50 protein-coding genes and 1 tRNA gene (1 of these 51 running past the window's edge) are annotated in these 56871 nt (G+C 65.1%); 29 read left to right on the forward strand and 22 right to left on the reverse strand.

The window, feature by feature from the left end:
* The 3 genes from HYH07_RS20090 to HYH07_RS20100 all read left to right on the forward strand — a co-directional run.
* Window positions 1-610: the 3' portion of a 2'-deoxycytidine 5'-triphosphate deaminase gene (locus tag HYH07_RS20090; protein ID WP_409363902.1), read on the forward strand. 527 nt of this gene lie to the left of the window's left edge; only the last 610 of its 1137 coding nucleotides appear in the window; its start codon lies beyond the left edge, outside the window; its stop codon occupies window positions 608-610.
* A gap of 198 nt (window positions 611-808) precedes the next feature.
* Complete coding sequence (locus HYH07_RS20095) at window positions 809-1858, forward strand: hypothetical protein (RefSeq protein WP_220004119.1); 1050 nt, start codon at window positions 809-811, stop codon at window positions 1856-1858.
* A gap of 166 nt (window positions 1859-2024) precedes the next feature.
* Window positions 2025-3467 (forward strand): MATE family efflux transporter, encoded by a 1443-nt coding sequence (locus tag HYH07_RS20100; RefSeq protein WP_220004120.1) that lies wholly within the window; start codon window positions 2025-2027, stop codon window positions 3465-3467.
* Here the strand turns inward: HYH07_RS20100 and HYH07_RS20105 are convergent.
* From HYH07_RS20105 to HYH07_RS20125, 5 genes are all read right to left on the reverse strand, one after another.
* Window positions 3464-3937 (reverse strand): hypothetical protein, encoded by a 474-nt coding sequence (locus HYH07_RS20105; protein ID WP_220004121.1) that lies wholly within the window; start codon window positions 3935-3937, stop codon window positions 3464-3466. The genes HYH07_RS20100 and HYH07_RS20105 overlap by 4 nt on opposite strands.
* A gap of 196 nt (window positions 3938-4133) precedes the next feature.
* The gene (locus HYH07_RS20110) at window positions 4134-4523 is read right to left on the reverse strand and encodes an SRPBCC family protein (RefSeq protein WP_220004122.1); all 390 of its coding nucleotides are present in this window, start codon (window positions 4521-4523) and stop codon (window positions 4134-4136) included.
* 126 nt (window positions 4524-4649) lie between these two features.
* A complete protein-coding gene (locus HYH07_RS20115) occupies window positions 4650-5009 on the reverse strand; it encodes a VOC family protein (RefSeq protein WP_220004123.1) in 360 nt (119 codons plus the stop codon).
* A gap of 55 nt (window positions 5010-5064) precedes the next feature.
* Window positions 5065-5904: a helix-turn-helix transcriptional regulator gene (locus HYH07_RS20120; RefSeq protein ID WP_220004124.1), complete on the reverse strand. Its 840-nt coding sequence runs from the start codon at window positions 5902-5904 to the stop codon at window positions 5065-5067.
* 94 nt (window positions 5905-5998) lie between these two features.
* Window positions 5999-6577: a methylated-DNA--[protein]-cysteine S-methyltransferase gene (locus HYH07_RS20125; RefSeq protein WP_220004125.1), complete on the reverse strand. Its 579-nt coding sequence runs from the start codon at window positions 6575-6577 to the stop codon at window positions 5999-6001.
* A 176-nt stretch (window positions 6578-6753) separates the two neighbouring features.
* On the opposite strand from HYH07_RS20125, the gene HYH07_RS20130 reads away from it, so the two are divergent.
* Window positions 6754-6827: transfer RNA gene (locus tag HYH07_RS20130), tRNA-Gly, on the forward strand.
* 10 nt (window positions 6828-6837) lie between these two features.
* Here the strand turns inward: HYH07_RS20130 and HYH07_RS20135 are convergent.
* Window positions 6838-7833, reverse strand: coding sequence for an alpha/beta fold hydrolase (locus HYH07_RS20135; protein WP_220004126.1), 996 nt, complete (start codon window positions 7831-7833; stop codon window positions 6838-6840).
* A 175-nt stretch (window positions 7834-8008) separates the two neighbouring features.
* On the opposite strand from HYH07_RS20135, the gene HYH07_RS20140 reads away from it, so the two are divergent.
* From HYH07_RS20140 to HYH07_RS20190, 11 genes are all read left to right on the forward strand, one after another.
* A complete protein-coding gene (locus tag HYH07_RS20140) occupies window positions 8009-8590 on the forward strand; it encodes a helix-turn-helix domain-containing protein (protein ID WP_220004127.1) in 582 nt (193 codons plus the stop codon).
* Entirely contained in the window at window positions 8590-9102 is a 513-nt protein-coding gene (locus HYH07_RS20145; RefSeq protein WP_220004128.1) for a GNAT family N-acetyltransferase, read from the forward strand. The genes HYH07_RS20140 and HYH07_RS20145 overlap by 1 nt, the downstream gene beginning before the upstream one ends.
* Before the next feature lie 2 nt (window positions 9103-9104).
* On the forward strand, window positions 9105-9566 hold the full coding sequence (locus HYH07_RS20150; protein WP_220004178.1) for a GNAT family N-acetyltransferase: 462 nt from the start codon (window positions 9105-9107) through the stop codon (window positions 9564-9566).
* A gap of 152 nt (window positions 9567-9718) precedes the next feature.
* Window positions 9719-10765 carry a LacI family DNA-binding transcriptional regulator gene (locus HYH07_RS20155; protein ID WP_220004129.1) on the forward strand — a complete coding sequence of 349 codons (1047 nt, stop codon included), beginning with the start codon at window positions 9719-9721 and terminating at the stop codon, window positions 10763-10765.
* A 138-nt stretch (window positions 10766-10903) separates the two neighbouring features.
* Window positions 10904-12361, forward strand: coding sequence for a xylulokinase (gene xylB, locus HYH07_RS20160; RefSeq protein ID WP_220004130.1), 1458 nt, complete (start codon window positions 10904-10906; stop codon window positions 12359-12361).
* Window positions 12358-13680, forward strand: coding sequence for a xylose isomerase (gene xylA / locus HYH07_RS20165; RefSeq protein WP_220004131.1), 1323 nt, complete (start codon window positions 12358-12360; stop codon window positions 13678-13680). The genes xylB and xylA overlap by 4 nt, the downstream gene beginning before the upstream one ends.
* Window positions 13681-13692: 12 nt before the next feature.
* Window positions 13693-14457: an ATP-binding cassette domain-containing protein gene (locus HYH07_RS20170; RefSeq protein ID WP_220004132.1), complete on the forward strand. Its 765-nt coding sequence runs from the start codon at window positions 13693-13695 to the stop codon at window positions 14455-14457.
* The gene (locus tag HYH07_RS20175; protein ID WP_220004133.1) at window positions 14457-15527 is read left to right on the forward strand and encodes an ABC transporter permease; all 1071 of its coding nucleotides are present in this window, start codon (window positions 14457-14459) and stop codon (window positions 15525-15527) included. The genes HYH07_RS20170 and HYH07_RS20175 overlap by 1 nt, the downstream gene beginning before the upstream one ends.
* A gap of 101 nt (window positions 15528-15628) precedes the next feature.
* The gene (locus HYH07_RS20180; protein ID WP_220004134.1) at window positions 15629-16561 is read left to right on the forward strand and encodes a sugar-binding protein; all 933 of its coding nucleotides are present in this window, start codon (window positions 15629-15631) and stop codon (window positions 16559-16561) included.
* A gap of 192 nt (window positions 16562-16753) precedes the next feature.
* The gene (locus tag HYH07_RS20185; RefSeq protein ID WP_220004135.1) at window positions 16754-17734 is read left to right on the forward strand and encodes an aldo/keto reductase; all 981 of its coding nucleotides are present in this window, start codon (window positions 16754-16756) and stop codon (window positions 17732-17734) included.
* A 3-nt stretch (window positions 17735-17737) separates the two neighbouring features.
* Complete coding sequence (locus HYH07_RS20190) at window positions 17738-18580, forward strand: amidohydrolase (protein ID WP_220004136.1); 843 nt, start codon at window positions 17738-17740, stop codon at window positions 18578-18580.
* A 191-nt stretch (window positions 18581-18771) separates the two neighbouring features.
* Here HYH07_RS20190 and HYH07_RS20195 read toward each other — a convergent pair whose 3' ends face one another.
* The 3 genes from HYH07_RS20195 to HYH07_RS20205 form a co-directional block, all read right to left on the reverse strand.
* Window positions 18772-19137, reverse strand: coding sequence for a nuclear transport factor 2 family protein (locus HYH07_RS20195; protein ID WP_220004137.1), 366 nt, complete (start codon window positions 19135-19137; stop codon window positions 18772-18774).
* A 153-nt stretch (window positions 19138-19290) separates the two neighbouring features.
* Window positions 19291-19641, reverse strand: a complete 351-nt coding sequence (locus HYH07_RS20200; RefSeq protein ID WP_057742620.1) for a RidA family protein — start codon at window positions 19639-19641, stop codon at window positions 19291-19293.
* Between the two features lie 119 nt (window positions 19642-19760).
* Window positions 19761-21431 carry an FAD-binding dehydrogenase gene (locus HYH07_RS20205; RefSeq protein ID WP_220004138.1) on the reverse strand — a complete coding sequence of 557 codons (1671 nt, stop codon included), beginning with the start codon at window positions 21429-21431 and terminating at the stop codon, window positions 19761-19763.
* Window positions 21432-21681: 250 nt separating this feature from the next.
* On the opposite strand from HYH07_RS20205, the gene HYH07_RS20210 reads away from it, so the two are divergent.
* The 5 genes from HYH07_RS20210 (at window position 21682) to HYH07_RS20230 (ending at window position 26157) form a co-directional block, all read left to right on the forward strand.
* Window positions 21682-22152, forward strand: a complete 471-nt coding sequence (locus HYH07_RS20210) for a hypothetical protein (RefSeq protein WP_220004139.1) — start codon at window positions 21682-21684, stop codon at window positions 22150-22152.
* A 298-nt stretch (window positions 22153-22450) separates the two neighbouring features.
* Window positions 22451-22645: a hypothetical protein gene (locus HYH07_RS20215; protein ID WP_220004140.1), complete on the forward strand. Its 195-nt coding sequence runs from the start codon at window positions 22451-22453 to the stop codon at window positions 22643-22645.
* A gap of 24 nt (window positions 22646-22669) precedes the next feature.
* Window positions 22670-23260, forward strand: a complete 591-nt coding sequence (locus tag HYH07_RS20220; RefSeq protein WP_057742628.1) for an SCO family protein — start codon at window positions 22670-22672, stop codon at window positions 23258-23260.
* A gap of 102 nt (window positions 23261-23362) precedes the next feature.
* A complete protein-coding gene (locus HYH07_RS20225) occupies window positions 23363-24298 on the forward strand; it encodes a transporter substrate-binding domain-containing protein (protein ID WP_220004141.1) in 936 nt (311 codons plus the stop codon).
* 215 nt (window positions 24299-24513) lie between these two features.
* The gene (locus HYH07_RS20230) at window positions 24514-26157 is read left to right on the forward strand and encodes a lysine--tRNA ligase (protein WP_220004142.1); all 1644 of its coding nucleotides are present in this window, start codon (window positions 24514-24516) and stop codon (window positions 26155-26157) included.
* 125 nt (window positions 26158-26282) lie between these two features.
* Here the strand turns inward: HYH07_RS20230 and HYH07_RS20235 are convergent, their stop codons facing one another.
* The gene (locus tag HYH07_RS20235; protein ID WP_220004143.1) at window positions 26283-26936 is read right to left on the reverse strand and encodes a helix-turn-helix transcriptional regulator; all 654 of its coding nucleotides are present in this window, start codon (window positions 26934-26936) and stop codon (window positions 26283-26285) included.
* 305 nt (window positions 26937-27241) lie between these two features.
* On the opposite strand from HYH07_RS20235, the gene HYH07_RS20240 reads away from it, so the two are divergent.
* Together HYH07_RS20240 and HYH07_RS20245 are read left to right on the forward strand one after the other, a co-directional pair.
* Entirely contained in the window at window positions 27242-27586 is a 345-nt protein-coding gene (locus HYH07_RS20240; protein ID WP_220004144.1) for a DUF952 domain-containing protein, read from the forward strand.
* Entirely contained in the window at window positions 27583-28680 is a 1098-nt protein-coding gene (locus HYH07_RS20245) for a quinone-dependent dihydroorotate dehydrogenase (RefSeq protein WP_220004145.1), read from the forward strand. The genes HYH07_RS20240 and HYH07_RS20245 overlap by 4 nt, the downstream gene beginning before the upstream one ends.
* Before the next feature lie 89 nt (window positions 28681-28769).
* Here the strand turns inward: HYH07_RS20245 and HYH07_RS20250 are convergent, their stop codons facing one another.
* The 4 genes from HYH07_RS20250 to HYH07_RS20265 all read right to left on the reverse strand — a co-directional run bounded on the left by HYH07_RS20250 (window position 28770) and on the right by HYH07_RS20265 (window position 33727).
* Window positions 28770-30095 (reverse strand): MATE family efflux transporter, encoded by a 1326-nt coding sequence (locus HYH07_RS20250; RefSeq protein ID WP_220004146.1) that lies wholly within the window; start codon window positions 30093-30095, stop codon window positions 28770-28772.
* Between the two features lie 85 nt (window positions 30096-30180).
* Complete coding sequence (locus HYH07_RS20255; RefSeq protein WP_057742640.1) at window positions 30181-30483, reverse strand: DUF6460 domain-containing protein; 303 nt, start codon at window positions 30481-30483, stop codon at window positions 30181-30183.
* A gap of 332 nt (window positions 30484-30815) precedes the next feature.
* Window positions 30816-32693 (reverse strand): ATP-dependent DNA ligase, encoded by a 1878-nt coding sequence (locus HYH07_RS20260; protein ID WP_220004147.1) that lies wholly within the window; start codon window positions 32691-32693, stop codon window positions 30816-30818.
* Window positions 32690-33727 carry a ligase-associated DNA damage response exonuclease gene (locus HYH07_RS20265; protein WP_220004179.1) on the reverse strand — a complete coding sequence of 346 codons (1038 nt, stop codon included), beginning with the start codon at window positions 33725-33727 and terminating at the stop codon, window positions 32690-32692. Before HYH07_RS20265 ends, HYH07_RS20260 begins: the two co-directional genes overlap by 4 nt.
* Before the next feature lie 133 nt (window positions 33728-33860).
* On the opposite strand from HYH07_RS20265, the gene HYH07_RS20270 reads away from it, so the two are divergent.
* From HYH07_RS20270 to pdeM, 4 genes are all read left to right on the forward strand, one after another.
* Complete coding sequence (locus HYH07_RS20270; protein WP_220004148.1) at window positions 33861-34787, forward strand: class I SAM-dependent methyltransferase; 927 nt, start codon at window positions 33861-33863, stop codon at window positions 34785-34787.
* Between the two features lie 115 nt (window positions 34788-34902).
* A complete protein-coding gene (locus HYH07_RS20275; protein WP_220004149.1) occupies window positions 34903-36132 on the forward strand; it encodes an ABC transporter substrate-binding protein in 1230 nt (409 codons plus the stop codon).
* Between the two features lie 163 nt (window positions 36133-36295).
* Window positions 36296-38860, forward strand: coding sequence for a ligase-associated DNA damage response DEXH box helicase (locus tag HYH07_RS20280; protein WP_220004150.1), 2565 nt, complete (start codon window positions 36296-36298; stop codon window positions 38858-38860).
* Window positions 38861-38983: 123 nt separating this feature from the next.
* Complete coding sequence (gene pdeM, locus HYH07_RS20285) at window positions 38984-39682, forward strand: ligase-associated DNA damage response endonuclease PdeM (protein ID WP_220004151.1); 699 nt, start codon at window positions 38984-38986, stop codon at window positions 39680-39682.
* Window positions 39683-39857: 175 nt separating this feature from the next.
* Here the strand turns inward: pdeM and HYH07_RS20290 are convergent, their stop codons facing one another.
* Window positions 39858-40718: a LysR family transcriptional regulator gene (locus HYH07_RS20290; RefSeq protein ID WP_220004180.1), complete on the reverse strand. Its 861-nt coding sequence runs from the start codon at window positions 40716-40718 to the stop codon at window positions 39858-39860.
* Between the two features lie 98 nt (window positions 40719-40816).
* On the opposite strand from HYH07_RS20290, the gene HYH07_RS20295 reads away from it, so the two are divergent.
* Window positions 40817-41725, forward strand: coding sequence for a DMT family transporter (locus HYH07_RS20295; protein WP_220004152.1), 909 nt, complete (start codon window positions 40817-40819; stop codon window positions 41723-41725).
* A gap of 12 nt (window positions 41726-41737) precedes the next feature.
* Entirely contained in the window at window positions 41738-42511 is a 774-nt protein-coding gene (locus HYH07_RS20300; RefSeq protein WP_220004153.1) for an MBL fold metallo-hydrolase, read from the forward strand.
* A 166-nt stretch (window positions 42512-42677) separates the two neighbouring features.
* Here HYH07_RS20300 and HYH07_RS20305 read toward each other — a convergent pair whose 3' ends face one another.
* From HYH07_RS20305 to HYH07_RS20325, 5 genes are all read right to left on the reverse strand, one after another.
* Entirely contained in the window at window positions 42678-46151 is a 3474-nt protein-coding gene (locus tag HYH07_RS20305) for a tetratricopeptide repeat protein (protein ID WP_220004154.1), read from the reverse strand.
* A gap of 375 nt (window positions 46152-46526) precedes the next feature.
* Window positions 46527-48260 carry a thiamine pyrophosphate-requiring protein gene (locus tag HYH07_RS20310; RefSeq protein WP_220004155.1) on the reverse strand — a complete coding sequence of 578 codons (1734 nt, stop codon included), beginning with the start codon at window positions 48258-48260 and terminating at the stop codon, window positions 46527-46529.
* Window positions 48260-49981 carry an alpha/beta fold hydrolase gene (locus HYH07_RS20315; RefSeq protein ID WP_220004156.1) on the reverse strand — a complete coding sequence of 574 codons (1722 nt, stop codon included), beginning with the start codon at window positions 49979-49981 and terminating at the stop codon, window positions 48260-48262. Before HYH07_RS20315 ends, HYH07_RS20310 begins: the two co-directional genes overlap by 1 nt.
* A gap of 33 nt (window positions 49982-50014) precedes the next feature.
* Complete coding sequence (locus tag HYH07_RS20320) at window positions 50015-51733, reverse strand: FAD-dependent oxidoreductase (RefSeq protein ID WP_220004157.1); 1719 nt, start codon at window positions 51731-51733, stop codon at window positions 50015-50017.
* Window positions 51734-51765: 32 nt separating this feature from the next.
* Complete coding sequence (locus HYH07_RS20325) at window positions 51766-53139, reverse strand: MFS transporter (RefSeq protein WP_220004158.1); 1374 nt, start codon at window positions 53137-53139, stop codon at window positions 51766-51768.
* A 135-nt stretch (window positions 53140-53274) separates the two neighbouring features.
* Here HYH07_RS20325 and HYH07_RS20330 point away from each other — a divergent pair, with 135 nt between their 5' ends.
* Window positions 53275-54171 (forward strand): LysR family transcriptional regulator, encoded by an 897-nt coding sequence (locus HYH07_RS20330; RefSeq protein ID WP_220004159.1) that lies wholly within the window; start codon window positions 53275-53277, stop codon window positions 54169-54171.
* Window positions 54172-54350: 179 nt separating this feature from the next.
* On the opposite strand, the gene HYH07_RS20335 is transcribed toward HYH07_RS20330, so the two are convergent.
* Both HYH07_RS20335 and HYH07_RS20340 read right to left on the reverse strand, forming a co-directional pair.
* Window positions 54351-55166, reverse strand: a complete 816-nt coding sequence (locus HYH07_RS20335; protein WP_220004160.1) for an SDR family oxidoreductase — start codon at window positions 55164-55166, stop codon at window positions 54351-54353.
* 206 nt (window positions 55167-55372) lie between these two features.
* Complete coding sequence (locus HYH07_RS20340) at window positions 55373-56782, reverse strand: alpha/beta fold hydrolase (protein WP_312016687.1); 1410 nt, start codon at window positions 56780-56782, stop codon at window positions 55373-55375.
* Window positions 56783-56871: the final 89 nt, after the last annotated feature.

Genomic DNA, 56871 nt, shown 5'->3' on the forward strand with positions numbered 1-56871 from the left:
GCGCTTCCGCACTGGTGACGCCATCCTCAATGCCGATGCGCTCGATGCGCTCCATGCCACTGAACGCCTCGTCGACATCGACGATGCCGACCTCACCGGCGGCGTCGCCGTCTCGGTCGATCTCTCCGGGGAGAAGGGCAATGGCTTCGTCGGCTATCGCGCCAAGCGCCACACCGGCGTGGTGGATGTCGATCGTCGCTCCGGCTATGCGGTGGAAGATTTCTGGGAGCCGATCTCGGCCCGTCCCGACGGCAGCCTGATCCTCGATCCCGGCGAGTTCTACATCCTCGCCTCCAAGGAAGCCGTGCAAGTGCCGCCCGATTACGCGGCGGAGATGGTGCCGTTCGATCCGCTGGTCGGCGAATTCCGCGTGCACTATGCCGGCTTCTTCGATCCAGGCTTCGGCTATGCCGGTGCCGGCGGGCTAGGAGCGCGCGCCGTGCTGGAAGTGCGCTCGCGCGAGGTTCCGTTCATCCTCGAGCACGGCCAGATCGTCGGCCGCCTCGTCTACGAGAAGATGCTGTCCCGCCCCGACGCCATGTACGGCCAGCGCATCGGCTCCAACTACCAGGCGCAGGGGTTGAAGCTGAGCAAGCATTTCCGGGTGTAGCTGCTAGCCTCATACCCCGCTGTCATTCCCCGCGCAGGCGGGGAATCCAGTACGCCGCGGCTTCTCGATTCAATCACATCAGTCTCTGGAATACTGGATTGCCCGGTCTTCGCCGGGCGATGACAGCGAATGTGTGGTTGGTTGCGCCGCTCCATCTGCGATGACACACTCGATCAAAACCACGATCGGGAGCGAAGCATGACCGCCGCAGACGCCGCGCAAGCAGCGCAATGGAAGCGCTGGCGTGCGGTCGCCGATCTCTATCACGCCTACTTCACCGGCCTCATCCTCACCGTGGTCACGCGTCGCGGCACGGCCGACGCCGCCGAATTCGTCTTCCGCGTGTTCCGTCGCCAGCAGCAGGAGCGCTTCCTGCCCGGGCTGAAGAAGCTCGGGATCGATCATCTGCCGCCGGCGGTGGCGGCGGCACAATATCACTATCTCTCCAACTGGATCGGCGGCGTGCATGTCGAATACATGTATGAGAGCGACACCAAGGCCTGGATCCGCTATCCGCCGCCGCGCTGGATCTGGAAAGGCGCGGCAATCTGCGGCGTGCCGGGCGAGGTGAGCCGCGCGATGCTGCGCGGCTGGCACGCCAACAACGGCGTCGCACTCGGCGATCTCAGGCTGGGCTTCGTCTGCACCAAACAGAGCGTCGACGGCCAGGACGGGCTCGAAGGCTACTACCATCAATACGACCATCCGCTCGAACCGGATCAACGCCTCGTCTACGCGCGGCATCTGGAGGCCCCGCTGTTCGATGCGAAGACCGCGCCGGCGCTCCCCCTCGCGAGCTGGCCAAGGCCGCGGCTGGAAAAGGCCTATCGCAACTACGCCATGGAATATGTGCGCACCGCCGCGCCGGTGATGGTGCAACTATTCGGGCCGGAAGATGCCGGCTATCTCCTGCGCATCACCGGTAAGCTGATCGGCATGCAGTTTTTCGACGAGATCGCGGCGCCGCTGGCGATGCGCCGCGGCGGCGCGAGCGCGTTCGCGTCCTTCCTGAGCGCGCTGTTCGCCGCGCAGGACGATGCGGCCGAGACCACGCAATCCGAAGCCACATTCGAAATCCGCCAGCAGAGCTGGAAGCTGATGGACGGTGTCACTGATTATCACGGCGCCTGCGCCAAGGTGCTGGAGGGATTGCTCGAGGGACTCGCCGCCGGATGCGGCCGGCACATCGGCGTACACCTGCGCCCCAGCGCTGGCGGCCGCCCGCCGCTGGTCTGGACGATCGGTTAATTCCGCCGCTTGAAATGCGCTGCCGCAGGGCACGCCTGCACCTGACGCAGGAGGAATCGGCAACCAGCGTGCTAACAAGTGCGCAGCCGCGCCTTTCGCGCGAGCGAATGATTGATGCACCTAAGCATTGCCAGGCCGCGAATGGCGCATTTGTCCGGGAGAGGAAATGACTGAGGTCGCCGAGATCCCGGTCGATGAGCAGGAACGTCCGCGACCGTCGCCCGCGCGCCCGATACGGGGCGCGCTGACCGACGGGCCGATCCTGCGCACGCTGCTCTCCCTCGCCTGGCCGAACGTTGTCGCGCTGTCCGCCGGCACCTGCACGGTGATCGCCGAGACCTCCTATATCGGCCGGCTCGGCGTCGAGGCGCTGGCCGCGATGGCGCTGGTGTTTCCGACAGTGATCCTGACCATGACCATGTCGGGCGGCGCCATGGGCGGCGCCGTGGCCTCCGCCATCGCACGCGCGCTCGGCGCCGGCGACCGCGAGCGTGCCGGGACGCTGGCTGCGCATGCGCTGCTGATCGGCATCACCTTCGGCCTCGTCTTCATGCTCGGCATGCTGATCTTCGGCCCTCAGGTGCTGACGATGCTCGGCGGCCGCGGCAATGTGCTGACGCATGCGATCGCCTACACCCAGGTGTTCTTCGGCGGTGCCGTGCTGCCCTGGCTGCTCAACACCATGGCGGGCGTGCTGCGCGGCACCGGCAATATGCGTTTGCCGTCGTTTCTCATCCTCAACTCTGCGGTCTGGCAGATCGTGCTCGGCGGCACGCTGGGCCTCGGGCTCGGACCGTTTCCGCAACTCGGCATGCGCGGCGTCGCCGCCGGCGCGCTGATCGCCTACTCCATGAATATCTGCGTGATGGGCTGGTACCTGTTCTCCGGCCGCGCTCGCGTCGTTCCAAAACTCCGCGGCTTGCGCATCCAATGGGTGATGTTCTTCGACATCCTCAAGGTCGGCGCCATCGCCTGCTTCTCGCCGCTGCAATCGGTGCTGACGATCTCGATCTTCACCCACATGCTGGCCAAATTCGGCACCGCGATCCTCGCCGGCTACGGCATCGGCGCGCGGCTCGAATTCCTGCTGACCTCGATCGCGTTCTCGTTCGGTATCGCCTGCGTGCCCATGGTCGGAATGGCGATCGGGGCGGGCCGCATCGCGCGGGCGCGCCGCATCGCCTGGACCGCCGGTGCCGCCGCCTTCGTGGCCGTCGGCGCGCCAGCATGCCTCGTTGCGATCTTCCCCGATCTCTGGGTCAACATCTTCACCGATAGCGCGGCCGTGCGCGCGGCGAGCCATCAATATCTCTCGACGGTCGGGCCGTTCTACGCGTTCTTCGGCCTTGCAACGACGATGTATTTCTCCTCGCAAGGTGCAGCCAAGGTGATCGGTCCTGTGCTGGCGCAGACCGCCCGGCTGATCTACATCGCGAGCATCGGCTGGTGGCTGTCGACGCATGACGCTACCGCGCAAAGCTTATTCTGGCTCGCCGCGAGCTCGATGGTTGTGCTCGGCGTGCTCTCGTGCTCCAGCGTGGTGCTGACGCGCTGGGGGCCGCGAGACGCGAAACTCGCCGTCGCGCCTGTGCTGTCGGTTGCTGACTAACGATGCCTGTGGCGGCGGTGGCCGCCGCCGACATTGGCGAGCCGCATCAGTTGCGGGATCATCGCCATCATGTCGCCGGCGCCGGCGCCGCCGAGCATGCCCATGATATCGCCGCCGCCCATGCCGCCCATCGGTGCATAGCCGGCGCCGTAATTGGGTGCGCCGAAGCCGCCGCCGAGATTGCCGCCGGCGAGGCCGCCCATGCCGCCGCCCATCATTCCGCCAAGGCCACCGCCACCGTTCTCCATCATGCGGCTCATCATCGGGCCCATGGTCTGCATCAGCATGGCGAAGCGGCGCTTGCCCATCTTCGCCTTCATCATCTCCAGCATCGGCGCCATCTGGGTCATCATGTCCCCGCCACCGGCACCGCCGAGGCCTGCGAATTGCGCCTTCGCCGGCGCGCTCGAAATCGAAAACAGCAGCAGCACGGCAGCTGCCTGGCAGATCACCTTGTCCGCACCTCTCATGGCATGCTCCTCGCGTGCGTGGCGCCGCCGGGAGAGCGAGGCCGTCAGGACGCACGCAGCCATGGTTACGGCCGATGAGGGGCGGGCTCTGTGAGAAGGATCACGCTGCACGCGCATGATCCGGAAAAGTGTGCAGCGGTTTTCCCGCGCGACAAACGCGGAACGCGTTTGCGCGGAGATCATGCGTAAATAAAAACTACGGGAAGGCCTTGTGCATGGCGGCGACAGCCAGCTTGGTCTGCTCCTGCACGTAAGCTGCAAGCTCGTTCGGCAGCATGTCGATGGTCCAGATCAGGCGGCAGCTTGCCTCGCCGTCGGCGATCACCTGCACCGAGGCGCTGTAATGCTTCAGCCGCTCGCTGCTGATCGCGTACACCAGCCGCTGCCTGATATCGTCGCGATCGACCAGCACTTCGCGCGCAACCGAGCCGTTGGCGAAGGTGACAATGCGCGTATCGCCGTCGAGCTGGCATGCGGTGACGAAGCCCGGCACCAGCCGCTGAGGCAGCGCGCCGAAATCGCGCACCGCGTCCCAGACGTCGCGGGCCGGGGCGGGGAGGGAGACGTCGTTGTGGATGGAGGCCATGGGAGTTTCCATTTCGTTGGAGTCATTCCGGGGCGCGCAGAGCGCGAACCCGGAATCTCGAGATTCCGGGTCTGGTGCTACGCACCATCCCGGAATGACCGCGTTCGTGGCGCGTCTCGTCGCATCTCACGTACAAACCGCCTCGACATTATTGCCATCGGGATCGATCAAGAACGCAGCGTAATAGGTCGGGCTGTAATCCTTGCGCGAGCCCGCGCCGCCATTGTCACGGCCGCCGCTTTTCAGCCCTTCACGGTGAAACGCCTTCACGGCGTCATGGTCGTTGGCGCGAAACGCGATATGCGCGCCGTCGGCCTTGCGGCCCTTGTTCAGGTGCAGCCACAGCGCCGGCTCGCCCTTCGGCCCGAAGCCGGCATAGCCGTCGCCGCTCGAGCACAGCACGTAACCGAGCGGCGCCAGTGCCGCGGTGTAGAACCGCGTGGCGGCGTCGAGGTCGGCAACGCGCAATCCGATATGGTCGTACATGATCATCTCCATCGCAAAGCGCGCTGCCCGTGGCGCGCACCGGAGACGAGCCTATTCAGTTGAGGGTAAGCCGCTCTTGGAGAATCTTGCGCATCCCCTTCGAAGCCTGGCGGAACCTGGTCGGCGACAGGCCGGCGGCGCGGTGAAAGGTGCGGACGAAGTTGGAGAGGTCGCCGAAGCCGACGTCATAGGCGATGTCCGTGACGGCAATGTCATCGTCCGCGAGCAGGCGCGCCGCGTGCCGCAGCCGCGAGCGCACCAGATATTGATGCGGGGTCACGCCGAGCACGGTGGAGAACAGCCTCAGGAAATGGAACGGGCTCAAGTCCGCCAGGCGCGCGGCCTGTTCCAGATCGATCGCGGCATGCGAATTGGCGTCGATCCACAACGCGGCCTCGACCGCACGGCGGCGGTCGCGCGCCGTCGGCGTGACCCGCTTGCGCGGCTTGCCGGAGACGACATCGACAAAGCGGCCGGCGAGAATCTGGCCGACCTCGTCGAGGCCCAAATCGCTGTTGCCATCTGCCGCCGTCTGGGCCAGCTCGCCCAGCACCATCAGCTCGGGCAGCGGCGGTGTCGCGCCGACCTGCCAGGTCTCGCGCCGCCCGCCGAGGGCATCGACGAGATTCTCGCTGAAGAAGAAACCGAGGCAGACGTCGCCGCAGACATGTTCATGCGTGCAGGTGTATTCCTCGCCGGGCGCGCCGACCAACAGCGAGCCCGCCACCAGCTCGAAGAAGCCCGCGCGGCAATGGCAGCCAAAGCTGCCCGCGCGGACATAGGCGATGGAATGACCGGTACGGCACTCTGCAAACGGCGTGTCGCCGGGTCCCGCGTCGCAGCGAAACTCGCAGACGGTCATCGACTGAGACGTCAGCAGCGTGGTCGCATCCATGCCAGCTATCTAGGCATGATCCGGAAAAGTGTAAGCGGTTTTCCGACAAGATCATGCCCAGAAAAATAAGCTAAGGTGCGATCTGGATCGCGCCTTAGCTGGGTGAACGTGGCGGGGCAACGGGCAGCAGCACCTCGAACAGCGTCTTGCTGGCGATCGGGTGCGCGCCTTCGAGCGCCAGCAGGCGCCGCTTGGAGATCACCCCGCCATAAGGCGAAATCCGGTCGGCATAGCCGCCCGTTTCCAGCACCCGGTGGCAAGGCACGATGATCATGTAGGGATTTTTGGCGATCGCCTGAGCCACCGAATGCGCCGCGCCGGAGGCGCCCAGCGCCTTGGCGATCTCGTGATAGGTGCGCGTCTCCCCCGGCGGGATGGTGCAGGTGTATTCGTAGACCCGCCGGTTGAAGGCCGGCACGCCGCCGGCATCTAAGCTGACGTCGGAAAAATCGGGGTCGCTGCCCTGCAGCAGGCCCACGATACCCTCGATGGCGAGCTCGGTGTTAACAGGCGCGATCTGCTCGCGCGCTTCAGGGTGGACCTGGAAAATCCGGCGGCGGGTGTCGATCTCCCGTGCCTCGGGCAATTGCACGGCGACCACGCCGGTGCTGCTCCAGATGATGCCGCAGCGCCCGATCGCCGTGTCGAATATTGTGTAGGCACGCCCCACCATGCACACGCCCCACCCAGTGCACGCTGCTCCCCCGATACGGCCATCATAACACTGCCACAATTCGGCGCACCTGGAATCTTGCCAGGACATTAACAACTGTCCGGCCTGACGCGCCAAACCGCTTGGCGCCGGACACTGTCTCGGCTAATCAGGATGGGCGCCGGACACGCGCATCGGCGGGCGTAGTTCAATGGTAGAACGGCAGCTTCCCAAGCTGCATACGAGGGTTCGATTCCCTTCGCCCGCTCCATCAAGCCTCCTCAGCCCGGCAGGCCGCGCAAAAACTCCACGATGGCGGCGTTCACTTCGGCGGGCCGCTCCTGCTGCGTCCAGTGTCCGCAGCCCGGCAGCATCTTGATCTCGCGCAGCTCTGGCACCCATTGCTTCATGTTGGCGAGATGCTCGGCCGCCCCGGGGAAGGCGATCACCATGTCGAGGTCGCCGGCGATGAACAGCGTGGGCACCGTGACCTTCACGCCCTCGAACGCGCCCATCAGCTCCCAGTTGCGGTCGATGTTGCGGTAGTAGTTGAGCGGCCCGCGAAAACCGCTGCCGGCGAATTCGGCGGCGTAATAGTCGAGGTCGGCGGCGCTCAGCCATGACGGCACCGGCACCGGCACTTTCGGCAGCATGCCGTCCTTGCGCGAGACCATGCCGACTCCTTTTGACGTCTGTCCGCTCGCGGCCGCCATGGCGCGAATGGCGGTGACGCCCTCGCCAGAGCCGCCGAACAGCATCGCCGCAAGCGTCTTGCGCGTATCAGCCTCGAACTCCGCTTCGGCGACGCCGGGCTGCTGAAAGTAGAGTTGATAGAACTGGGCTTCCTCGGTCTGCGGCATCACGCTGGTCGGGCGCACCTCGCTGCGCGGGCGATACGGCACGCTGAGAATGGCCGCGGCGCGAAAGCGGTCGGGGCGCAGCCGCGCCGCGTGCCAGGCGATCCCGGCGCCCCAGTCATGGCCGACGATGATGGCGCTCTTTGCCGCGAACGCATCGAGCACGCCGACGAGATCGCCGATCATGTGGAAGATCGAGTACTGGTCGATCGCCTCGGGCTTGTCGCTCTTGCCGTAGCCGCGCATGTCGGGCGCGACGGCGTGGTAGCCGGCCGCCGCCAGCGCCTCGAGCTGGTGGCGCCACGAGTACCAGCTTTCCGGAAAGCCGTGGCAGAGCAGCACCAGCGGACCCTCGCCCTGTTCGGCGATGTTGAGGTTGATGCCGTTGGCCTTGATGATCCGCTGCGTCGGTCCGCTCATGTCATCGCCTCCCCGCTGCATGGTTGTTGGTGCATCCTAAACGTTACTGCCCAGCGCGCAAAGATTCCAATATATTAGCCTCTCGCTCGCGGCACGCCCCGCTCCTCCGCTCTAAGCTCTCCCCAGTCCGGCGGATGCGGTCCCTGTGCCGGGGCGATGTTCGGATCGGAGGGCCATGGACCAGCAAAAACTCGATCGCGCGATCGGTCGCCGCTTGAAGACTCTGAGGATGCAGGCAGGGATGACGTTGAACGAGCTCGCCAGCCGATCCGGCGTCAGCCGGGCCATGATCGGGCGGGTGGAGCGGGCGCAGAGCAGCGCGACGGCGGCGCTGCTCAACAAGCTCTGCGCGGCGCTCGACGTCTCGCTCAGCGACGTCGTTGCGCTCTCGGAGAAGCCGCCGGAGCGGCTGACGCGCCTCGCCGACCAGCCGCAATGGCGCGATCCCGATAGCGGCTACCGGCGCCGACATGCCTCGCCGGTCGATGCGGCGAGCGGCATCGAGATCATCGTCGTCGACATGCCGGCCGGCGCGCGGGTGCCCTACAGCCCCTGGGGCCGCAACGCCTTCACCCAGCAGCTCTTGATGCTGGAGGGCGCGGTCTGCGTGCATATCGACGCCAAGACGGTGCGCCTGCGCGAAGGCGACTGCCTCGACTTCGACGTCATGCGCGCGGTGACCTTCGAGAACGAAACCAAGCAGGATGCCCGCTACGTCATCATCACCAGGCGCGGCACATCTTACGGGAAAATGTGATGCCGCTGATCATACGGGACGCCACGCTGGAGGATGCCGCGGATATCCTCGTCATCTATAATTTCGCCGCGATCAACACCACGGCGGTCTGGACCGACGGGCCGGCCGATCTCTCTTCGCGGCGCGAATGGATCCGCGCAAGGCAGCAGGCGGGCTATCCCGTGCTGGTCGCGATGAAGGGCAGGGATGTCGTCGGTTTCGCCTCGTTCGGCGATTTCCGTCCGTTCCCCGGCTATCGCCATACGGTCGAGAATTCGGTCTATGTCGACGAGCGCCATCATCGCGCCGGCATCGGCCGCAGCCTGCTGGCCGCGCTGATCGAGCGCGCTACGGCGATGAACAAGCATGCCATGATCGCCGGAATCGAGGCCCTCAATGCCGGCTCGATCGGCCTGCACGCCTCGCTCGGCTTTGTCGAGGTGGCCCGCATGCCGGAGGTCGGCTGCAAGTTCGGCCGCTGGCTCGATCTCGTCTTCATGCAGAAGACGCTTGCAACTGACGTGAGGCCATGACGATGCAGATCCGTACCGGCGATACTTTTGACCCGCGCGTGGTCGCATTGCTCGACTATCACGTCACGGCGGCGCGGGCGCAGACCGCGCCGGGCAGCGCTCACGCGCTCGATCTCGCCGGCCTTCGTGCCAGCGACGTCGCGTTCTGGACCGGGTGGGACGGCGAGACGCTGGTCGCGACCGGTGCGCTGAAGACGCTCTCGGCCGAGCACGGCGAGGTGAAGTCGATGCATACGCTGCAGAGCACGCGGCGCCGCGGCTTTGGCGGGGAGATGCTCCGCCACATCATTGCCGAGGCGCGCAGGCGCGGTATGAGGCGGCTGAGCCTGGAGACCGGCTCCTGGGACTATTTCAAGCCGGCGCACGCGCTCTACCGGGCCCACGGCTTCGTGCCTTGCGCCCCGTTCGAGGGCTATGTCGAGGACCCCAACAGTCTCTTCCTCGCGCTTGATCTCGTCGCATAGAGCCTTCTCAAGCGAAGTGGATAACGGTTGGCGCAATAAGGCGCGTCAAAACAAAGGGCTAGGCGAAGTCCTGCGCAACCGGCGCTCGAAAATGGCGTCCTGCCCCTCAAAATGAGTTGCGCACCTCAAAACGCCTCTGCTAGCCTTCAGCCATGGCCGAAGAGACCGCATCCGCCGCGCTGACGCTGAAGGACATCGCCCGCGAGGCCGGTGTCAGCCTTGCGACCGTCGACCGCGTCTTGCACAACCGTCCGGGCGTGCGGCCGGACACGGTCCGGCGCGTCCAGGAGATCATCGCGCGCAATGCCTTCCAGCCCCATGTGGCCGCGGCCGAGCTCGCCCGGGGCCGTGCCCGCCGGTTTGCCTTCGTGATGCCTGTCGGGGCCAACCCGTTCATGCTGCAGATCAAGGCCTATCTGGGCGAGATGTCGGCGTGGCTCTCTGCCCGCCGCCTCGCCGTTGAGATGGTCATCACCGATGTATTCGACCCGTCGGTGCTGGCGGCCTCGCTGGAGGAGCTTGCCGGCAGCGAGTATGACGGCGTCGCGGTCGTCGCGCTCGACCATCCGAGCGTGCGCGCCGCCATCAATGATCTCGTCGACCGTGGCATCAAGGTCGTGACCCTGGTGTCCGACGTGCCGTCGTCGCGCCGCCACCACTATGTCGGCATCGACAATATCGCCGCGGGCCGCACCGCGGGTGCGCTGGTCGGGAGGCTGGTCGGCCAAAGATCCGGCAAGATCGCCATCATCGCGGGCTCGCAGGGCCTGCGCGACCATGCGGAGCGCATTTTCGGCTTCAATCAGGTGATGGCGTCGGAGTTTTCGCACCTCGACATCCTGCCCCTGCTCGAGGGGCGCGACGAGGACGACCGCTCTCAGCAGCTGATCTCGCGGCTGCTCGGCAAGCACCCAGATATCATCGGCCTCTACAATGTCGGCGCCGGCACGCAGGGCGTGGCCACCGCTCTGACCGAGGCAGGTCGCGACAAGCAGATTGTCTTTATCGCTCACGACCTCACGGCGATGACACGCAGATTGTTGCTGCAGGGCACGCTGGATGTCGCGATCTCGCAGAATCCGGGGCACGAGGCGCGCGCCGCCGTGCGCGTGCTGCTGTCGCTGGCGCGGAACGAGCCGATCTTGAGTGAACAGGAGAAGATTCGCATCGACATCCTGATGCGGGACAATCTGCCGTAACCGAAAGGGCGCGGCGGTCGTGTGTTGAAATGAGTGATTGCGGCAAGCGCGACGTCAGATCGCGCACCGCGGCAGCGTGATTCGGAAAGCAATCGTTGTCCGGACGGAGCACGCTCAAAACGAAGAGGGAGGACGCGTTTGTTTATCGGATTGGACATCGGTACGTCCGGTGTGAAAGCGGTGCTTGTGAACGAGGCCGGCGCGGTTGTCGCGACGGCCGCGCGCGAGCTTGCGCTGTCGCATCCACAGCCGCTGTGGTCCGAGCAGGATCCGGATTCCTGGGTCGAGGCCGCCATCGGCGCCGTCGACGATCTTGCCGCTGCTCGTCCCGTTGATGTCGCCGCCGTGCGCGGCATCGGCCTGTCAGGCCAGATGCATGGCGCCACGCTGCTTGACACCGATGGACGCCCGCTGCGGCCGGCGATCCTCTGGAACGATGGCCGTTCGCATGCTGAATGCGTCGAGCTCGAGCGCCGCTGCCCCTCGCTGCACGCCATCGCCGGAAATCTGGCGATGCCCGGCTTCACCGCGCCAAAGCTGCTCTGGGTCGCGCGGCACGAGCCGCAGGTCTTCAAGCGCGTTGCCAAGGTGCTGCTGCCAAAGGCCTATGTCCGCTACCGCCTGACCGGCGAGATGGTCGAGGACATGTCGGATGCATCAGGCACGCTCTGGCTCGATGTCGGCCAGCGCCGCTGGTCGGCGGAGCTGCTGCAGGCCACCGGGCTCGATCTGCACCACATGCCGCGCCTGGTCGAGGGCAGCGAGGCGAGCGCAACGCTCGCGGGCGGGTTCGCGCAGCGCTGGGGCATGGCAAAGAATGTCGTCGTTGCCGGCGGCGCCGGCGACAATGCAGCAAGTGCGATCGGGCTCGGGGCGATCGCACCGGGCGATGCCTTCCTGTCGCTCGGAACCTCCGGCGTCATCTTCCGCGTCACCGACAAATTTGCGCCGGCGCCGGCCCTCGCCGTGCACGCCTTCTGTCATGCGCTGCCCGACCTCTGGCACCAGATGGGCGTGATGCTCTCGGCCGCCGCTTCGCTGGCCTGGCTCTCCGGCGTGATGGCGACACCGACAGCCTCGTTGCTCGCGCCGCTCGGCGACAGCGTGGCCGGACCAGGCCCGGTGAAGTTTCTGCCCTATCTCGATGGCGAGCGCACGCCGCACAATGATGCGGCCGCGGCCGGCGCTTTCATCGGTCTGCGCGGCGCCACCGGGCGCGACGCAATCGTGCAGGCGGTGCTCGAAGGCGTCGCCTTTGCCGCGCGCGACAATCTTGCCGCGCTCGGCAGTGCCAGCTCGGCGATCTCTGAAGTTGATCTCGTCGGCGGCGGCTCCCGCTCGGCGCTGTGGGCGCAGATCTGCGCCGACGTGCTCGGCATTGCCGTGCATCGCGTCGAGGAGGGCGAGGTCGGCGCCGCGCTCGGCGCTGCCCGGCTCGGCCGGCTCGCCGCTACGGGCGAAAATCCCGCGCAGGTCTGCACGCCTCCGCGGCGCCTTGCGACATTCACGCCCAACCCGTCGCGCGCTGCGGCCTATGACGAGGCCTATCAGCAGTGGCGCAAGCTCTACCCCGCGCTGAAGGAGTTTTCACTGTGAACGCGTTACCAAAATTCTTCGGCGCAGCCGACCCGGTCGCCTATGGCGGCAAGGACGCCAAGAACCCGCTTGCCTTCCGCTGGTATGACAAGGACCGCATCGTCCGCGGCAAGCGGCTCGAGGATCATCTGCGCTTTGCGGTCTGCTATTGGCACTCGTTCTGCTGGCCCGGCGGCGATCCCTTCGGCGGCGAGACCTTCCTGCGTCCATGGCATCACGGCTCCGACGCCATGGCGATGGCGCGCGCCAAGGCCGACATCGCCTTCGAGCTGTTCCGACTGCTCGACGTGCCCTTCTTCACGTTCCACGACGTCGATGCCGCGCCCGAAGGCGCGACGCTTGCCGAATCCGTCGCCAACCTCAATGCGATCGGCGATATTTTCGAGAAGAAGATGGCCTCGGCCAAGGTGCGGCTGCTGTGGGGCACCGCGAACCTGTTCACGCATCGCCGCTACATGGCGGGCGCGGCGACCAATCCCGATCCTGACGTCTTCACCTATGCCGCCGGCCAGGTCCGCGCCGCGCTGGAGGTGACGAACCGGCTCGGCGGGCAGAACTACGTGTTGTGGGGCGGCCGCGAAGGTTACGAGACCTTGCTCAACACCGATCTCAAGCGCGAGCTCGACCAGCTGGGCCGCTTCGTCTCGCTCGTCGTCGAGCACAAGCACAAGATCGGCTTCAAGGGCCCCCTTCTGATCGAGCCCAAGCCGAAGGAGCCGACCAAGCATCAATATGATTTCGACGTCGCCACCTGCTACGGCTTCCTGCAGCGCTATGACCTGCTCAAGGACGTCAAGCTCAACATCGAGCAGAACCACGCCATCCTCGCCGGCCATTCCTTCCAGCACGAGGTGGCCCTGGCCCAGGCGCTCGGCGTGTTCGGCTCGCTCGACATCAACAGGGGCGATGATCTGCTCGGCTGGGACACCGACCAGTTCGCCATGAACGTGCCGGAGCTGGCGCTGGTGTTCCACGACATGATCAAAGGCGGCGGCTTCACCACCGGCGGTCTCAATTTCGATGCAAAGATCAGGCGTCAATCGATCGACCCTGATGATCTCATCCACGCCCATGTCGGCTCGATGGACGCCTGCGCACGGGCGCTGCTCGCGGCAGTCGACATGCTCGACGCCGAGGCGCTCACCGGGCCGCTCGCCGAGCGTTATGCGGGATGGACCGATAGCGAAGGGCAGGCGATCATGGCAGGCAAGCGATCCCTGGCCGATCTCTCTGACCGCGCGCTTGCCCCCGGCTTCGATCCGCAGCCGCGGTCGGGCCGTCAGGAATATCTCGAATCTCTCGTCAACCGGTACGTCTGAGCGAGGCCGAGCATGACAACTTCTTCGAAAAGCGGCCAGCCGGTACTGGAATTGACCGGGATCGGCAAGGAGTTCGGCGCGATCCGCGCGCTGCATGGCGTCAACATGCATGTCCATCCCGGCGAAGTGGTCGGCCTGATGGGCGACAACGGCGCCGGCAAGTCGACGCTGGTCAAGATCATCGCCGGCAATTTCCGCCCGACCCATGGCGAGATCCGCTTCGACGGCCATCCCGTTCACTTCAGCCGCCCGGTCGATGCCCGCGCGGTGGGAATCGAGGTCGTCTATCAGGACCTCGCGCTCGCCGACAATCTGTCGGCCGCGGCGAACGTCTTTCTCGGCCGCGAGCTCAAGCGCAAATTCGGACCCATCGCGCTGCTCGATCACAAGGCGATGGCGTCGCGCGCGCTGGAGCTGTTCGGCGAGCTGCGCTCGGAAACCCGGCCGCATGATCTGGTCAAGCAGATGTCCGGCGGCCAGCGTCAGGCGGTGGCGATCGCGCGCACACGCCTCTCCAACGCCAAGCTGGTGATGATGGACGAGCCGACCGCCGCGATCTCGGTACGCCAGGTCGAGCAAGTGCTGAGCCTGATCCACCGTCTGAAGGAGCAGGGCGTCGCTGTGATGCTGATCTCCCACCGCATGCCCGACGTGTTCGCCGTGTGCGACCGCGTGATCGTCATGCGACGCGGCGAGAAGCGGGCCGACAAGCCGATCCACGACACGTCCCCCGAGGAAGTCACCGCCCTGATCACCGGCGCGAAGGAGGCGGCGTAATGTCCGTACCCATGGAAAACCCGATCTCCTTCACCAATGTCGGCCGCAGCAAATGGTGGCACCGGGGCATCTTTGCCTCGCAGACCGGCTACGTGCTGCTGGCGCTGGTGGTGCTGATGATCGTGATGCGTTTTGCCAGCCCTTACTTCTTTACCGAGGGCAACATGCAGAACGTGGCGAAGAACTTTTCCTTCATTGCCATCGCCACGCTCGGAATCACCTTCGTCATCATCACCGGCGGCATTGATCTCTCCGTCGGCTCGATGATGTGCTTTTCCGCGATGATCACCTCCATGGTCATGGTCGAGCTGTCGGCGCCGGGATCGTATTTCGTCCACGTGGCAGCCGATGGCAAGACGGTCGTCGCCAATGTGCCCGGATTGATCCTGCTGATCTCGATGCTCGCCGGGCTGTTCACCGCATTCATCGTCGGGATTTTCAACGGCTTCTGCATTGCGGTGCTCGGGCTGTCGCCCTTCGTCACCACGCTCGGCATGCTCTCGATCGTGCGAGGGCTGGCTTATGTCGTCTCGAACGGCCGTGGCAGCTTTCCTGGCGGGCCCGATGCCGATTTGTTCTACGCGTTGACCTCGGGTGACGTGTACGGCGTCCCCGCGCCCTTCATCTACCTGGTGATCCTCGCCGTCGTGATGGCGGTTGTGCTGCATCACACGAGTTTCGGCCGCCACGTCTTCGCGCTCGGCGGCAACGAGAAGGCGGCGGAGTTGACTGGTATTCCGGTCGTGCGCGTGAAGATCCAGGTCTATGTGATCTGCGCGCTCGCCGCCGGCCTGCAAGGCATCATCATCTCGGGCTGGCTGGGATCCGCGCCCGCGAACATGGCGACGTCCTACGAGCTCAACGTCATCGCCGCCGCCGTTATCGGTGGCGCCAATCTTGCCGGCGGCCTCGGCGGACCGCTCGGCGCCATCGTCGGCTGCGTGCTGCTGGAGGTGATCCGCAACGGCCTCGTGCTCGCGCAGGTCAACTCCTACTGGCAGCAGACGCTGGTGGGCGTGATCATCATTCTTGCTGTGCTGGTCGATCGCATCCGCTCGCGCATGACTTAACACTTAACCAGTTACTCCGGCAGGACAACGAAAGATCGTCTATCCGCCTGCCGGGGCATCGCATCACAAATGGATAGGCATCAAAGTGTGGAGGGAATAGTATGAAGAAGCTTCTGTTGGCTGGCTTGACCATCGCGATGATGGCGACCCCGGCATTTGCCCAGACCTACAAGTTCGCCGTCGTTCCCAAGGCGATGAACAACCCGTTCTTCGACGTGGCGCGTGACGGCTGCCTGAAGCGCGCCAAGGAACTCGGCAATGTCGAGTGCATCTACAAGGGGCCGATCGAGCACGAGCCGGCGACGCAGGCGCAGATCATCCAGGACTTCATCACCCAGAAGGTGGATGGGCTCGCGATCTCGGTTGCCGACGTCGCGTCGATGACCAAGTCGATTGAGGCTGCGACCGCGGCAGGCATCCCCGTCATCACGTTTGACGCGGACGCGCCGGGCTCCAAGCGCATCGCCTATATCGGCACCAACAACAAGGACTTCGGGTTGGCGCTCGGCAAGCAATTGCTGCAGCTTCGGCCCGAGGGCGGCAAATATGCCATGGTCTCCGGTGGTCCGGGCGCCAAGAACCTCGCCGAACGTGTCGATGGTGTCCGCGAGGCGTTGAAGGGCTCGAAGTGGGTCGAGGTGCAGGGTTCGCCGACCTTCTGCAACGACGATTCCACGCTCGCGGTCCAGCAGATGTCCGACCTGCGCACCGCGACGCCCGATCTCGCCGCGATCGTTCCGGTCGGCGGCTGGCCGATGTTCGCGCCTGAGGGCTTCAAGGCCTTCGTTAACAAGAATAAGAAGGACATCGACAGCGGCAAGCTGACGCTCGTCGTCGCCGATACGCTGAAGATGCAGCTCGAGTTGCTGCGCGACGGCTACTCCAACGCGCTCACCGGCCAGCGCCCGTTCGAAATGGGCGAGAAGTCGATGGACACGTTGCTCGCGATCAAGAAGGGCCAGAAGGTTCCGGAAGTGATCTACACCGGCCTCGACCTCGTGACCAAGGATAACGTCGCTCAATTGTTGAAGTAGGAACGTTACCAGCCCAACGTTCCTGCGCTACACTCCCTCTCTCGCCCGCGGGGGAGGGAGTGATATTTTTCGCTGTTCGTGTCGATCGAGATGCGACCGCTTACTCTACTGCGTTTCCCCCTCTTGTGGCGCAGGGAATGAGAGTGCGGTGCCCACCTCACGCTTTGTCGACTCGCGAGGGAAGGAATTGGAATGAAACGCGTGCGGCTAGCTGGCAATCTCGAAGTCACGTCAATCGGCCTCGGCTCGGCGCCGCTCGGCGGCCTGTTCTCGGCGGTCAGCGATGCGGACGCGGAGGCCACCGTCGCAAAGGCCTGGTCGCTCGGTGTCCGCTTCTTCGATACCGCGCCGCTTTATGGCTTCGGCCTCGCGGAACGCCGTTTGGGTGCTTTCCTGCGGCAACAGCAGCGCGAGTCCTATGCGATCTCGACCAAGGTCGGCCGCCTGCTGCGCGCGCCTGACAGTACGACGGTCGAGGACGATCATTTCAAGGACGCACCTGCGCTGCGGCCGCGATTTGATTTCAGCTATGACGGCGTGATGCGCTCGGTGGAGGAAAGCCTGGAGCGCCTCGGGCTCGATCGCGTCGACGTCCTGCTCGTGCACGATCCCGACGATCACTATGATGCCGCCGTCATTGGCGCCTTCCGCGCGCTGCTACGTCTGCGCGACGACGGCACCGTGAAAGCGATCGGTTCCGGCATGAACCAGTGCGAGATGCTCACGCGTTTTGCCGAAGCCGTCCCGGTCGATTGCTTCCTGCTCGCCGGCCGCTACACGCTGCTCGACCAGGGCGCGCTGGATGCGCTGTTCCCGATCTGCACTGCGAAGAACATCGGCATCCTGCTCGGCGGCATCTACAACAGCGGCATTCTGGCCAATCCGCACACGGGCGCGAAGTTCAACTATGAGGACGCCGACGCGGCCCTCGTGGCGCGCGCGCTCGAGCTCGACCAGCTCTGCCGCAAGCATGGCACCGAGCTGAAGGCCGCCGCGCTCCAGTTCGGCATGGCCCATCCGGCCGTGACCGTTGCCGTGATGGGCGCGCGCAACGCAAGCGAGGTCGCCGACAATACCGCGATGTCGGAGCGCGCGGTGCCGCAGGCCTTCTGGCAGGAGCTGCGCGCCAGGAACCTCGTCGACCCCAGGGCGCCGCTGCCGGGCGGAGCGTGAGCCATGATCATCGACGCCCACCAGCATTTCTGGGATCCCGCGCGCGCCGACTACCCCTGGATGATGGCGCCTGAGTTGGCGCCGATCCGTCGCGCCTTCGGTCCCGCCGATCTCGCGCCGCTGCTGCAGGCGAACCGCATCGATGCAAGCATCGTGGTGCAATGCCGCTCGTCGCTTGCGGAGACCGAGGAATTCTTGGCGACCGCGCATGCCACGCCCTCCGTCATCGGCGTCGTCGGCTGGGCCGATCTGACCGACGCCGCACTCGGCGATACGCTCGATCGCCTGCGCAGCTTGCCGGCCGGCGCCAAGCTGGTCGGCATCCGCCACCAGGTTCATGACGAGGCCGATCCCGACTGGCTGCTGCGCACCGACGTTCAGAGCGGACTGGCCGCCCTGGTCGCCCGTGATCTCGCCTACGACTTTCTCGTCCGCACCCGCGAGCTGCCCGCCGCAATCGCAACCGCAAAAGCCTTTCCGCAAGCCCGCTTCGTGCTCGACCACGCCGCAAAGCCGCCGATCGCAAGCGGCGGCAGCGCCGAATGGTCCGAGCGAATCGCGCAGCTCGCAGCCTGCGACAATGTCTGGTGCAAGGTCTCGGGTCTCGCGACCGAAGCGAAGTGGGACGAGTGGGACGCCGAGCGGCTGTTTCCGTATCTCCGGCACGTCGCGAATTGTTTTGGCGAGGATCGCCTGATCTTCGGCTCGGATTGGCCGGTGTGCCTGCTCGCCGGCAGCTACAGCGAGATCAAGAGTGCCCTGGAGGCGTGCCTGGCGAAGCTCGGGCCAAGCGTGCGCGAGAAGGCATTCGGGGTGAATGCGAAGGCTGCGTATCGGCTGGCGTGAGATAATGTGGTGGACATAAGTTCTCGCCTAACCACAGGTGTCGTCCCGGCGAAAGCCGGGACCCATAACCCCAGGGAGTAGTTTGGCGAAGACTAGTTGTTTGGTACTCCCACCGCGCGCAATCGAGACATCACGCGGTATGGGTCCCGACTTTCGCCGGGACGACAATCGAGTTTGGCCGCGCTCGCGCCTCACGCCCCCGCGGGGACCTGATCCAGGAATCCCGTAATGCTCTTGATCCGCCCGTCCTTCAGCACGGCGAAATCGGTCCCCTTGATCGGGCTGTCGACGCCGTCAGGGCCGAGACCCCACGAAAATCGGACATGGTCGCCGTAGCCGTTGGGCTCGCCGATCAGGCTGAACTTGAAGTCAGGAAAGCGCTGCTGCACCCCTGCGATCAGCGCCTCGATGCCGTCCCGGCCGTTGCCCTTCATCAGCGGATCGACATAGCTCGCATCCGCAGTCCAGAATTCGCCGAGCAATTCGCTGCGGCGATTTTGCGCGCGCTCGTTCCAGAGATCGATATAGCGGCGGGCGATTGTGATGGGGTCGGTCATGGTGCTCTCCTGCGATAGGGCCGTTTGGTTCGGCTGACCTGACTATCGAAGGTTCACGCGCAGGGATCGATTACCTCGGAGATCATGTGCCCGCAAAAAAAGAGCGCGATGAGGATCTCATCGCGCTCCGGCCGCGTGTTGGGGCTGCGAAAATTACTTCGCCGCCGTGACCATGATCTCGACGGTGTACTGCGGCGCCGCGAGCTTGGCTTCGACGGTGGCGCGGGCCGGGGTGTTGCCGGGCGACACCCAGCCGTCCCACACCGCGTTCATTTCCTGGAACGTCTTCATGTCGGTGATGTAGATCGTGGCCGACAGCAGCTTCGACTTGTCGGTGCCGGCCTTGGCGAGGTGGCCGTCGATGGTCTTCAGGATGTCCTGGGTCTGCTTGGTGACGCTTTCGCCGGCCGCGTTGCTGGCGACGACGCCGGCGAGATAGACGGTGTCGCCGTGCACGACCACCTGGCTCATGCGCGGGCCGGTTTCGAAACGCTGGATGCTCATTTGCGGAATCTCCTTCAGGGAATGGCGGCCCTGTCTAGCCCAGCACCCCCAGCTGAGCCACCCCAGGCACGCATGCGTTGCCGGCGGCGCATGCATCCTCGATGACGCATGCGTCCTGCCTATCCCACCGCTTTCGCTGCCGCACGCCCGGCATTGCGGCCGGAGAACAGGCAGCCGCCGAGGAAGGTGCCCTCCAGCGAGCGATAGCCGTGCACGCCGCCGCCGCCGAAGCCTGCGGCTTCGCCGACCGCATACAATCCGGGAATGACGCTGCCCTCGGCGCCGAACACGCGCGAGTCGAGGTCGGTCTCGAAGCCGCCCAGCGTCTTGCGGGTGAGGATGTTGAGCTTGACCGCGATCAGCGGTCCCTGCGCGGGATCGAGAATCCGGTGCGGCGAGGCGGTGCGAATCAGCCTGTCGCCGATGTAGCGCCGCGCATTGTGGATGTTCATCACCTGCGCATCCTTGACGTAGGGGTTGGCGATCTCGCGGTCGCGCGCCTCGATTTGCATCCTGACGTGCGCGAGCTTGAGCAGATCGTTGCCGGCGAGCTTGTTCATGGCGGCGACGAGATCCTCGATTCTGTCGCGCACGATGAAGTCGACACCATGGCTCTTGAACGCCTCCACCGGCGCCGGCGCGCCCTTGTTGGTGGCGCGGCGCAAGGTCATGCGCCAGCTTTTGCCCGTGAGGTCGGGGTTCTGCTCCGAGCCCGACAGCGCAAATTCCTTCTTGATGATGGCCTGCGTCAGGACGAACCAGGAATAATCATATCCCGTCGACATGATGTATTTGAGCTGGCCGAGCGTATCCGAGCCGGGAAACAGCGGCGCCGGCAGTCGCGTGCCGGTGGCGTCGAACCACATCGAGGAGGGCCCTGGCAGGATGCGGATGCCGTGGCGCGGCCAGATTGGATTCCAGTTCTGGATGCCCTCGACGTAGTGCCACATGCGGTCGCGGTTGATCAGCCGCGCGCCTGTCTGCTCGGTGATGCCGATCATGCGGCCGTCGACATGCTCCGGCACCCCTGAAATCATGAACTTCGGGGGCTCGCCGAGCCGCTTGGGCCAGTTCGCCCGCACCAGATCATGATTGCCGCCGATGCCGCCGGAGGCGACGATCACGGCCTGCGCCTTCAACGCGAACTCGCCGACGATAGTGCGCGACGAGCTCTTGCCGCGCTCGACATTGGTCGCTTCGAGGATCGCGCCGCTGACGCCGTCAACGGCACCGTTGGTGATCGACAGCGCATCGACGCGGTGACGGAACCTGAAGATCAGCCGCCCGCTCTTCGCGGCTTCGCGTGCGCGGCGCTCGAACGGCTCGACGATGCCGGGCCCCGTGCCCCAGGTGACGTGAAAGCGCGGCACCGAATTGCCGTGGCCCATCGCGTCATAGCCGCCGCGCTCGGCCCAGCCGACCACGGGAAAGATGCGATGACCCATCGCGCGCAGCCAGTCACGCTTCTCAGCCGTAGCAAACGCGACATAGGCCTCCGCCCATTGGCGCGGCCAAAAGTCCTCGTCGCGATCGAACCCGGCGGTGCCGAGCCAGTCCTGCATGGCGAGATCAAAGGAGTCCTTGATGCCGAGCCGGCGCTGCTCCGGCGAATCAACCAGGAACAATCCGCCGAACGACCAGAACGCCTGGCCGCCGAGCGACTGCTCGCCTTCCTGGTCGAGGACGATCACGCGCTTGCCGGCGTCGGCAATCTCGGTCGCTGCGACCAGCCCGGATAGTCCTGCGCCGACGACAATGACGTCCGCCTGATCAGCCCGAAGGTCGGTCATGAGTTCCCCCCTGTATTTGCCCGGAATTGAAGCCCGTTGCCGTAACTGAGATCAAGTACGTGTCGCGTAAGGCATCGTTAACTTGTTCCACTTTGGGATTGAGCCAGGCGGAGTGCAGCGCGGACGCAACACTGGATTTGAATTTGTTTTGAGCGAGCCGGCCTGCCTAGACAAAACCACGGTAACGACCGACGCTAGGCGCGCATCACCACCTGACACGCAGATTCGAAAACGACTGGGGCGGGGGCCAATGAAGTTTCTGACGGGGTTGCTTGCGGCGGTTTGCCTGATCGCTTGCATGGGGGCGTCTCACGCGGTGGTTCGGATCGCGGATGATCGTGGCGGCCGGATCGGAACCTACGTCGACAAATATCAGGACCTCAGGCAGTCAGGCGATACCGTCATCATCGACGGCCTCTGCGCCTCCGCCTGCACCATCGTCCTCGGCGCCATCCCGCACGACCGCATCTGCGTCACTTCGAACGCGACGCTCGGCTTCCACGCCGCCTGGGATTTCGGCAGCAACGGCCGCGCCATCACCAACCCCGAAGCCACCCAGATGCTCTATGCGATGTATCCCTCGCAGGTGAAGCGCTGGATCTCACAGCGCGGCGGCCTCACGCCACACATGCTGTTCCTCAGGGGCAAGCAGCTCCAGGCCATGTACAAGCCCTGCTACCTGGACGCGCAGGCTTCGGCGCTCAAGCCGGCGTCGCGCTAGTCGTTCTGCTCATTCGCTGAGTTTCGTCTTGGCCGGGCATAGCCGTCCGAAAGACGGCGTCGCTTTCGCCCGCCTATGTCCCGGCCATCCACGTTTTAGGCCAGGCGAAAAGTTCGTGGATGCCCGGGCCTTCGCCGTACCGAAGCCGCTTCGGCCGCGCAGGCGGGACAAGCCCGGGCATGACGCGGATGGAGGGAGCGCCGCGCACCTCATCACCACGTGATCTCCACCAGCCCCGTTCCGCTTGCCCGGCCACGCCCGAGCGCCTATTTCAAAGGCAGGGAACCCGATCCTTGTCATGGCTCAACCACTGCATCAGGCGCATCCGCTAAGGGACAATTCGCCCAATGCCGGGCGCGCGCCGTCTGTGCTGCTGTGGACTGGCGCTGGCGTCGGTGGGCTTCTCGTGATCGGCGCCCTCGCGCTTTGGTTCCACTATGGCACCCAGGTGTTCTTCGAAATGATCAGGACTGGCTTTGCCGCCTGCTTCTGATCCGCGACAGGAAGTTTTCCGCTCATGAGCTCCACTGCCCGTCCGCTGGTGATCGCGACCGCTTTCGCCGCAAGTCTCGTCCTCGGGCTCCTCATCATATTCTGGGCCATGGGCGGGGTCAGCAAGGTGGCGCAGCCGGCAGCGATCGGCGGCCCGTTCCAGCTCACCGACCAGAACGGCAAGACCGTCACCGAGGCGAGCCTCAAGGGCAAGCCGACGCTCATCTTCTTCGGCTACACCCATTGCCCTGACGTCTGCCCCACCTCGCTGTTCGAGATGTCGGAAGTGCTGCGCGCGATGGGCAAGGATGCCGACAAGGTCAACGCCGTCTTCATCTCGGTCGATCCGGAGCGCGACACGCCCGCGACCATGAAGGACTATCTCTCCAGCTTCGATCCGCATCTCGAAGGCCTGTCCGGCGATCCCGCCGAGACCGCCAAGGTGATCACCTCCTACCGGGTCTATGCCAAGAAGGTCCCGACCAAGGACGGCGACTACACCATGGACCACACCGCGCTGATCTACCTGATCGATCGCGACGGCCGCTTCGTCTCGCCGTTCAACCTGAAGCGGACCCCTGAGGAGGCGGCGGCGGATCTGAAGAAGTATCTGTAGGGACACCCCGCAGGCGCGGGAGCAGTGCATTTCGGCTCGCGTTCCCGGCCGGATGGTCTATAAGGCCTTCCGATCCCAACGAAATTCATGCATCTCCGGCCGATGGCTCCATCGCAACAGGCGAAATCGTCGAAATCTGCCCGTGGCTTGCTGACAGGGCTGGCCGTCACGGCCTGCCTGCTCGCAGGTTTGTCCTCGGCAAGGGCCCAGGCCCCCGCCAAGCGACCTGCCGCGGCGCCTCAGGCCACCACCCCGGTCGCGCCCCAAGCCGCTCCCCAGGCGGTGCCCGGCTTCTGGGACCCGCGGCGGCGGCCGGAGCGGCCGGACCTGTCGCGCCTCACCGTGATCCGCTTCCTGACCGAGACCGACTATCCGCCGTTCAACTTCACGGGTGCCGACGGCAATCCGGCCGGCTTCAATGTCGATCTCGCCCGCAGCTTGTGCGAGGAGATCAAGGTCAGCTGCACCGTGCAGATGCGCCGCTTCGAGACGCTGGTGGATGCGCTCACCTCGAACCGGGGCGATGCGATCATCGCCTCCATGGCGGCGAGCCCGCAGCTTCGCGCGCGCGTTGACTTCACCGATCCCTATTACCGCGTCCCGGCCCGCTTCGTCTCGCGCAAGGATGCGGTGATGCCGGAGATTCGCCCCGAATATCTCGAAGGCAAGAAGGTTGGCGTCATCGCTGGCTCAGCGCATGAGGCTTATCTGAAAGCGATGTTCACCGACGCCGAGCTGCACTCCTATCCGAACGACGATGCCTTGCGCGCCGGCTTGCGCAAAGGCGAGGTCGATTTCATCTTCGGCGACGCCATCTCGTTGGCGTTCTGGATCAACGGCACCGATTCCGGCGATTGCTGCGCCTTCTCCGGCGGTCCCTTCGTGGAGAGCCGCTTCTTCGGCGAGGGTATCGGCATTGCCGTGCGCAAGGGCAACGACGTGTTGCGCCAGGCCCTGAACTGGGCCCTGTTCCGCGTCTGGGAAAAAGGCCGCTACACCGATTTGTGGCTGAAGTATTTTTCGGTGAGCCCGTTTTAATCCAGTCGCTGCTCCCTCCGCCGTCATTGCGAGGAGCTCACGACAAAATTGCGTAGCAATTTTGCGTGGATGCGACGAAGCAATCCAGACTGTTTCGGCGGAAAGATTCTGGATTGCTTCGCTTCGCTCGCAATGACGGCGGAGGCGGCTGTGTCGCCCCACAAAATTGCATTCTGCCCGGAAATCGCTATTTTCCGCGGCCCGGAGGCCCCTTGATGTCCGTTATCGACCCGAACATGAGCCCGAGCGATCTTCGTGCGCTCGCCGAACAATCCAACGCCTGGCCGTTCGAGCAGGCGAAGGCCATTGTCGCGCGGCTGAAAAAAAGCCCGAAGGACGAGGTGCTGTTCGAGACCGGCTACGGTCCCTCCGGCCTGCCGCATATCGGCACGTTCGGCGAGGTCGCGCGCACCTCGATGGTGCGCCATGCCTTCCGCGTGCTGACCGAGGACAAGATCAAGACGCGGCTCCTCGCCTTCTCCGACGACATGGACGGCTTCCGCAAGGTGCCTGACAATGTGCCGAACAAGGATCTGCTGGCGCAATATCTCGGCCGCCCGCTCACCGCGGTGCCGGACCCGTTCTCGAACGAGCATCCCTCGTTCGGCGATGCCAACAACGCGCGCCTGCGCGCCTTCCTGGATCATTTCGGCTTCGACTACGAATTCGCGAGCTCGACCGTTTATTACAAGTCGGGCCGTTTCGACGCGACGCTGCTGAAGATGCTCGCCGCCTACGACAAGATCATGGACATCATCCTGCCGACGCTCGGGCCGGATCGCCGTGCAACCTATTCGCCGTTCCTGCCGATCAGCAAGACGACAGGGGTCGTGCTGCAGGTGCCGATGATCCGCCGCGACGTCGCGGCCGGTACGGTGACCTATGTTGACCCTGATACCAACGAGGAAGTCGAAACATCAGTCACTGGCGGTAACGTCAAGTGTCAGTGGAAGGCCGACTGGGCGATGCGCTGGGTCGCGCTCGGCGTCGACTACGAGATGGCCGGCAAGGATCTGATCGATTCCGTAAAGCTCTCCGGCGCCATCGCCAGGGCGCTCGGCGCCATGCCGCCCGAAGGCTTCAACTACGAGCTCTTCCTCGACGAGAAGGGTCAGAAGATCTCGAAGTCGAAGGGCAATGGCCTCACCATCGACGAGTGGCTGCGCTACGCCTCGCCGGAATCGCTGTCGCTGTTCATGTATCGAGAGCCGAAGGCGGCGAAGCGGCTGTTCTTCGACGTGATCCCGCGCCAGGTCGACGATTATCAGCAATTCATTGATGGGTTCCCCAGGCAGGACGCCAAGCAGCAGCTCGGCAATCCGGTCTGGCACATCCATGGCGGCCATCCGCCGCAAGGCGACATGCCCGTCACGTTCCAGCTGCTGCTGACGCTGGTGTCGTCGTCGAATGCGGAGAACGCCGAGACGCTGTGGGGCTTCATCGGCCGCTATCGTCCCGGCGTGTCGCCGCAGACGCATCCGAAGCTGGATGCAATGGTCGGCTACGCCATCAACTATTACCGCGACTTCGTCGCACCGACGAAGCAGTTCCGCGTGCCTGATGATACGGAGCGCGCGGCGTTGCAGGACCTGCGCGATGCGCTGTCGCAGTTGCCGGCGGATGCATCGGCCGAAGACATCCAGAACGTCGTCTATGAGATCGGCCGCCGCGAGCCGTTCCTCGATCAGGTCAAGAAGGGCAAGGACGGCCGTCCCGGCGTCACGCTCAACTGGTTCAACATGCTCTACCAGGTGCTGCTCGGCCAGGAGAAGGGCCCGCGCTTCGGCTCCTTCGTCGCGGTCTACGGCGTGCAGAACGCGGTCAACATGATCGACGGCGCGCTGGCCAGGAGTGCGTAAACCATCCGCGGTGTCATCGCCCGCGAAGGCGGGCGATCCAGTATTCCAGAGGCCGTCGTTGTAGAGCCGAGACGCTGCGGCGTACTGGATGCCCCGGTCAAGCCGGGGCATGACCGGAGTAAGTTTCACTGGCTCGCCCAAACAATCCTCGCCACCCATGCGAGATCCCCTGCCGCCACTGTCCGCTCGCCTAGCGTCGCATCGAACGGCTGCAGCTCCACCGCCTTCGCTGTCCGGCGCTTCAGCGTCGCGAGCATGACCTCGCCCGCCCTGGTCTTCACCACCACACGGTCGCCTTTGTGAACCGGCGCGCCGGGCGAGACCAGGATCACATCGCCGTTGCGATAGGCCGGCAACAGCGAATCCCCGGAGATCTCCAGTGCAAAGGCGCTGACGTCGTCAGTGATCGGCCGCGCGATTTCGCTCCAGCCCTTGCCGGACGGTGAGCCTTGCTCGTCGAACGCGCTGCTCGCACCCGCCTGTGCGAAGCCGAGCAGCGGTATCGTGCGGCCGTCGCCGGATTCCTCGTCGATGAGCCTGGCAAAGATCTCGATCGACGAGTCCGCGGCCGCCAGCGCCTTCGCAATCGATTCGGTCGAGGGCCAGCGCTCGCGGCCGTCGGTGGTGACGCGCTTGGACTTGTTGAAGGTGGTGGGGTCGAGCCCGGCCCGTTTGGCAAGGCCTGAAGGGGACAGTCCGGCGCGCGCGGCCAGTCGGTCCAGTGCGGCCCAGATCTGGTCGTGGGTCAGCATCCTCTGCGCTTTGGCCTGTTTGACCATGGAAGGTCCAGCCCGTCGCAACTCAGGAAAACTATCCTCAAATCAACCGGTTTTCCGTTTTTCGCGCAAGGGGTGCGGCGGAAGCGTTTTCAAGAGAAGTGGGTACCGGTTCGCGTCAAGAAAACGCGTCAAAACAAGAATCTGGAGCCCCGTTCCGATGAAATCGGAACGGAAAAGGCTCTAGGACTTGAGTTCGGAAGGGGCCGCCTTTACGGTCGCGCCGGGTTCTGAAGACCCTTTCGGGACGAAAAAAACCAAGAGACTCAAAGAGCTGAGTCGAAGAGCAAACAGGGCTCCGGCAATCTGTGGTCAAGATCTACAAAATCTGTCCGGCCTCGGCCTGGCGCGAGGCGGAACGGCAGGGCGTGTACCGGGGCAGCGCGGACGATGCGCGCGACGGATTCATCCATTTCTCGACCGCGAGCCAGGTGCCTGAGACTCTGCGCAAGCACTATTTCGGCCAGCGCGCGCTATTCCTGGTCGAGGTCGACGGCGATGCGCTCGGCAGCGAGCTGCGCTGGGAGCGCTCGCGCAATGACGAGCTGTTTCCGCATCTCTATGGCGAACTCGATCTCGGCGCCGTGCTCTCGGTGATGAACCTCAATATACGCTCCGATGGCGGCCACGATACGCCGGAGCTCGCCCCGTGATCCGCGCCTTCGATGCGTTCTCGCTGCCGGTGTTGCGCTGGCTCGATCCGGAGGACGCCCACCGCCTCGCCATCCAGGGCCTGCGCTTCCTGCCGCCGGTGAAGCCACGCACCGATGATCCCAAGCTTGCCGTGCGCGCCTTCGGGCTCAACTTCCCCAACCCGATCGGCATGGCCGCAGGTTTCGACAAGAGCGCCGAGGTGCCCGACGCATTGCTGCGGCTCGGCTTCGGCTTTGTCGAGATCGGGTCGGTGACGCCGAAGCCGCAGGCCGGCAATCCGCGGCCGCGGCTGTTTCGGCTCGAGCGCGACGAGGCTGTCATCAACCGCATGGGCTTCAACAATGACGGCGCGGAAGTCGCGCTGCGCCGGCTCGCCGCGCGCGCGGCCAATGGCGGCATCGTCGGCGTCAATGTCGGTGCCAACAAGGATTCGCCCGATCGCGTCGGTGACTACGTCAAGCTGATCGAGACCTTTGCACCCGTCGCAAGCTATTTCACCGTCAACGTCTCCTCGCCGAACACGCCGGGCCTGCGCAATCTGCAGGAAGGCGCGCTGCTCGACGATCTGCTCGGACGCGTCATCGATGCGCGCGAGCGTGTCAGGCAGAAGGCCGGCGACACGCCGGTGCTGCTGAAGATCGCGCCGGACCTCAGCCTCGCCCAGCTCGACGACGTCGTCCAGGTCGCGCGCTCGCGCAAGGTCGACGGCATGATCGTGTCGAATACGACCATTGCGCGGCCGAGCACGTTGCGCGAACAGACGCGCGCGAAAGAGCAGGGCGGCCTGTCCGGCCGGCCGCTGTTCCGGCTGTCGACGCGCATGGTCGCGGAGACCTATGTCCGGGTCGAGGGCGCCTTCCCGCTGATCGGCGTCGGTGGCGTCGACTCCGGCGGTGCGGCGCTGACAAAGATTCGCGCCGGCGCGAGCCTGATCCAGCTTTATTCGTCGCTGGTTTATAAGGGCCTCGGCCTCGTCGATGAGATCAAGCGCGATCTGACCTCGACACTGCTGCGCACAGGCCGGGATTCCCTCTCCGAAATCGTCGGCGCTGATGCGGCGACGCTGACCGCGGAAGACTGGCCTGGGATGTAAGCACCGCTGCGTAGCCCGGATGGAGCGACGCAATCCGGGACTCTTTCACCGCGCAGGAAGGCCCCGGATTACGCTTCGCTGCATCCGGGCTACGACTTCGCGAACGTCGCTCGATACAGCGCCGGATACCGCGCGCCCTGCAATCCGCCGCGCGCGACATAGAACGCGAGCAGTGCGCACCACAGCCCGGCATTGCCGAATGATTGCAGCGCCCACCACACGCCCAAGAAGATCGCGAGCGAAGCCAGCATCAGATTGCGCATCTCGCGCGCCCAGGTGGCGCCGACATAGATGCCGTCGAAACCGAAGGCGAACACGCCGGGGATCGGCGCTATCACGATGAACGGCAGGAACTCGCGCGCGGCGCGGCGGACGTCCTGGCTCGCCGTCATGAAGCTGATGATATCGGGCCCGAACAGCGCGAACAGCGCCGCGACAACAAGCGCAAAGCCGAGCCCCCACAGCAGCACCAGCCGGGTCGAATCCGCAAAGCCCTTGGCGTCGCGCGCGCCAAAGGTGCGGCCGCAGAGCTGCTGCGCGGCATTGGCGAGGCCGTCGAGGAAAAAGGCGCTGACCAGGAGGAAATTGTTCAGCACGGAGTTCGCGGCCAACGTGACGTCGCCGGCCCGCGCGCCCTTGGCGGTGAAGAACAGGAATACGGTGATCAGTGCCGCAGTGCGGATCATGATGTCGGAATTGACGGCCAACAGCCGCATCAGCTTGGCGCGGTCGAACAGCATCGCGCGGGGCACGGCAAAGCCGCCATGCGCATAGCGCCGGCAGACGATAACGCCGAGCACGAAGCCGATGCCCTCCGACAGCAGCGCGGCGATCGCCGCGCCCGCAATGCCGGTGTCGTAGACCAGCACCAGCAAAATCGTCGCCGCCATGTTGATGAGGTTGATGACGACTTGCAGCGCGAGCGCCGGATTGGCGCGGGCCAGCCCGACCAGCCAGCCGAGGATGACATAGTTGGCGAACGCGAAGGGCGACGACCAGATCCGGATCATGAAATAGGTTTTTGCGGCATGCGTCACGCCCGCGCTGCCACCCATCACATCGAACAGCACGCCGGCCAGCGGCAGTTGCAGCAGGATCAGTCCGCCGCCGATCAGGCCGGCGACGATGAAGCCGCGCACCAGGATCACGGTCTGTTCGCGCGTCTCGCCGGCGCCGAGCGCCTGCGCGGTGAAGGCGAGCGTGCTCATGCGCAGGAAGCCGAACAGCCAGAACAGGCAGTCGAAGATCACCGACGCCATCGCGACGCCGCCGAGCAGCGCGGCATCGTCGAGCCGGCCGATCGCGGTGGTCGAGATCACGCCGATCAGCGGTGTCGTCAGGTTCGCGACCATCGCGGGACCCGCGATGGCGAAGACCTGGCGGCTGCCGACTTTGGGATGAACCGGGGCGTGCATCAGGTGCGTGTATCCGAGCCCTGCGCCGAATGCACCACCGCGGCCGGCATGGCGTGCTTGCGCCGGCTGCGCATTTCAGAGCGCCTTAGCGGCGCGGCGAGCCGAAGATGCGCGACAACAGCCAGATCGGGATCACGATGACGGCGCCGAGCAGGAAGTAGCGCCACAGCCAGTTCACGGCGTCGAAGCCGAGATCCCAGAGACGCTGGAACAGCAGGCGAATGCTGTAAATGATATTCCAGGGGTCGAAACCGATCGCCGCCAGCACGACGCCGACCAGGATCGAGAGCAGCACCAGGCGAAACGCGACCGCCAGCGGCGAGCCGCCGAGAAAGCGGTGCAGGCCATCGCTGTGGCCGGCCGGCAAATCTCTGACGTCGTGGGCCATCTCAAACTCCTTGTGGGGGCTAGCCCCGATTATAGGTCACGGCGGGGGACATGGGGAACCCGCTACGGCGCGTCAATCAGCTTACCGCGTTTTAATTCGGGCAAGCGGACCTTGATTGGGCACGCCGCCGACCGCGGGCTCCGTCACCTCGCCCGCTTGCAGGAGAGGTCGCGCCCAACGGGTCGCGCCAAAGGCGCGCCCGATGACAGGCTCCGGCGCGGGTGAGGGCTTTCTCCTCTAGAGGAGTGTCCCGGTGCGGAGACACCCTCTCCCCGACCCTCTCCCGCAAGCGGGCGAGGGGGCGCACTGTCGTCGTGGCAAGATCCAGCACCTCAGGCCTCAATCTCCGCCGCCTCCTCCTTCAGCATCTTCTCCAGCGTCTCCAGCCTATCGGCCTCCCGCGGCGGCTTGTCCCAGCGCAGGCGGCTGATGCGGGGGAAGCGCATCGCGACACCGGATTTGTGCCGCGGCGAGCGCTGCAGGCCCTCGAACGCCACCTCCAGCACCAGCCCCTTGTCGCCTTCGTGCACGACATGGCGGACGGGGCCGAACTTTTCCGTGGTGTTGCGGCGGACGAAACGGTCGATCTGCAAGAGCTCCTCGTCGGTGAAGCCGAAATAGGCTTTCCCAACCGGCACCAGTTCCTCGCCATTGTCGGTTTCGGTCCAGACACCAAAAGTGTAGTCGGAGTAATAGGACGAGCGCTTGCCGTGGCCGCGCTGCGCATACATCAGTACGGCATCGATGATGTGCGGATCGCGCTTCCACTTCCACCACTGCCCCTTCGGCCGTCCCGGCAGATAGGGCGCATCGCGCCGCTTCAGCATCACGCCCTCGACGGCATCGGCATCCTCGCCGGCGCCGGCGCTTGCCGGATCGGCGCGCGCGGCGGTGAGCGCATCCCAGCTTGCGAAGGGAACTGTGGGCGAGAGATCGATGCGGGGATCGTGGAGCTTGCTGATGAAGGCCTCAAGCCGCTCGCGCCGCTCGGCGAAAGGCAATTCGCGCAGATCGTTCTCGTCGTCCCCGAGCAGATCGTAGGCGCGCAAGTGAATCGGAAAATCGTTGATCAGCTTCGGCGAGACGACCTTGCGGTTGAGCCGCTGCTGCAGGACGTTGAAACTCTGCACGCGGCCTTCGCGCAGGATCAAGAGCTCGCCGTCGATCGCGCCGGGCAGGCGCAGCGACGGCACGAGGTCCGGAAAGCTGCCGGTGATGTCCTCGCCGGTGCGCGAATAGAGCCGCGCGGTGATCTGCCCGTGCTCATCGCGGCCGGCGACCGCCTGCACGCGAATGCCGTCCCATTTCCATTCGGCGATATAGTCGGCGGGATCGAGTGAAGCAAAATCACTATCCTCGATCGCATGCGCCAGCATCACGGGCCGGAACGGCGCGGGATCGCGATTGACAGGCTTCTGGCTGCGGCCTTCCAGCCAGGCGAACAGGTCGAGATAGGGCGGGCTGAGGCCCGGCCAGAGCAGCTCGACCTCATGCGGATCCTTATCCCCAAGCGCGGCGGCCGCCGTCTTCGCCAGCCGCGCCGAGATCCCGATGCGCATGGCGCCGGTGACAAGTTTCAACAATGCCCAGCGGCCGGTCTCATCGAGTTCGTCCAGCCAGCGTTCGAGTTGCTTCGGCAATTCTGTCTTGCCGAGCGTGCGCAGCGTGGTGACGACCTCGGTCAGGGTCGGGGGAGGTGGGTTGTTGTGGTGAGTTGGGTGGAGAGACTCATCAGCATCTCGCCCGGAGTGCCCCCCTCCCTGACCCTCCCCCACAAGGGGGGAGGGAACGGAAAGGCTCGTGCGTCCCTCACTTTGGGAATCGCGATCAGCTGTTGCGATTGCTGCCAGCGCCATGCTCCGCTGCGCTCCCTCCCCCCTTGTGGGGGAGGGTGGGAGAGAGGGGTAGCCCGGAAAAGATTCGTCATGACGAGGCGGCCTCTTCGGCCACATCAACGCCACCGTTTCCGAGAGATCGCCGACATAGTCGTAACTCAACCCGAACAGCACCTCATCGGTGCGCGATGCGATGAGATCGCGGATCAGCGCGGGCTTGGCGTGCTTGAAGCTGAGCGCGCCGGTGAGCGCGGCGAGCGCGTAGCCGCGGTCGGGATCGCCGACCTCGCGAAAATAGCCTTGCAGCAGCCGCAGCTTGTTATTGCGGCCGGGCTCGTAGGCAAGGCGGTCCAGGAGTTCGGCGAAGCGGTTCATGCCTCGGCCTCGCTCCGCGCCGGAGGCTCGCCCTCGTCCTCATCGCCATAGCCAACGAGATCAAGCGGCCGCGCCCGCAGGCCTTGGGTCTTGCACCAATGCACCAGCGCGTCTTCCTGCCCGTGGGTGACCCAGATCTCGCTGGCGCCGGTCGCCGCGATGGTCGCGGTGAGGCCGTCCCAATCGGCATGGTCGGAAATCACCAGCGGCAGCTCGACGCCGCCTTGCCGCGCGCGGGCGCGCACGCGCATCCAGCCCGAGGCGAACGCGGTGACGGGATCGGGGAAGCGCCGGGCCCAGATATCCGATGTCGCCGAAGGCGGCGCGAGCGTGATGGTGCCGGCAAGTGCCGCCTTCTTCATGCCCATCGCCGGCCGCAGCTCGCCGAGATCAATGCCGCGACTCTGATAATACGCGGTGATCTTCTCCATCGCGCCATGCAGATAGATCGGCGCGTCATAGCCGGCCTTGCGCAGCAGCGCGATCACACGCTGCGCCTTGCCGAGCGAATAGGCGCCGACGAGATGGGCGCGCTCGGGAAACAGCGCGACCGAGGCCAGCAGCTTCTTCACCTCGAGGGCCGCATCGCCGTGGCGAAACACCGGCAGGCCGAACGTGGCCTCGGTGATGAAGACATCGCAGGGCACCAGCTCGAACGGAACGCAGGTCGGGTCCGGCGCATCCTTGTAATCGCCTGATACGACGACGCAGGTATCTTTGCATGTGACCGCGATCTGCGCCGAACCGAGCACGTGGCCGGCCGGGTGAAACTTGACTTTGACATCACCGAGCCGGAGCTCTTCGCCATAGCTGATCACCTGCGTCGAGCCGGCAAAATTCTCGCCATAGCGCAGCCGCATCATGTCGAGCGTTTCCTGCGTCGCCAGCACCGCGCCATGGCCGGCGCGGGCATGGTCGGAATGGCCGTGGGTGATCAATGCCCGCTCGACCGGGCGGATCGGATCGATGTGGAAGCCGCCGGGCTTGCAGCACAGGCCGTCAGCAGTTGGCAGCAGGATGTCTTGCGGGCGCATTTCTGTCATATAGGAAGTGAGTGCTCCAAATGAACCCGTCATGCGCGGGCTTGACCCGCGCATCCATCCTCTTAAAGAGGTCTTTTTTGATGGATTGCCGGGTCAAGCCCGGCAATGACAATCGGTTCCTGCAATGCCGCTCCGCCTGTTCCTGACCTCCGGCGATCTCATGGCCGACCGCCGTTTCGAGTTCGCGCGCGACCTCCAGCTCAAGGGCGATCTGCCAGCCGCCGCCGACCTGCTGGAGCAGGCGATCGAGCTGGCGCCTGACTTCACCTCGGCCTGGTTCACGCTTGGCGAGATCCGCCAGCAGCTCGGCGAGCGCAACAAGGCCATCGCAGCGTTCCGAGAAGCGCGGCGATCCGACCCTGAGGATCGGCACGGGGCCGGTCTCCATCTGATGCGGCTGGGCGACACTGAAATGGCGGAAATGCCGAAGGCCTATGTGCAGGCGCTGTTCGACCAGTACGCGCCGCGCTTCGAGCACGCGCTGATCAACGATCTCGGCTATCGCGCGCCGGCGTTGATCTTCAAGGCCGTGCTGGCTGCGCGCGTCGCCGCGAAGAAGCCGGCCTTCTTCAAGCGCACCATCGATCTCGGCTGCGGCACCGGGCTTGCGGCCGCCGCCTTCGCGAGACAGGTCGACCAATTCATCGGCATCGATCTGTCGCCAGGCATGATCAAGGAGGCGCGCGCCGCCGGGCTCTATGCCGAGCTCGAAGTTGCCGACATGATCGAGGGCCTGCGCACCAAGCCCGAGACAAGCGCGAACCTCGTCGTCGCCGCGGATGCATTCGTCTATCTCTCCGATCTCGCGCCTGTGCTCACCGAGACCAGGCGCGTGCTCGTATCAGGCGGCGTGCTCGCTTTCACGCTGGAGACGCATGACGGCGATGTCATCGTGCTCGGCGAAGGCCTGCGCTATGCCCATTCGGCGGAATATGTGAGGGGTGCGATTGCGAAGGCCGGGCTGAAGCTCGTCACGCTTGAGCCGTGCTCGCCGCGCAACGAAAACAACGAGCCGGTGCGCGGCTTCGTCATCGTCGCCGAGAAAACTTGAGTCTAGGCGCTAAACACCCTGCAATTTCAGCGTCATTGCGTCGCAAAGCGGCGTCTTCGGGCTTGCGAGCTGCGCTGCGTTCCCAGCACAATGCGCAGCACCAGGGAGAGAAACAATGACCAGGAATCCATCGCGGCGCGATGTCAGCGCCGCCGCGTTCGCCACCATAGCCGCATCCGTTCTACCCGCGCCCTATGTCCGGGCCGCCGAGAAGAAATACGATGCCGGCGCCAGTGATACCGAGATCAAGATCGGGCAAACCGTGCCGCATTCTGGTCCTGGCTCGCTCTACGGCGTGCTTGGGCGCGTCGGCGAGGCCTACTTCCAGATGCTCAACGAGGGCGGCGGCATCAACGGGCGCAAGATCAACTTCCTCACGCTCGACGATGCCTACAGCGCGCCAAAATGCGTCGAGGCGACGCGGCGCCTGGTCGAGCAGGAGGAGGTGCTGGCGCTCTACGGCTCGCTTGGCACCGCGCCGCAGACCGCCGTGCACAAATATCTGAACTCCAAGGGCGTGCCGCAGCTGCTGCTCAACACCGGCGCCTCGAAGTGGAACAATCCGAAAGAGTTCAAGTGGACGATGGCGGGGCTGCCGCTCTATCCGACCGAAGCGCGCATCCTGGCGCGGCACGTCGTCAACGTGAAGCCGAATGCCAGGATCGGCATCCTCTACCAGAACGACGATTTCGGCCGCGATTTCCTTGGGCCCTTCAAGAAGGTGCTGGCGGATGCCGGCGGCACGGCGCAGGTGATCATGGAGCAGACCTACGATCTCACCGATCCGACGGTCGATTCCCAGCTGATCAACCTGTCGAAATCGGGCGCAGACGTTTTCTACAACATCTCCACCGGCAAGGCGTCGTCGCAATCGATCCGGAAAGTGGCCGAGCTCGGCTGGAAGCCGCTGCAGCTGCTCTCGGCCGGCTCGACCGGCAAATCCATCCTCAGCGCCGCCGGCTTCGAGAATGCCAAGGACATCGTCTCGATCAGCTATGCGAAGGATGCCGGGCCTGGCCGTTGGGAAAAGGATCCGGGCCCCGTGGCATTCGAGGAGCTGCGCAAGAAATATCTGCCGAACGTCGCTCCTGACAACACCATTGCCTATGCCGGTTACGGCCAGGCCGTCACCATGGGCGAGATCCTGCGCCGCTGCGGCGACGACCTCACCCGCGCCAATGTGCTGAAGCAGGCCTCAAACCTCAACGGCTTCCACTCGCCCTTCTTCCTCGATGGCGTCACCTACAGCTACACACCGGACGACTACACGCCGATGAAGACGCTGTTCATCCAGGTCTTCAACGGCAAGGACTGGGAGGTCTCCGACAAGCCGGTGGTGGAGTAGCACTCTCGGCAATCGAGATGCCGTAGGGTGGGCAAAGGCGCCCTTGCGCCGTGCCCACCACCTCTCTCGATCGCAAAAATGCGTGGGCACGCTTCGCTTTGCCCACCCTACGACACCGTCCTCCCCCTCGACGAACCCTGTCCCACGGCTTACCTCTAACGCCGTGCCGCCCCGCATCCTCAAAATTCCGGCCGAGCCGGCCCCGCTGCTGCCCGACCGTTTCCAGCAATGGTTTGCGGCCCGCGGCTGGACGCCGCGCGAACACCAGCTCGCGCTGCTGGAAAAGGCGCGTGAGGATCGATCGGCCTTGCTGATCGCACCGACCGGGGCCGGCAAGACGCTGGCGGGGTTCTTGCCGACGCTGGCGGAACTGAGCTCTGCGCCGGCGACGCCCGCGAAATCCCTCGTCTCCACCGGCCGCAGCGTGCAGCGCAGCGCCGGTCTCCACACCCTCTATATCTCGCCGTTGAAAGCGCTCGCCGTCGACATCGCCCGCAACCTCGAGCGCCCCATCGCCGAGATGGGCCTGCCGATCAAGGTCGAGACCCGCACCGGCGACACGCCGGTGTCGCGGCGTCAGCGGCAGCGGCGTTATCCGCCCGACATTCTGCTGACGACGCCGGAGCAGCTCGCGCTGCTGCTGTCCTCCGACGATGCGCCGTTTTTGTTTTCCTCGCTGAAGCGCATCGTGCTCGACGAGCTGCATGCGCTGGTGACGTCCAAGCGCGGCGATCTGCTGTCGCTCGGCCTTGCACGGCTGTGGCGTCTCGCCCCGCAGATGCGCGCGATCGGACTGTCGGCGACCGTGGCGGAGCCGGAGCAACTCGCGCGCTTCCTGGTGCCGCAGCCCGAAGGCAAGGAAGTTGCCGCCGATATCGTCGTCGCCGGCGGCGCCGCACCGCCGCTGGTTCAGATGCTCGACACCAGCGAGCGCCTGCCCTGGGCTGGCCACAGCGCGCGTCACGCGCTCCCCGAAATCTACGAGCTGATCAAGCAGAACAAGACCACGCTGGTGTTCGTCAATACTCGCAGCCAGGCCGAGATGCTGTTCCAGAATCTCTGGAGCATGAACGACGACGGCCTTGCCATCGCGCTGCATCACGGCTCGCTCGACGTCGCGCAGCGCCGCAAGGTCGAGGATGCGATGTCGGCAGGACGCTTGCGCGGCGTGGTCTGCACCTCCTCGCTCGATCTGGGCGTCGACTGGGGCGACGTCGATCTCGTCGTCAATATCGGCGCGCCCAAGGGCTCCTCGCGCCTGATGCAGCGCATCGGCCGCGCCAATCACCGTCTCGACGAAGCCTCCCGCGCCGTGCTGGTGCCCGCCAACCGCTTCGAGGTGCTGGAATGCCGCGTCGCCATCGATGCCATCGCCGAGAATGCGCAGGACACCCCGCCCTTGCGTACCGGCGCGCTCGACGTGCTGGCCCAGCACGTGCTCGGCTGCGCCTGCGGCGAGCCGTTTCTCTCCGATGAACTCTATGCCGAGGTCCGCACCGCCGCGCCTTATGCCGACCTGTCGCAGCAGGATTTCGACGACGTCGTCGATTTCGTCGCTTCCGGCGGCTACGCGCTGAAGACCTATGAGCGCTTCGCCCGCATCAAGCAGGACAAGGAGGGCCGCTGGCGCGTTGCCAATCCCAAGGTGCGGCAGAGCTACCGGATGAATGTCGGCACCATCGTCGAGGACGACATGCTGAAGGTGCGGCTGGTGCGCTCGCGCGGCAGTGGCAGCGGCTCCACGGGTGTGATCGCGCGCGGCGGCCGCTTGCTCGGCGAGATCGAGGAGGCCTTCATCGAAGGCCTCTCGCCCGGCGATACCTTCGTATTCTCAGGAGAGGTGGTGCGCTACGAAACGCTGGTCGAGGACCAGGTCTATGTCTCGCGCGCGCATGACAAGGACCCGAAAGTGCCGTCCTATATGGGCGGAAAATTCCCGCTCTCGACCTATCTCGCCGAGCGCGTCCGCCGTCTGCTCGACGACGGGCGGGCATGGAAGGGCTTGCCGGAGCAGGTGCGCGACTGGCTGTCGCAGCAGAAGGACGTCAGCCGCGTGCCCGCCGCGCGCGAGCTGCTGGTGGAAAGTTTTCCGCGCGCCAACAAGCATTACATCGTCTGCTATCCCTTCGAAGGCCGCCTCGCGCACCAGACGCTCGGCATGCTGCTGACGCGCCGGCTGGAGCGCGCCCGCGCCCGGCCGCTCGGCTTCGTTGCCAATGAATATGCGGTGGCGATCTGGGGGCTCGGCGACCTCTCTTTCATGATCAGGGACGGCCGCATCGATCTCGACGGGTTGTTCGATCCTGATATGCTCGGCGACGATCTGGAGGCCTGGCTCGCCGAATCCGCGCTGATGAAGCGCACCTTCCGCAACTGCGCCATCATCTCCGGCCTGATCGCGCGCCGCCACACCGGCGAAGAGAAGAGCCGCCGCCAGGTGCTGTTCTCGACCGACCTCGTCTATGACGTCTTGCGCAAGCATCAGGCCGACCACGTGCTGCTGCGCGCCGCGCGCGCCGATGCCGCCACCGGCCTATTGGATCTGCGCCGCCTCAGCGACATGCTGATGCGCATCCAGGGCCGCATCACCCACCGGGAACTCGACCGCGTCTCCCCGCTCGCCGTGCCCGTGATGCTGGAAATCGGCCGCGAGTCAGTTTATGGCGAAGCTGCAGACGAGCTGTTGGCCGAAGCCGCCGACGAGCTGGTCAAGGAAGCGATGTCGTAAACGGCAAACAAAAATGTATCTTCGGGGCGCAACTCCATCCACATCGTCATGCCCGGGCTTGACCCGGGCATCCACGTCTTTCTTGCGGTGCCAAGAACGTGGATGGCCGGGACAAGCCCGGCCATGACGGAGAATGTCGCGTTATCGATAATTTCTACGCGGACTTTGGATGTAGCTGGCATTGCGCTCCACGCCGATCTCTCCGGCGCGCTGTACTGGGACGAGCGGCGCCTGCTAGTCGTCTCCGATTTGCATCTGGAAAAAGGGTCCAGCTTCGCCACCCGCGGCGTGCTGCTGCCGCCCTATGATACGCTGGCAACGCTCAGCCGGCTCGCTGCTGTCATCTCCCGCCATAATCCCAAAACGGTCATCGCACTCGGCGACAGTTTTCACGATCGCACCGCGCATGAGCGCCTGTCCACGGAGGACCGCGATGCCGTCGCCGCGCTGCAGAGCGGCCGCGACTGGATCTGGATCTCGGGCAATCACGATCCGATGCTGCCGCGCGATCTCGGCGGTACCGTCGCCGACGAAGTCGCTGTTGGCCCCATCACCTTCCGCCACGAGCCATCAGGCGCGCCTGGCGAGATCGCCGGCCATCTCCACCCCAAGGCCCGAATCTCCGCCCGCGGCCGTTCGATGGAGCGGCGCTGCTTCGCCAGCGACGGAATGCGCGCGGTGATGCCGGCCTTCGGCGCCTATGCCGGCGGCCTCAGCATCCGCGACGCCGCGTTTGCAAGGATCTTTGCGAAGACCGGCTTTGTCGCCCATCTCCTCGGCGACCGCCGCGTGCACGCGATTGCGGCGTCGCGGTGTTACTGAAGGCGTGCTTTGTAGCTTTGTAGGGTGGGCAAAGCGAAGCGTGCCCACCACCTGCAAATTATTGAAGGATCGTGGGCACGGCGCTTCGCACCTTTGCCCACCCTACGAGACTGTCTCTCCGGAGATCAAAGAGGTGGGTTACGCTGCCCTAACCCACGCTACGCATCTCGCAAGCTCACGCCGCCTTCGCTTGCACGTCCTCGCAAAACTCCGCGAGTCGATCCGCCAGCCGCAGCGTCGCCGAGCTCGCATTCGGCGCGGCCATCAGCGCCACCTCCGTCTTGTTGATCGGCGCAAAACCGTCCTTCGCCGTCAGCACGCGATGGTCTGCCTGGATCGACATTTCCGAGAGAATGCTCAGCCCCATGCCGGCGGCAACGGCAGCCTGGATGCCGGCCAGGCTCGACGACATGTAGGACATGTGCCAGGCACGCCCGGCGCTTTCCAGCGCGTGGATCGCGCCGGCGCGATAGAGGCAGCCGAGCGGAAAGCCGATCAGGGGCACTGATGGCACGTCGACGTCGACGGGATGGGTCTTGCTGGTGACCCAGTGCACCTCCTCGGGCCACACCGCGATCGCGTCCCTGCCGCCGGCCTCGCGCTTGTAGAGCGCGAGATCGAGCTCGCCGCGTTCGAGGTCGCGGGCGAGGTTCTTGCTCTGGTCGGCACGCACGTCGAGACGCAGGTTCGGATGCGAGCGTGAGAACGCGCCCAGCAATTTTGCCAGACGATAGGCCGCGAAATCCTCGGGAATGCCGAGCCGGACCGCGCCGCCGTCGGGCTCGCGCAGCACGTCGCGCGCCTCTTCGGCCAGCGCCAGCAGCCGCCGCGCATAGGACAGCAACCGTTCGCCGGCCTCGGTCGGGCGCACGTCCTTGCCGTCACGGTGGAGCAGCACCTGGCCGACATCCTCCTCCAGCCGCTTGATCTGCTGGCTGACGGTCGATTGCGTGCGGTGAACGCGCTCGCTGGCGCGGGTGAAGCCGCCGGCCTCGACCACCGCGACGAAGCTGCGCAGAAGCTCAAGATCGAGCACATCAGCCTCCATTCGAAAATCCACTGATTTCGAGTTAATCATTTAATTTCCAAATGACAAGTAGGGTCCCTAGATCGAGGGTTCAGGAGAATGCCCTCATGTCCCTCGCCACTTCGCTCCCCGCTCCCCGCAGCCGGTTCAACACGTTGCCGCTCGCCATCGGCCTGTTCTGCCTGCTCTGGAGCTACGCCTTCGTCGCCGGCAAGATCGGCGTCACCCATTGCCCGCCGCTGATCCTGCTTGCCGCGCGCTTCTCGCTGGCCGGCATCCTGATCCTGGGCCCCACGCTGATCCGAGGCGAGTGGTCGCTGTCGTGGCGCGACGCGTTGATCTTCGCCGTACTCGGGGTTGCCAACAACGCGCTCTATCTCGGGCTCGGCTATACCGGCCTGCAATCGGTCTCCGCCGGCCTCGGCGGATTGATCGTCTCGGCCAATCCCGTGTTCACGGCCGCGCTTGCGGCGCTGCTGCTCGGCGAGGGCATGACCTGGCGCAAGGCGGGCGGCCTCTTGCTCGGCACCGTCGGCGTCACGCTGATCGTCTGGCATCGCCTCTCGGTGGGCACGGACAGTCTGCACGGCATCCTCTTCACGCTGGCCTCACTGGCGTCCATCGTCGCCGGCACCATCCTGTTCAAGCTGTTCGCGCCCAAGGGCAGCTTGTGGGTCGGCAACGGCGTGCAGAATCTCGCGGCCGGCGTCGTGCTGACGCCGATCGCGCTGACCTTCGCGGATGTTCACGCCATCGACGTCACCCCAGGCCTGATCGGCGCCTTCGCCTTTCTCGTGCTCGGCGGCTCGATCCTCGCCTACTGGCTCTGGTTTCATCTCCTGAAAGTGTGTGGCGCGACCGCGGCCAGTGCCTATCATTTCCTGATGCCGCCGCTCGGCATGCTGTTCGCGTATCTCGTGCTCGGCGAACACGTCGAAGCGCGCGACCTCTTCGGGATCATTCCCGTGGCGCTCGGCATTTACCTGGTGACGCGCCCCGCAAAGCCGGTGGCGTAAGAGGAGTTCCGCATGCCCGTTTCAATCACCCTGATCGGCGGCCCCACCGCCTTGATCGAGATCGACGGCTTTCGCCTGCTCACCGACCCCACCTTCGATGCGCCGGGCGCTTATCAATTGCCGCATGTGAAGCTGGAGAAGACCACCGGCCCGGCGATGAAGGCCGATGCGATCGGCCCCATCGATGCCGTGCTGCTCAGCCACGACCAGCATTCGGACAATCTCGACAATTCAGGGCGCGACGTCTTGCTGAAAGCACCACGCGCGCTGACGACGGAGGCCGGCGCCAAACGCCTCGGCGGCCATGTCGAGGGCCTCGCGCCCTGGGCAACCGCGCATCTGAAGGACGACGACGGCAACATGCTGACCATCACCGCGACACCGGCGCGTCACGGCCCTGCCGGCATCGAGCCGCTGTCGGGCGACGTCATCGGCTTCGTGGTGCAATCCAGCCGCAAGGACACGAGCGCGGTCTATATCAGCGGCGACACCACCTGGTTCGACGGCGTCGCCGAAGTTGCGCGCCGCTTCAAGTGCGGCGTGGTGCTGCCGTTTGCCGGCGCCGCGCAAACGCGCGGCCCGTTCCATCTCACCATGGACACGAACGACACCATCGAGACCGCGCGCGCCTTTCCCGATGCGATGATCGTGCCCGTGCACACCGAAGGCTGGGCGCATTTCCGCCAGAACAGCGAGGATTTGCGCAAGACGTTCGACGTGCTCGGCTTCGGACCGCGGTTGCGATTGCTGGAGCCCGGCGTGCCGACCGTGATCGAGGCGCCGTGATCTTGCTAGGATGTCATGCCCCGGCTTGACCGGGACATCCAGTACGCCGCAGCGGGTGTTGTGAGAGCGAGCTATCCGACGAAGGCCTCTGGAATACTGGGTCGCCCGGTCCTAGTGCGCAATTGCGCACTGGCCGGGCGACGACCAGAGGAGATGGCGTCTTAAATCAATGCGCCGCGGACGCCGTCTTCTTCGTCGCGACCGGCTTCGGCGCGGGCTTGGTGGCCGCCTGCGGGGCGCTGTCCCAGCCGCCGGCGGGCGTCGCCACGTTGACGGCGTCGTCGGGCTGCGGCTCGGCGCTGAAGGTCTGGATCGCGAGCTTGGCGGCGGCGAGTGATTGCGGGTCGAGGCGCTTGGCGACATCGTCGCGCTTGCCGGCCGCATCGGCATCGCCCTGGGCGGCCGCCAGGCTGAACCATTTGTAGGATTCGGCGAGGTTCTGCTCCACGCCGATGCCGCGGGCATAGAGGATGCCGAGGTTGAACTGGCTGTCGGCGACGCCGCGGTCGGCGGCTTTGCGGAACCACTGCGCCGCGCTCTTGTAATTGGCGCCGCGTCCGCCACCGTCGGCGTCGAGCACCGCGAGATTATGCATCGCCTTGGCGTTGCCGCGTTCGGCCGCTTGCGTGTAGTAGCGGCGGGCGATGTCGGCGTCCTTCTTCACGCCCAACCCCTTCTCATAAAGCGTGCCGAGGCGGAAGGTTGCGGGCACCACGCCGGCCTGCGAGGCGCGGTCGTACCATTTGGCGGCTTCGTCGTAATTCGCAGCGACGCCCTTGCCCTCGGCAAAGCGCACGCCGATCTCGTAGGCCGCGGTCGCATCGCCCTTCATCGCAGCGACGCGCAAAGCGGGACCGGCGATGCCGTCAGGCAGCTTCTCGCTCGGCGGGATCTGGACCACGCCGAGCCGGGCGCGGCTCGTGCCCGACAGCGCGCCGGTGACATCGCCGTTCGCCGCGGGCGGAAGTGGCGCTGCTGCGGGCGCGGGCGGAATTTCGACCGAAGCCGTGCTGCTGGAGCTCGCCGCCGGCGTGGCATTGTTCAGGGACTGCTTGCCGATCGGCGTCGGCGAGGTCATCGACGGGGTGACCTGCTCGGGCGGCTTGCTCTCGACTGGCGACGGCGCCTGCGGTGCCTGTTGGCTGGTATTCTCCATCGCCTGCGGCGCCGGCGGCGGGCTGCCGCCGTCGAGCAGGTTCATCGCCATCTTGAAGGTGCCGAGCACGATCACGACCACGCTGGCGCCGACCAGCAGCGAGCGGATTTTCGAGGTGATGGTCGAGCCGCCTTCCGAACCTGCGGCCTGGGCTTTGCCTTGAGCCTTGCCCTTGCTGCGCGCCGCGATTGCGGCCTTGACGCCGCGGGCGGGCTTTTCCTGTGGCTGCGCGGCGGCGGCCTGCGCGGCGCGGCGCGCGGCTGCGATGAAGCTCGACGACGATACCGGCTCCTTGGGCGCAGCCGGGATTTCGCTGATCGCGCTTTCGGACGCGGCAATGCGCTCGGACGGCGTGGCGGGGCGGGCGCCCGGACGCGTGCCCGGCTCGAGCGGATGATCCGGCGGCAGTTCGGGCGCGATCGCGGCGCGCACCGGCGCCGTGTGCGGCTCGAGGATCTCGCTGATCGCGCGCGGTGGCAAAGGCGGTGTAGCTTGCTGCGCCACCGGCACCGGCGGCGGCGCGGAGGGGGCGGCGGCGTGGAATTCGCGCGGCGCGGCGACGAAGCCGGAATGCGCATGCGGCTGGCCGGCGGGATTGGGCAGCTCGGGCTTCGGATCGTATTTCGGTTGCGGCGGCTGCGGCTGCCATTGCTCGCGCGCCATCGGCGCCGATTCGACGGGAGCCGGCATCGGCAATGGCGCGGCCACCGGCATCGGCGCAGGCGCGGGCGGCGCGGCGCGCACCGCGCGCAAATCGCCCTCGATCATGGCGAGGCGATCGACGACGTGGCCGAGCGTGTTGTGCACGGCCTCCAGCGAATCCTGGGTGCTGCGGTTGGTCTCGGCCTGGCTGAAGCGGATGTCGGACAGCTCGCGCCTGACGAGATCGACCATGCCGGAATCGGGCGGCGGCGCTGAATTGCGGCTCTCGGCCAGCGCGGCATAGGTCGCCTGCTGCCGCTCGAGGTGGTGCAGGATGTCGTGCAGCCCGTCCTCGACACGGCTGAAATTGCCGCCGCGCTGATCCGAGGCGGCCTCTAGCCGCTCCAGCAGATAAGAGACGCGCTGCTCGAGATGCGCAAAGGTCGAGGCGGAGTCGTTGCCGACCTGCATGCGGTCGAAGCGGTCGGACAGCGCGCGGATCGCGGCTTCCAGATGTTCGGTGCTCTCGGCAGGCGCCGGCCGCTCGCGCGTTTCCAGCGCGGCCGTGAGCGCGGCGATGCGCTGCTCCAGCACCGCAAAGCTGTCGCCGCGGTCCGAGGCGCGATTGAGCTGATCGACCTTGGATGACAGCAGCTGCACGTCCTCGGAGAGGCGGGCCAGCGCTTCGTTGGAGGCGACGTTGGAGACGATGCCGCGCAGCGCCGAGATCGCGCCTTCGAGCTGCCGCACCGTCGAGGGATCGTCATTGGCGCGCAGGATCAGGTCGAGCTTGGCGCCGAGATTGCGGATCGCCTCGTCGTAGCCGGTGAGCTGCTCGGCCGGCGTCAGCGTGCGCAGCACCTGCTTGATGTCGGAGAGGGCTCGCTCGATGCCTGACAGCACCTGGCCGTCGGTGCCGTTGGAGCGGGTCTCGTCGATGCGGCGGTGCAGCGAGCGGATCTCGTTCTCGATCGATTCGATCGCGCGCCGCGGCATCGCCTCGGTGATGACGTTGCGGATCTCGGCTAGCTCGGCGCGGAAGCCGTTGATGGCCTGCTCGGTATGGTCAGGCCGCTGCAGCGACTCGATCTGGCTCGTGATCTTGAGCAGATGGCGCTCGAGCGCGGAGAAATCCGGCCCCGCCTGCGGTGGCGGCGGAGCATAGACAGGCGCAGACGGAGCGATCGGCGGCGCGGCGCGCGGCGGCACCTGCCGCGGTGCGAATCCGTCAAGCTCGCCCTGCCGTGCGGTGATCTCGGCGACCGCGACGTCGAACGAGGCGGGACTCAGCGGCGGCGAGTTGCGATAGACCTGCGTGGCCGCGCGCTCGACCGCATCGGCCTGGCGATGGCGCGTTTCAACGGGTGACGGCGCAGGCGTCGCGCGTGGCGCCGGAGGCTGCTGCGGCTGCGGTTGCTGCGGGCGCGAGATCTGCGACAGGCGGGCATCGAGCCGCGAGATCGCATCGTTGAGCTGGCGGGCCACGCCCTGCTCGCGCGAGACGTCTCTTTCACGGGAAGAGTCTTGGCGTGGCGCGGCGGGTTTTGAAATCCGTTCGATCTGCCGGGTGATCGCGTCGAGCCGCTGATGGATGTCGGCGACTTCGCGACTCGCCTGACCAATTCCTTGGCTCTGAATGTCCTGCTGCTGCGAACGCGGATCGTGACGTTGATCCTGACGCGGCTGCTCGTAAGGGCTGCGAAAGTTCGGCGGGGCCGTCTCGCCGAGCGTGGAGTTCAGCCAATCGTTGAGTGACATGCCGGCACGGCGGGCAGCGGCTTCGGCCCGCTCCCTGACGGATGGATCGATACCGTCAACACTCCACGATACGCGCGAATTCATGACTCTGTCCGGTTCCGACTCCGCGCCCCACCCGACGCCTCCAGTCTCCCCACGCGTGCCGTTTGCGAGACAATTTGCAAGACAATCGAATTCGGCGCGGGTCGTCTGCCTCGAAGTCTGACTTTTGTCGGTTACGGTAAATAACGGGTTAAGGAAGCCGTCGCCGGTGTCTTAAAGTTGGGCGGCGGGAACCGGGGGTGCGTTGCGGCGCGTCCGGCAACCCAATAACCGATGTCATGCCCCGCGAAGGCGGGGCATCCAGTACGCCGCGGCTTCTCGGTTCCAGCCGCGCGGTCCCGGCGTCAAAGCCGGGCGATGACAGCTGGATGCTTGGCGAGACCCGCGCCGCCCGCCCGGCTGCATTCGGCCCCTTTTCTAGAGCGGCACGAGGTCGACATGCATGACGGCGGTGCATCCTGCGTCGACCGCGCGGAGACAGCGGGTGATTGCTTCATCAAGCCCGTTCGGATCGCTCACCCGTTCGCCATGAGCGCCGAAGGCACGGGCAATGTCGATGAAATGCCGCTGTTCGTCCTGGCGTCCGGTCCGAAGCCTGGACAGGAACGCGTCGGCCCGCTGCGCCTCTCCGTCGGGATAAACCCGTTGTACTGCGGCCTTGACGGCCTGCCAGCCGCCATTGTCGAGAATGACGGTGAAGATCGGCAGCCGATATTGCTGCGACACGGCGTAGACGGAATCCGGCGCGGCGAAGTGGAAAGCGCCGTCGCCGACGACCTGCACGATCCGGCGCGCCGGATTGGCCAGCTTCAGTCCGAGCGCCATGCCGCCGCTGAAGCCGAGCCCGCCGCCGGCCAGACCCACATAGGTCAGAGGCTTGGTGCGACGCAGCTGCTGCTGCAGGACCGGTGCGTTGCGGACGGCCTCGTTGAGGACGACGTCGTCTTCCGACAAGTGGGCCTGCAGCCGCGAGAAAAGGAAGGCGGGATTGATCGCGGCAAGCTCGCCCCTTTCCGCGGCGGCGGCTCGTCGCCTCGCCGCGCCGGCCTCGCGCAGTGGCTCCCAGCTCTCGATCCGGCGACGCACTTTCCTGCGATAGTCGTCATCGGCGCGTGCTTCGACGACCTCCAACACCTGTTGCAGGATGATCGCCGAATCACCGGCGATGCGCAGGTCGGTGGCAAAGCCCCACATCGGGATATCGGCCTTGAGCGGATCGATGTCGATCTGGATCCAGCGCAGCCCATCCGCGGCCTTCACGGACTGCGGGACGAAGGGCACGTCGGTATCGATGAGCAGGCCGAGGTCGGCATGGGCGACCAAAGCGGCCGGATCGCCACCGGCGAAGCACGCCGAGTCCTGGGGAATGTTCACTGTCACCGGATTGAATTCGGCGACGCGAATGCCGCAGGCAAGCGCCAGCCGTTCGAGCACCGCGACGGCATCTGGATTGCGGCCGAGATAGGCGGTCAGCGCGATCGGATTCTCGGCCGCCATCAGCGCTTCAGCCACGTCATGCGCCCGCGCCGGCTCGATCCCGCCGGCCTTGACCGAGCCATACCGCGCCGGCGGATAAGCGGGCATTTGCTGCGCGTCCCAGCTCTCCGCGAGGGTCTCGCGGGGCAGCATCATGTAGACCGGCCCCGGTGGATCGCTGTGCATGAACGCCGCCGCACGTGCCAGCGCCTCCTTCACGACCACGCCCGATGGAAGCGTGTATTCCCATTTCACATATGGGCGTACGATGCTCGCCTGGTCAAAACTGTCCTGCACGAAGTGGACATAGGTGTCGCGCGATCCGGTGATTTCGCCATGCAGGGTGAACGGAGCCCGGCCCGCCAACAGCATGACCGGCAGCCGATAGCGAAACAGATTCTGGATCGCCATGCACGCATTGGCGGTGCCGGCATCGACGTGGACGAATACGGCCTGGCCGCGGCCTGTTGCGAACGCATAGCCGGCTGCCATGTGAACCGCGACCACCTCGTGCGGACACAGGATGATTTCGGGATGCCGCCGTCCCTCTTTGTCCCAGCGCGCGATCTCCTCGATCAACGAGACGTGGTCGGTGCCGAGATTGGCAAAGATGGTGTCGACCCCGAGGTCAACGAGGGCCTCGAGGAAGTAGTGCGCGGTGCTGTAGGTCGTCATCAGATGGCTGCCTGGGTCGCCGTTCCGGCCACGATGTACCAGGTGACCAGCAGGCCACAGATCAGGGCTCCGGGCAGTGACGTGCCGGTACGCCGCCACGTGAAGGTCGAGATCACGGCGATGGCGGCAAGGAGCGGGATGAACTGAATGCCGATGATGGTTGAGAGCGGTATGACGGGCGAGGCCGGGAACGGATTGATCAATTTTCCGCCAAGCCACATCGCCAGATATTGGCCGCCGATCAGAATGAAAATCCCGAGCGAGAGCACCAGGATGGTCGTGACATAGTGACCGATCGCCGGCGCATCGAGCCGGCTGAAATTGGCGTGCAGCGCGCGCAGCGCGACGACGAAGAAGAGCGTAAAGGGAACCAGATAGATCAGCATGATCATCAATTGCGTCGCACTCGGCAATTTGAGCGCCACGACCCAGAAGCGAAAGTCGATCTTGAACAGGAGGTCGGCAAGCCAGACCGTCACGACACCGACCGCGACCGTCGCCAGCGCGATCAAGACCGCCGGCCCCGCAATATCCTTGCGCGTGACGCGCTTCGGCACGAACGGCAGCAGCGCCAACGTAATCACCGTGTTGAGCAGCGCCCAGATCGCGATCTCTGTCGTGAAAGCCTGCGGGAGGAAGCGCGATGCCGGCAGCCACGCATTTCCGATCGCAAAGGCGGGATAGTAAGTGATCGCAGGCAGCAGCGCAGAAATCCAGAAGACGGCCCACCAGCGTCCGCCTTTTGGCAATACAGCACTCGTCGCATCCGAATCGACCGGCCCGGTCCGAAGCGAAGCAAAGGCCGGAGAGGTCAGCAGCAGGTCGAAGGCGCCGAGCAGCAGAACAAGGAATCCGATGAGGGCAATCAATGTGCCGATCTCCTTGCGGAGCCAGATCTGATCGGCTGGCGGCAGCGGCGTGCCGCCGGAGAGCGTCTTGCTGAACCAGTCGAGGCTGTCACCGATGGCTTCGTGTGAGAAATGATCGGCCGGATGGGTGATTGCCGGGGTATAGAGAACCCGCGCCGTGCCTTTGCTGATGTCGCCGTAAATCCTGCCGGGCTCGATGGGTGCCGCAGCACCGAACACGGCAGCAAGCTTTTCCGACCGAGGAACATTCCTGGCATACTCGCTGCCCCACATGATCCCGGAGAACTCGTCGTATTGCGAGAACACCACGGCGAGGTTGCGCGGCCAGGTCGGCGTGCCATCGGCTGCAAAAGGCTTTCCGGTGGACGAGCCTTCCAGCACCAGCGACTTGTAGGCATCCGGCATCGCTGCAGCCGCGGCAAGAATCGTCCAGCCGCCCATGGAGTGCCCTTCAAGGCCGATGTTCTCCTTGTCGACATAGGGCAGGCTACGCAGATAGGCCAGGCCATCGGGTCCGCCGAAGCCGTGCGCGAAAGCAGGCGGATCACTGTAGCCGTGGCCGGTCTGGTCCAGTGCAACGACGACATAGCCGCGTCTGGCGAGCTCGATCGCAAACCCGTCCTGCGTCTCGCGCGAGTTGATGTAACCATGGACCGCGAGAATGCCGGGCGCGGGGCTTTTCTCGCTTGCATTTCGCGGAATATAGACCAGGGCGCTCATGGTATTGCCCGCGGCGCCCTTGAAGCGCACGTCTTCGATACGAATGCCACTGGTCGTCTGAGTGAAATGCGCCAGCATCCCACCCAGCAAGATGAGAACGGCTCCTATCGCAGCCATCGTCCCTTTACGCATTGAGTCCCCCCTCTGAAAAATTCGCGCTTCCGATCAAGCAATGTGAGCAGCCGCTGCTTCTCCCGCCGAATCGTGCTCACGACTGGCCGGGTCGGAAGCTGCTCCACGCAATCGCTCGAACAGCCGATCAGGATCCAGCGGCGCCGCCATGCCGCGCCAGGCAATGTGCGTATCCGGGCGCACCATCAGCAGATTCTCGGCAAAATCGAATCCTGCCCCGGCCCGATCGACGTCGAGCACCGTCAAGGGGACGCCCGAACGCGCCGCCGCGTCCACCAGCGGTGCGGCATCGATGGTTCGATCGAATCGCACCAGCGTATAGGCGGGACCGAGCGCATCGAGCAGCGAACGTCCGTCAGTCAGCCAGACATGCGGCGCGCGGGCGCCCGGCACGGTCGAGGCTGTGAAGCTGCCCATGCTGTAGGGCGGCGGCGCCTCGCCGTCATAGGCAATGATGGGTGACCGATCGTAGTAATAGCCGAAGTTCAGGCCGGCGCAGCAATATTGCTGGACGTTGAGATCGTAGGCGGCCTGGCCCACCTTGCTGCGCGCGGCATCGCCCACCTCGCCGTCGATCTCGACCTCGGGCGGCACCGCGCGTCGCTGCCCCATGACGGCAAGGGCATGGTTCATCGCGAAATGCGACACCTGCTCGGTGATCGGCTGGCGCTCGGCCTCGTAGGCGTCGAGCAGCGCAGGGCTCGCCCAGCCCTGCAGCACGCTCGCAAGGATCCAGCAGAGGTCGACGGCGTCGGCGATGCCGGCGTTCATGCCGTAGCCGGCATAGGGAATCCATAGATGGGCCGCATCACCGCAAATGAACGCACGGCGATCGCGGAAGCGATCGGCGACCAGGCGTCGACCGACCCAATCCTCCTTGCTGATGATGTCATATTGGAAGCGATCATCGACGCCGAGAATGGTGCGCAGCGCCCAGTCGCGATCGACGCTGTCGAACTCGAGCTCGTCGGGCGCGAGATGGTTGTGGATCAGCCAGAAGTCGCGGCCGTCGATCGAAACAGTCGTGCCGCAGCGGCGTGGATTGAGCGACATGGTCATCCAGGCCGGCTTCTGGGTGATCAGATCCTTCAGCGCGGGAGCTTGGATATAGGTGGACTGCACGCGCTGCACGACGTCGGTGCCTGATAGCCGCGAGCCGATCAGCCTGCGCACGGTCGAGCGGCCGCCGTCGCAGCCGATCAGATAGTCTGCGGCGATGGTGATGGTCCAGTCATTGTCGAGGTCCTGCGCCCGCGCCACAACGCCGTCTGCGCCCTGCTCGAAATGCTCGACCTGAACGCGATTGAGAATCCGGATTCCCGGCCAGGCCTCGGCGGCCGCGAACAGGATCGGCTCGAGATAGATCTGGTTGATCCGGTGCGGCGGCTCGGGCGTCGGCCAGTCGGTATCGGGGCCGCGGGTCGCGGTGTAGCGATCGGCGCGGCAGGGAATCGGGATCCGCGTCAGCTCGCGCCCGACAACGGCGGTGCGATAGGCGCAGTCGTTCGGGAAGTCGGCGGGCAGTCCGCCTTCGCGCACCTCGCGGACGATGCCGAGGCGGCGGAACACCTCCATCGAGCGCGCCGAGACGTGGTTGCATTTGACGTTCGGTGGCTCGCCGGGCGAGCGGATTTCGGCGACGACGACGTCGATGCCGCGGGAGGCGAGATCCATGGCGGCGGTCAAGCCGACCGGCCCCGCGCCGACGATCAGGACCTGAGTTTGCAGAACCTGGGTCTGGATGTTGTTCATGTCATCTTCTTCTCGCGTGTTCTCGACCTGGCTCAGGCGCGCTTCGCCACCGAAAGCTCGTCATGCCGGGCCTTGTCGCTGAGCGCGCCGCCGCGGCGCATGCTGAGCAAGGCAAGGCCAAGGATCACCAGCGCGGAGCAAAGCTGCGGCACCGCGCTGGTCTGGAACAGCGACGGGACGCTCCAATGCGCGGCGAGCATCAGTCCGCCGACAGTCACGCCGAGAATCGAGCCTAAACGGCCGATGCCGAGCGCCCAGCCGATCCCGGTGGCGCGGATATAGGTCGGATAGAGCCGCGCCGCATAGGCGTTGCAGCCGATCTGGCCGCCGATGACCGCGACGCCTGCAATGAAGACCGCCGGCACCAGGATCGGCAGCACGGCTCCGGCAAATCCGATGGTCACGATCGAGACGAAGCCGGCGACATAGGTCAGGAACAGGACACGATGGAAGCCGAGCCGCTCGATCAGCAATCCGAGCGCGACCGTGCCGACCATTCCGCCGAGCTGGAACGCGATGCCGACGGCGATCGCGGCCTCGACGTCGAGGCCGACGCCATGCGTCAGCGTCGGCAGCCAGCTGTTGAGGAAGTAGATGTCGAGCATGTTCATGAAGAACATGATCCACAACAGCAATGTCGGGACGAGCCGCCGGTTGGCGAAGAGCTGCGGCAACAGGAATCCCTTGCCGCTTTCCTCGATCACGGTGAAGCGTGCGTCATCCGCGAACTTTGCCGACGGGTCGATCTGCCCCAGCAGTGAGCGGACGCGGCCATCGTTGCGCTCGTCGAGCGCCAGCAGCGACACCGATTCCGGGAGCCATACAATCAGGACCGGGCAGAGCAGCAGCGGAAGCACGCCACCGATCACGAAGATGCCCTGCCAGCCGTAAGCCGAAATCAGCCTGGCCGCGACCGAACCGCCGATCGCCGATCCCAGCGACACCGTCATGAACATCAGCATGATCAGCAGCGTCCGGCGGCGCTGCGGTGAATACTCGCCGGTCAGCGCGATCGCATTCGGCAGGACGCCACCAAGACCGAGGCCGGTCAGGAAGCGCAGCACCACCAGGTCTTGAACGCTTCCGGCCCTGCTGGTGGCCAGCGAGCCAAGCGCAAAGACGACCACGCCCGCAATCACCAGCCATTTGCGGCCGAAATAGTCGGCCAGCGCGCCGAACAGCAGCGAGCCGATCATCACGCCGAACAACGACGCGCCGAAGACAGGACCAAGCGCGCCGGGCGCCAGATGCAGGTCCTTGCTGAGCGCCGGCGCGACGAAGCCGAGCGCCTGGGCATCGAAGCCGTCGAGCCCGATCACGAGGGCACACAAGCAGATCACGCGGACCTGGAAGGCCGAAAGCGGACGGTCGTCGATGTAACGGCCGATGTTGATCGTCTGCGCCAAATCTCCCTCCCCCTGTATTTCGCTTTTCCGACGATATCAGCCGCTTGGCATGGCGCGATCTTGGTCAGAATTATCTTGCACACCCCAACTCTTTCGATTAGCCACAAAATTCTCATAAATTCATGAGGCTGGCTTATGAATCCGACCATGCGGCAGCTCGAGGCGCTGGTCCTGGTCTATCGCCTCGGCAGCATCACGAAGGCGGCGGCCGAGCTGCGCGTCACGCAGTCGGCGATCAGCCTCCTCATCCGGCAGATCGAGGAGAACTTCCAGGTCAAGATGTTCGATCGGACGACGCGCGCACTGCACCCGACGGCTGCGTGCAGGGAAGCGATCCCCGCGGCGGAACGAATCCTGTCGAGCGCACGAGGATTAGCGCAGCATATGCGCGACCTCGTCGAAGTCAGGTCGGGGCGGATCGCGCTCGCGGTCTCCGCCGGCGTGGCCTCGGCCCTGCTGCCGCGCATCCTGGCCAGATTTCGGTCCCGTTTTCCCGAGGTCAGGATCGATCTGTTCGATGTCGCTCCGGACGAGCTGCTGCCGTTCGTCATGGCCGGCCACGCCGACTTCGGTATCGGCAGCTTCGAGGACGATGGCACCTCGGAGGCGCGGATCGAAACGCTGATGGAAAGCCCGCTCTCGGCGATCGGAATCAAGAACGGCCGGTTCGAGAAGCGTCGGCGCCTGACCTGGGAGGAGCTCGCCACCTCCGACCTGATCACCATGCGCCGCGGAACGCGAATCCGGACCCAGATCGACGAAGCCTTGGCGCAGACGGGCCAGGAGCTCAAGCCGGCCCTTGAAGTCTCGCTCATTACGACTGCCCTGGCATTGACCGCGGAGGGTGCCGGAATCAGCATTCTGCCGGCGCATATGCTGCCCAAGGCGCAGTTTCCTACCCTTGCGGCCGTTGCACTGAGCCAGCCGATCGTCAAACGGCATGTCTCGCTGCTCAGCCGGGCCGACTTTACACTCTCGCCCGCAGCCGAACAGTTCGCCGAAATCGCCAGGCGCGCCTTGTCGACGCGATGAGGACCTGAGCGCGCTGACGCTTCATCCCGATCAGATCGCTCGTTAAGCCTTCACCGATCCAGGCGTGTACTCATCAAATCCGCCACGTCCGCTCTGCCTCTAGAAGCGACCGAGCAGCGGAAATCGATCTACGTCAGCTTTGGCCAAAACCCGACTTGATCCAGTCCAGCTGTTTCGGTTCAAGTCATGTACCGCTCTGCGAGAGTCGGTTGCATTGCGCTGTTGCGAAACACTTTGATCTGCGCGTCCGTAAGTTCGCTGAACAAGGCGGGATTAGCAAGTGCAGGAATACAAACGACCTCTCGGCGCGAAAGTGCCGATAGCGAAGCGGTGACGACGTCTTCGGCCGTCATCGCAGGGGGAAGTTTGCTGGTGTCGATGCCGTGCGCGACATGAAATTCAGTGCTGACCCGGCCCGGCAGACAAGCCTGGACATCGACTCCGGTGCCTTCCAGCTCGCCTGCCAGCGCCTGAGTAAAGGCCAAAATAAAGGCCTTTGCGCCAGCGTAGGTCGCGCGCGATGGCAGCGGGTCTGGCGGCAGCACAGCGCTGATGGCAAGCAGGGACGCCACATTAATGATCGCACCTTTGCGTCGTCGAACCATCCCCGGCAGAGCCGCTCGCGAAAGCCGCGCAACCGCTCGCACATGAATGTCGACTAGATCGTCAATGACCTCAGGATCGTTTGACACAAACGGCCGATAACCCGCAAAGCCTGCATTGTTGATCAGCAAGCTGAGCGCTTCGTCGCCACCGGCCAGCGTCTCGACTCTAGCCAAAGCCTGCTTGTCTGTCAGATCGGCGCAAACGACCTCGGCAGCTATGCCGTTTCCTCTCTTCAGTTTCTCCGCCAGATCAACAAGTCGGTCGCGCCGACGCGCCACCAGAATGAGATCATAGCCTTCACGCGCCAGTCGTTCCGCGTACACCATCCCTATTCCGGACGATGCGCCAGTAATAAGAGCCCGGCGACCACTTGCAACGGCATCGCTCATTGCAACCTCCCTGCGTGGGGTGATGATATGTGACTGCTTTGTCCACCCGGGGTCAACTGGCTCTTGGCGGCCGCATGCCCTCGGTCGGGTGATCTTGCGGAAGCAGACGTCGGCGCGCTCCCGGCTGAGGTCAGCCAGGGGCCAAAGGGCGACATTCCCGTGCCGCCAATGAGCATCAAGCAGCACGCGCGCGGCCGCACGAAGTGCTAGAGTAGAAAATTGCGCACTTCCTCCTGGAAAATAGGTGCGCCGGGATCCTGCGATAGCAACATATGATTTTGGCCAGGCAGCGAGACGAATCTTGCGCCCGGAATTTCCGCGGCCATATCTCGGCCCAAAGAGATTGGAACCCTGCGGTCGTCTCGAACATGCATCACGAGCGTAGGGGCCTTAATTTGCTTGAGGAGGGGCCGGACGTCGAAATTCGCTACAGTTTCGAGGTAACGTACCGCACACTCCGCCGAGGCGCTGAGACGCTGAAGCTCATTGAAGGCGTCGACCTGTTCTTTGGTGGCGCTTGGTAACATCGAGGATGTAAAGAGCTGCCGGAAGGTCGGCTCATCCGCGCCCCAACCCAGCTTCATCAGTGTTTTCATTGCCGCGAACCGCTCCCGATCGGCGGCCGAAAGATTTGGATTGTTATTGGCGCCGACCGCAAACCCACCATAGAGGATCAGGTGCGTTACGCGCTCCGGATGCCGGACCGCAAACGCAATCGAAACGGCGCAGCCCTGCGAGAACCCGAGAAGCGGAAACTTGTCGAGCCCGGCCGCGTCGGCCACGCTTTCCATGTCCCTGACCCATGCGTCAAGCGAGAGCTCGCCGACGTCCCAGTCCGAGAGGCCGTTGCCGCGAGCATCGTAACGGACGAGCGTGAATGAAGATGCAAGCCCGAGCAGAAAATCACGGTAGAGCGGAAGATCCCAGTCATACTCGAGGTGGCCAAGCCAATGCGCCGATCTCAATAAGCCTGGTCCACTTCCAACCTTCGCATAGGCCAACCGCACTCCATCAATGGCCCTGCAATAGCGGATGGTCTGTTTGAGATTTGCTGCCGATAGGACACGCGCTGCGGGCGAGCCGCCCTTGCCCAGATCGATGGCATAGACTTCGATCGGTCGCGCGATGTTCTTGAGGTTCTGCCGGCCCAGCTCGCGAAAGGGAAGCTTTAGCTTGCCATCGATCTGATCAAGGACCTGCCGGGAAATGCAGATGCCGCCCCGCACCGCCATGCCTTCCAACCGCGCGGCGACGTTGACGCCGTCTCCAAAAATATCGCCCTCATCTTCAATGATGTCACCGACGTTAATCCCTACGCGGAATTCAATACGTCGATCGGGAGGAATACTCGCGTTCCTGGTGACCATCCCGCGCTGAACTTCGACAGCACACTTCACTGCTTCAACGGCGCTCGAAAACTCCACGAGCATTCCGTCACCAGTCGTTTTAATAAGACGCCCGCGGTGGGACTTGAGCTTGTGATCGACCAGCTCCCGGCGGTGCGCTTTCAATCCGGCAAGAGTGCCTTCCTCGTCATCGCCCATAAGCCGTGAATAGCCGGCTACGTCAGCTGCCAGGATTGCTGCCAGCCGGCGCTCGACGCGCGCGTGAACCACGAAAGTGTCCTCCGTCACATAGCCCAAGCAAATCATATGCAATGGAATGGCGCCAGTAAAAACCCCTCGTTAGCCGCGGCCTGACGTAT

The sequence above is a fragment of the Bradyrhizobium sp. BR 10261 genome, from assembly GCF_019455395.1.
Lineage (GTDB): Bacteria > Pseudomonadota > Alphaproteobacteria > Rhizobiales > Xanthobacteraceae > Bradyrhizobium > Bradyrhizobium manausense.

Excerpts from the sequence above, each read along its gene's own strand:
- HYH07_RS20230 (WP_220004142.1), top strand. The coding sequence starts at position 24,514 with ATGTCCGTTATCGACCCGAACATGAGCCCGAGCGATCTTCGTGCGCTC.
- HYH07_RS20105 (WP_220004121.1), bottom strand. The coding sequence starts at position 3,937 with ATGAGAGGTGCGGACAAGGTGATCTGCCAGGCAGCTGCCGTGCTGCTG.
- HYH07_RS20215 (WP_220004140.1), top strand. The coding sequence starts at position 22,451 with ATGGCTCAACCACTGCATCAGGCGCATCCGCTAAGGGACAATTCGCCC.
- HYH07_RS20150 (WP_220004178.1), top strand. The coding sequence starts at position 9,105 with ATGCAGATCCGTACCGGCGATACTTTTGACCCGCGCGTGGTCGCATTG.
- HYH07_RS20265 (WP_220004179.1), bottom strand. The coding sequence starts at position 33,727 with ATGCGCCCGCAAGACATCCTGCTGCCAACTGCTGACGGCCTGTGCTGC.
- pdeM (WP_220004151.1), top strand. The coding sequence starts at position 38,984 with ATGACGGAGAATGTCGCGTTATCGATAATTTCTACGCGGACTTTGGAT.
- HYH07_RS20250 (WP_220004146.1), bottom strand. The coding sequence starts at position 30,095 with ATGCACGCCCCGGTTCATCCCAAAGTCGGCAGCCGCCAGGTCTTCGCC.
- HYH07_RS20275 (WP_220004149.1), top strand. The coding sequence starts at position 34,903 with ATGACCAGGAATCCATCGCGGCGCGATGTCAGCGCCGCCGCGTTCGCC.
- HYH07_RS20180 (WP_220004134.1), top strand. The coding sequence starts at position 15,629 with ATGAAGAAGCTTCTGTTGGCTGGCTTGACCATCGCGATGATGGCGACC.
- HYH07_RS20205 (WP_220004138.1), bottom strand. The coding sequence starts at position 21,431 with ATGACCGACCTTCGGGCTGATCAGGCGGACGTCATTGTCGTCGGCGCA.
- HYH07_RS20220 (WP_057742628.1), top strand. The coding sequence starts at position 22,670 with ATGAGCTCCACTGCCCGTCCGCTGGTGATCGCGACCGCTTTCGCCGCA.
- HYH07_RS20210 (WP_220004139.1), top strand. The coding sequence starts at position 21,682 with ATGAAGTTTCTGACGGGGTTGCTTGCGGCGGTTTGCCTGATCGCTTGC.
- HYH07_RS20095 (WP_220004119.1), top strand. The coding sequence starts at position 809 with ATGACCGCCGCAGACGCCGCGCAAGCAGCGCAATGGAAGCGCTGGCGT.
- HYH07_RS20235 (WP_220004143.1), bottom strand. The coding sequence starts at position 26,936 with ATGGTCAAACAGGCCAAAGCGCAGAGGATGCTGACCCACGACCAGATC.
- HYH07_RS20155 (WP_220004129.1), top strand. The coding sequence starts at position 9,719 with ATGGCCGAAGAGACCGCATCCGCCGCGCTGACGCTGAAGGACATCGCC.
- HYH07_RS20175 (WP_220004133.1), top strand. The coding sequence starts at position 14,457 with ATGTCCGTACCCATGGAAAACCCGATCTCCTTCACCAATGTCGGCCGC.
- HYH07_RS20120 (WP_220004124.1), bottom strand. The coding sequence starts at position 5,904 with ATGGATGCGACCACGCTGCTGACGTCTCAGTCGATGACCGTCTGCGAG.
- HYH07_RS20225 (WP_220004141.1), top strand. The coding sequence starts at position 23,363 with ATGGCTCCATCGCAACAGGCGAAATCGTCGAAATCTGCCCGTGGCTTG.
- HYH07_RS20145 (WP_220004128.1), top strand. The coding sequence starts at position 8,590 with ATGCCGCTGATCATACGGGACGCCACGCTGGAGGATGCCGCGGATATC.
- HYH07_RS20110 (WP_220004122.1), bottom strand. The coding sequence starts at position 4,523 with ATGGCCTCCATCCACAACGACGTCTCCCTCCCCGCCCCGGCCCGCGAC.
- HYH07_RS20330 (WP_220004159.1), top strand. The coding sequence starts at position 53,275 with ATGAATCCGACCATGCGGCAGCTCGAGGCGCTGGTCCTGGTCTATCGC.
- HYH07_RS20295 (WP_220004152.1), top strand. The coding sequence starts at position 40,817 with ATGTCCCTCGCCACTTCGCTCCCCGCTCCCCGCAGCCGGTTCAACACG.
- HYH07_RS20200 (WP_057742620.1), bottom strand. The coding sequence starts at position 19,641 with ATGAGCATCCAGCGTTTCGAAACCGGCCCGCGCATGAGCCAGGTGGTC.
- HYH07_RS20115 (WP_220004123.1), bottom strand. The coding sequence starts at position 5,009 with ATGTACGACCATATCGGATTGCGCGTTGCCGACCTCGACGCCGCCACG.
- HYH07_RS20190 (WP_220004136.1), top strand. The coding sequence starts at position 17,738 with ATGATCATCGACGCCCACCAGCATTTCTGGGATCCCGCGCGCGCCGAC.
- HYH07_RS20310 (WP_220004155.1), bottom strand. The coding sequence starts at position 48,260 with ATGACGACCTACAGCACCGCGCACTACTTCCTCGAGGCCCTCGTTGAC.
- HYH07_RS20305 (WP_220004154.1), bottom strand. The coding sequence starts at position 46,151 with ATGAATTCGCGCGTATCGTGGAGTGTTGACGGTATCGATCCATCCGTC.
- HYH07_RS20270 (WP_220004148.1), top strand. The coding sequence starts at position 33,861 with ATGCCGCTCCGCCTGTTCCTGACCTCCGGCGATCTCATGGCCGACCGC.
- HYH07_RS20260 (WP_220004147.1), bottom strand. The coding sequence starts at position 32,693 with ATGAACCGCTTCGCCGAACTCCTGGACCGCCTTGCCTACGAGCCCGGC.
- HYH07_RS20195 (WP_220004137.1), bottom strand. The coding sequence starts at position 19,137 with ATGACCGACCCCATCACAATCGCCCGCCGCTATATCGATCTCTGGAAC.
- HYH07_RS20125 (WP_220004125.1), bottom strand. The coding sequence starts at position 6,577 with ATGGTGGGGCGTGCCTACACAATATTCGACACGGCGATCGGGCGCTGC.
- HYH07_RS20300 (WP_220004153.1), top strand. The coding sequence starts at position 41,738 with ATGCCCGTTTCAATCACCCTGATCGGCGGCCCCACCGCCTTGATCGAG.
- HYH07_RS20100 (WP_220004120.1), top strand. The coding sequence starts at position 2,025 with ATGACTGAGGTCGCCGAGATCCCGGTCGATGAGCAGGAACGTCCGCGA.
- HYH07_RS20170 (WP_220004132.1), top strand. The coding sequence starts at position 13,693 with ATGACAACTTCTTCGAAAAGCGGCCAGCCGGTACTGGAATTGACCGGG.
- HYH07_RS20315 (WP_220004156.1), bottom strand. The coding sequence starts at position 49,981 with ATGCGTAAAGGGACGATGGCTGCGATAGGAGCCGTTCTCATCTTGCTG.
- HYH07_RS20255 (WP_057742640.1), bottom strand. The coding sequence starts at position 30,483 with ATGGCCCACGACGTCAGAGATTTGCCGGCCGGCCACAGCGATGGCCTG.
- HYH07_RS20140 (WP_220004127.1), top strand. The coding sequence starts at position 8,009 with ATGGACCAGCAAAAACTCGATCGCGCGATCGGTCGCCGCTTGAAGACT.
- HYH07_RS20135 (WP_220004126.1), bottom strand. The coding sequence starts at position 7,833 with ATGAGCGGACCGACGCAGCGGATCATCAAGGCCAACGGCATCAACCTC.
- HYH07_RS20320 (WP_220004157.1), bottom strand. The coding sequence starts at position 51,733 with ATGAACAACATCCAGACCCAGGTTCTGCAAACTCAGGTCCTGATCGTC.
- HYH07_RS20335 (WP_220004160.1), bottom strand. The coding sequence starts at position 55,166 with ATGAGCGATGCCGTTGCAAGTGGTCGCCGGGCTCTTATTACTGGCGCA.
- HYH07_RS20185 (WP_220004135.1), top strand. The coding sequence starts at position 16,754 with ATGAAACGCGTGCGGCTAGCTGGCAATCTCGAAGTCACGTCAATCGGC.